Below are 57,671 nucleotides of genomic sequence, written 5' to 3' on the forward strand. Positions count from 1 at the left end.
GCCAACTTTTTACCGATTTCTTGATCTTCAAATTTAGGCCATAAGATTCCTGGAGTATCAAGTAATTCTAAATCCGTTCCAGATCGAAGCCATTGCTGTCCTTTTGTCACTCCGGGTTTGTTGCCAGTTTGGGCAATTTTTTTACCAACTAAACGATTCATCAATGTGGACTTTCCTACATTAGGAATTCCAATGCACATTGCACGGATTGCACGCGGCTTCAAGCCTTTTGAACGTTCTCGATCGAGTTTTTCTTTTAGGGCTTTTTTCGCTTCGGGTATGATTTTATTGACACCTTTATTTTGTTGAGCGTTGATTACTAAAGTATGGTAGCCTTTTTCTTGAAAATAGTGCTGCCACTTCTGATTTTGTTCTTTGTCAGCTAAATCACCTTTGTTTAACAAGATCAAACGTGGTTTTTGCTGTACGATTTGATCCATCATTGGATTTCTAGAAGAAAGAGGTAATCTAGCATCAATCAACTCAAAAACGATATCAACGTATTTTATTTTTTCAGATACTTCTCTTCGGGCTTTCGCCATGTGCCCTGGAAACCATTGTATTGTCATTCTATCACCTATCTTGGTATAAATTTCATATGTGGTATTGGATAGTAAACGAATTGTGCCTTGCCTAAGATATACTTACTTTCAACAGCGCCAAAAGAGCGGCTGTCTTTTGACATTCGTCGATTGTCGCCCAATACAAAATAACTATCTTGTGGTAAAACATCTTCTGTAATAAGGTTGCTTAAATCAAAATTCGTTGTATAAGGAGCCAGCTCGTGGTCCTTTTTTATATTTTTTTCTAAAAAAGCTTCTTCGATTGGCTTTTCATTTATATAGAGCTGATCATCTTCGTAGCGCACAGCCTCTCCAGGCATTCCAATGACTCGTTTGATATAAATAGCTCCTGTTGGCAACTTAAATACCACGACATCAAAACGCTTGATTGCTGAGAACTTTTCCATCACGATCATGTCACCTTGACTAAGCGTTTTTTCCATTGAATTACCATCAACTTGAACAGGAATCAAAATAAAACCTCTTAATATAAATAAAAAGACTAAGGAAGGAACGAGTAATTTCATGAAAGAAATAAAGCAACCTATATAAAAATTTCGTTTTTCCACTCTTTTTCTCTCCCTTTCTTTCACTGATTCTATTATAAAGGAAACACGATAGAAAAAGCGACTAATTTAAAGGAAAAATTGAATCTGTCTGTGAAAAATTTAAAATTGTCATACACGTGTAACTTTTGCTATATCAATTTTACGAATCTATTTGTTTTCTTTTTTTAGTTCTTTTATACCAGCTTCATAAAAAGCATCGTTATCTTTGATTTTCTGGCCAATTGCTATTTCGATTAGAGTTGCTGTTTCATTGTCTATCTCACCTGTAATTGGCAGTTCACTATTTTTTTGGACGGACTCGACTGCTAATTTCGTTTGTTCAGAAAATTCACTGCTTTGACCATCGACCTCATAATCGAGTGCCTTTAATAAGGCATTGACATTTTTGACAACAGGAGAAGAATCTCCTTGTTTTAAAGTCTTATCTCTAGAAATTGGAGACAGGTATGCATAGTCAGGATAGTCGACTTTAATCGTTGGTTCTAAGCCTTTTTCATGGATCCATTCACCGTTTGGAGTTAGCCATTTTAAAACAGTTAATTTGATTTCACTTTTACCATTAAGATTTTTAACGGTTTGAACCGTTCCTTTACCAAATGTTTTCGTACCAATAATTGTTTTGTCTCCAGATTCCTTTAATGCTGCTGCGAAAATTTCCGAAGCACTGGCACTTCCTTCATCAACTAAGACGACCGTTGGTTCCGTGACTTTGAAGCCATTATCTAATTGAGTAGAGGCAACTTCTTCACTGGTATTGCCATTTTTATCTTCAAATTGGATGATTGGTTTGCCATCTTTAAGGAACATACTAGCCATTTGCTCAACTTGATCTAGTAGTCCGCCGGGATTTTGGCGTAAATCGATTACAAATGAAGTTGCCCCATCTTTTCTTAATGTTTTGATCGTTTTTTGAAGTTCTTTAAACGTATTTTCACCAAAAGAGGTAATTTTGATTGATCCAACTGAGGGATCTGTTTTGTCTAGCTCTCCTTTGACCGTTTCGATCGGAATTGTGTCACGAATTAGTTTTAATTCAAATGTTTCTTCCCCGCGGGCAATTGTCAAGCGGACCTCAGTTCCTTTTTTCCCTCGAATTTTACTGACGACTTGAGTAAGGGTTTTTCCTTGCGTTTCTTCATCATCGACTTTCAAAATTGTATCGTTGGTTTTCATACCTGCCTTAGCTGCTGGTGAACCTTCAATCGGTGCTTGTGCTACGGTGGGAAGATCATCTGTCATCGTCATGGTAGCTCCGATTCCTTCGAAACTGCCAGCAAGACTTTGATCTAATTCGTCCGCTTCTGGTTCGTTTAAATAACTAGAATAAGGATCATCCAGCGCTTCGGTCATGCCTTTTAACGCTCCATCGACCAATTTTTTTTCATCGACTTTTCCTACATAATTATTGATGATTTCATTATATAGAGCATCGATCTTTTTTAAGTCCTCATTTTGAGTAGGACTATCCGCAAGCTGTTTTTTATATTGGTAGTCAAAATAAATGTAGCAGCTGCCGCCAGCTAAAAAGGCGACACAAATGATCGAAATAAGGTATTGGCGAAAAGGGACTTGTTGTTTATTTTTCATAAGGTCATCTCTTTCTATAAAATTATCATTGCGTATTTTCCAGTTTACCACGAAAAAAAAAGAAGGAAAAGCTTTCTTCTCCTTTCCTTCTTTTTATTTATTGTTTTCTAGATATTTTTCCCAAATTTCGTCAAAAATATGCATGTTTGTCAAATAATCTGCATTCATTTCTAAATAGCTCGATAATTCATGATAATCCTCAGATTGCTTAGGAAATTGAATATCTTTTGCTGCATCATTTGCGAATTGACTCTCTTCGGTTTTTCTAGGGGCTCTTAACGTCATTAAATAATGATAAAAGCTTCTTCTCATAGTTTCACCAATTCTCTTTTATAAAATTTGCTCGGTTTGCATGTGCGTCTTCATAACGTTCAGGATCTTTTTGATAAAAAGCTTGGTGATACTCTTCTGCTGGATAAAAAACAGTTGCAGGTTCAATGGTTGTGACAATAGGTTCACTGAATCGGCCGCTTTCTTGTAATTTTTGGCGACTCTTTTCAGCAATTTTTTTCTGCTGATCGTTCGAGTAAAAAATAACAGGACGATAGTTATCACCGCGATCCTCAAACTGACCTAATGCATCCGTTGGATCAGTCTGCTGCCAATAAATCTCGACTAATTTTTCATAGGGCATTACTGTTGGGTCGAACTCGATTTCAACCGCTTCTGTATGGCCTGTAGTGTGACTTAAGACTTGTTCATACGTAGGAGCGACAACATGGCCACCTGTGTAACCAGAAGTTATTGCGTGAATGCCAGGTTGTGTATCAAAGGGCTGGATCATACACCAAAAACAACCACCTGCAAATATTGCTTTTTCGCTCAATTTGATTCCTCCTCAGTGTCACTCTTGTTCGTTGCAGCATTGCTATCTTTTGGTAAATAAATGTTCATACGAATATCATCGTCTACTAGGTTGATTTTTTCTGCTCTTATGAATAGACCATTTTGCATTCTGAATTGATCCAAACGCAATAAAATAGTACTATCATCCGGATTTACTTCAACCCAACTAGGTAGCTTATAATCTCTTTGAACGAATTTTAGAATCTCTTTCATGGGCAGCCCTAAAGTTCCAATCGATAGGCTTTTCGCTTTTAGCTGCACATTGCCGTTATCCATGACGTAAGGATCAAAGTAAAGATAAAATTGAATGGGATGGCCTAAAACTTCAAATGTACCATTCAGCATCGCTTCATTTTCCAAATAGAATTTATAAGTGATATCTGATCCTTTTTGAAAATCAGCAAGATAAAAATCAATCAATGCATTGATCTGTTTTTTCTTTGATTGAATCGCGACAACAGGTGTTCCGTCTTTTTCTACTAGTTCCGGAACTGGTTTATAATTTGGCTCACGAACTTGCGTAATCCTTACAAAAACAAATGTAATACTTCCAATAATAAAACCGACTAAAACGATGAAAGCTACTTTCCAACGGTTGACCTTATTTTTCACTTCAGGTGTTTTTTTTCTGCGTTTGTTTATTTTTTGACCTTCTTTTTTTTCTTCTGGTTCAGTTGTCATTGACGTCACTCACTTCCTTTTTCGAGCCATTTATCTTGTGTTTTTACTATCTCTTCACGAACAGTACTAGCCATGATTTGGTAGCCTAAGTTATTAGGGTGGAAATGGTCTTCTTCATATAAAGCATTATTTTTGATATCATGTTCGCCACTTGATGTAGTAGCTGCAGCGGTATCTTCGCTACTAACGATCCCCACTTCATCACCAGCACCTTTATAAAGCAAATCATTGATTGGAATAAAATAGGCATTCGAATCTGCATTAACTATTTCCTCTGTTCCCTCATTCCAATTGTCCACTATCTCCTGCATTTCAGTAATATCAGGAAAATAAAGATAAAAAGGATTGTAGATACCTAGAACATAGATCGGTGCATCCGCATTATATTTACGAATTTCTGTAAGTAACTTTTCTACTTCTTTTTGATAGTTTTTCAAAGGTTTTTTAAACGAATCCTTTGTCAGGCGGAAAACATCGCCCTTGATTACCTTCATTAAATCATTTCCGCCTACAGTCAATGTTATAATATCGGCTGAGGCTAAACCTTCTTGAATTTCAGAGTTTTTTTTGATTCTTTTAAGAATTTGATCGCTGCGATCGCCGTTTTTACCGAAATTATCCGTTTGTACCCCATTCAAATGATACTTTTCTTGTAAGTCTTTGGCAACTAATGGAACAAATCCTCCAGAATTTGTTAAATCACCGATGCCTTCAGTCAACGAATCACCAATAGCTGCATAATGAATTACTTCTTTTTTGTCATTTTTTACGGTCTGCGCAGTTCCTGTACCTAAGATTGGCTTAGCTTTAGGAACTGCCACTAACAATAGCAAGAATACACCAATGATTGTGATAAAAAAAAGTGCATAACCTGACCAATTTTTTTGTAAAAATAGTTTCATTGTATCCCTTCCTCTGTTGTAAATCACGAAGCGTTTGATCCCTCAGAGAAAAAACAGGCCTTGGATTTTTTTATTCTAATTAAATTATCTCTATTTTGAGTCTATTTGTACAGTAAAATCTTATTAAAAAAAGCAGATCAGTTTGATCTGCTCAAAACTCAGTCTGTGTAGTACATGATAGCAAAAGCACTTTTGCCTGTATGAGTGGCAATTACTGGATTCGTGTGTAATACCGGGATATCCATCTCTGGAAATAAAGCTTGTAGACCTTCCTTAAATCCGTTGGCTAACTCTAAACCATCTGCATGAGAAATCCCGATTTGTCGTACATTAGGCAAATTGCTCAATTCGTTTTTCAACTCCTCAAACCATTTGTTGAATGTTTTCAAGCCACGGCCTTTAGCAACGGGTATCAATTCTGTATGATCAAAATCCATGACTACTTTCATATTGAAAATGCTAGATAAAAGCCCCGTTGTTCGGCTGATTCTGCCACCTTTAACTAGATTATCTAATGTGGAGATCCCAATGAATAGTTTTGTATTTTCTTTGACATGATTGATCTCAGCTAAAATTTCTGGAACACTTGCACCATTTTTCGCTAATTTAGCTGCTTGGATAACTTGAAAGGATAATCCTTGGTCCGTAAAATCACTGTCAATTACAGTAACATTAGCTGAACTAAGGTTTCCTGCTTGTCTTGCGGCTTCTACTGTACCACTTAAACCTTTAGTCATGTGGATTGAAACGACTTCACTACCGTCAGCTCCCAAACGATCATAGAGCTCTACAAATTCACCGATTGGGGGTTGACTGGTTTTAGGTAAAGCTTTGGCTGTGCTCATCAGTTCCATAAAATGTTCGCCTTCTAAATGATCATCGTCAGCATATACTACACCATCGATCATCACAGATAAAGGCATCATTTGAATATCTAAATCATCGCGTACACTTTTCAGCATTGTGCAAGAAGAATCCGTCACAATTTTAACATTTGTCATAATTTTATCACTCTTTCTTTAAAAACAACCTCAATTCGTGGTAAAATACTTTTGAGGCTTAAATGTCTATTTTTATTATAACAGACAAAGAATTATTTTTCACCAAATTAAAATGAAGGAAGTTGATTTCTTGGAAAAAGCAAAATTCTCGAGAAAATATATGATTGTAAATGAGGTGCTCAATGCAGTGACACATGGGATCGGTGCTGGCTTAAGTATTGCAGGATTAGTAATCTTGCTTGTCAAAGGTGCCCGCCTTGGTTCTGCTGTTCATGTCGTTTCTTATGCGATTTATGGATCAACTTTGATTCTCTTGTTTTTGTCTTCTACCTTATTTCATAGTTTGATTTTTACTAAGGCTAAGAAGGTTTTTCAAGTTTTTGATCATAGTTCGATTTTCTTATTGATTGCTGGAAGTTACACTCCATTTTGCTTATTAAGCATCAAAGGTTGGCTTGGCTGGTTACTGTTTGTTCTTATTTGGGTCATGGCAATTAGTGGTGTGGTGTATAAATCATTAACACTACATAAGCAAGAAACAGTAAAAAATGTTTCAACGGTTATTTATATTATCATGGGTTGGCTTTGTGTGATTGCTGCGAAACCTTTATATGATTCTTTGGGGCCTATCGGTATTGCCTTACTAGTTGCAGGTGGGGTCTCCTATACGTTAGGGGCTGCATTTTATAGTTTAAAAAGTGTTCGCTTTATGCACGTAGTTTGGCATTTGTTCGTTATGCTGGGTGCGGGGTTCATGTTCTTTTCAATTTTATTTTATACTTAGCTCGATGAGTAATTCTTTATTCTAAAGGGTTTTTAGTCCTTCTTTTTGATTCATCAAAAAAGAAGGACTTTTTTTGTATTTATCTCTTTACAAACCGAACAAACATTCGTATAATAACTATACAAACGTTTGTTCGATAAAAATTATGAGGTGATCAAGAATGAAAGCAGTTCGTCGTGGTGGGTTATTATTTGTTGTATTGATTATTGGTATTTTCTTAGGAACATTAGGATTACGATCCGCTTTACTTATTGTCAGCCCTCTGTTTATTATATGGTTTATGTTGTGGGATGAAAAAAGATACTCTCATACACGAAAAAAAAATGAACATCAACATTATGTATATCGTAAGTACCCTTAGATTGAATCTTATATATTTTCCTTAACTAACTAAAAATGATCTTTACTTTAGATGACTCTAAAGTAAAGATCATTTTTTAATATTCCATCAAAGTCACGATTTCATAATCAGTAATTTTATCCCGACCATGTAAATCCATCAATTCAATCAAGAAAGCACATCCTACGACAATCCCGCCCAATGACTCAATCAGTTCGATAGTCGCTTTAATCGTACCACCTGTTGCTAATAAATCATCACAAATCAAGACACGTTGACCTGGTTGAATTGCATCTTTGTGCAACGTTAATGTATCTGTTCCGTATTCTAAGTCATATGTTACTTCAATCGTTTCACGAGGGAGCTTTCCCTTTTTGCGGACTGGCGCAAAACCAACACCTAATTCATATGCAACTGGACATCCAACAATAAATCCGCGTGCTTCTGGTCCTACAACCATATCGATTCTTTTTTCTTTTGCGTAATCTACAATTTGTTTTGTTGCTTCACGATAGGCTTCACCATTGGCCATCAACGGCGATATATCTCTGAAAATAACGCCTTTTTCTGGATAATCTGGAATACTAGCAATATAATTTTTTAAATCCATCTTTTATACTTCCTCCTCTTGCCACAGCCATTGTTGTAATGTCTCACGATCGCTGTATAACAAAAACTCTTCTGTTTTGATTCTTTTTAAGCGAGTTTGATAGACCTTGCTTTCCGTCAAAGGATGATTTTCAGGACTCTCAACTTTTCTTAAAACACCGTTTTCTATTGTAACAAATCCTAGATCAAAAAACACCTGAATCATAAATATTAATAATTTTTCTTGTATCTTGAGATGCTGTGCCACCACATTCAGCTTATAACGAACATCAACTTGCTCTTGTTGTCTGACGAATTTGTATAATTGTGCATATTGTTCTCTTGTTCCTGTTCCATTCAAATAAGCTTCTTCTTGGGAAATTGCCATCAGATAAACACGCTCTATTTTACCACCTTGCGTAATTTGTTTTAATACATTAAGATCATCAGGACAATCCACAAAGACAAGTTGCTGAGGATTAGTACTCTTGATCATTGCTATAGCCTCATCAGCTTGGCTGACAAGCAATTGCTGACTAGCCGGATCATCGATCAATTTTTTGCTCTCAGAATTGAAGTAAACATATAATGTATTTGAAACAGGTATTTCTTTTTGGCGGCCATTTTTCCCTCTAAGGTCAAACAGCTGAACCCCATCAACTGAAAAATCAGTGACCATTAGCTGTGGCTTCTTGTTTCCATTCCATTCGTTGATCGACAACTGACCAACAAGATTCGTCGTCCCTTGACCAAACTCGTCTACTTGATTGCCCATTTGAAAAGCAATAGCATCTAATCTAGTACTGCCTTGACTTAATTGAAATTTAAGATGACTTTTATCTGCGCCAATTTGCCGACTCTGTTCGATAGACACATTTTCAAATAGAAAATTGGGTACTGGATTATCTGTTCCAAAGGGAGCAAGAATTTTTAGTTGTTGAATAAACGTTAGTGTTGCTTCATCGACGTTCAGTGACTCATCAACGAGTAATTCTTGTCCTTGGGATAAGTCGATTTGGTTTATTTCTAGATAATTTGCTAGATGTTTCTTCACTGTATCAAGATTTGCTACAGGGAGTGTCATCCCTGCCGCCATATGATGACCGCCAAAATGAATAAATTCTTCACGAATTTCACTTAACGCATTGAATAAATTCAAAGCTGAAACACTGCGTCCAGACCCTTTAGCTGATTCATTTTTTTCATCAATCGTCAATACGATCGTTGGTTTTCCAGTATCTTGCATGATTCTTCCAGCTACGATTCCAAGAACCCCTTCAGGCCATCCTTGTTTTGCGACAATGTGGATTTGATCAATCGGATCAATCAATTCGAACGCTTCTTTAGTAATTGTTGCAACAATCTCTTTCCGCTCATCATTTTGACTATTGATGAATGTTGCGATTCGTTCCGCTTCTTCTTCATCAAATGTTGTCATTAATTCAACACCTGGAGCGGCATCGCCTAATCTACCTAAAGCATTTAAGCGTGGTGCAATCGTAAAACCAATATTCTCTTCACTAATCGCTTCTTTTTTCAACTCAGATAAATGAATCAAAATATCCAATCCGATTCTTTCACCAGTTCGAATCATCTCCAATCCCATTTTTACAAGGACTCGATTTTCATCTGTCAATGAAACTAGATCCGCAATGGTTCCAATCGCAACTAAATCAAGAAATTCAGCAGGTAGTTCTCCCAATAAAGCAGTTGCGACTTTAAAGGCTACGCCAACGCCTGCCAATTCCCCAAAAGGATAGTGTCCTTTGGGATGTTTTGGATGAATGATCGAAAACGCGTTTGGTAGTTCTGGCGGTAATTCATGATGATCTGTAACTATGACATCAATGCCTTGTTCCATCGCATAATTAATAGCTTCATGACCTGCTACACCATTATCTACTGTGACAATCAATTGAACCCCTTTTTCGATCTGCTCTTTAAACACCGCTAAATTTGGACCATAACCATGAATAAAGCGGTTAGGTAAAAAGTAGTCTACTTCTCCACCAATCAACTCGATTGCTTCTTTCATCACAGTTGTACTCGTAATGCCATCAGCATCATAGTCACCGTAAATCAAGATTTTTTCGCCTTGCGCTACGGCATCTTGAATTCTTGTTATGGTCTTTTCCATATCATACAGTAAAAAAGGGTCATAAAGATTTTCTACGGTTGGACGTAAAAATGTTTCTAAGGCCTCTGTTGATTGGATATTGCGATGCCATAATAGTTGGCCTAGCAATGGATTTATTTGTTCTTGCGTTAGTATAGTTGAAAATTCTTCAGGCAACTCTGTTTTTTCACGCAATTGCCATGTATATTTTGCTTTTTTCACGACGTCACTCCTAACCAAGTAATTATAGCAAATAGAATGAGAAAACTAAAGAAAGTATCTTAAAAGAGTTGTAAATGAAAAGTCTTTGTTTGGATTTGAACAATCGGATCAAAATCCGAGGCTGAGACATAACTCTATGAGTTACATCTCAGCCTCAAGGAATCCGAATAAACGGTGTGAGCAGAAGCAGATCATTTGGAAACAAACTGAAATTCACAAAAATTTGAAAAATAATTTTCGTGAATTCCAGCTTATTTTCCGGGGTTAAACACTTCTGTCCCAACCTTGGGTTCGAAGAGCCTGGCTATTTCCACTTTTTAGTTATACTTCTTCATTATTTCTTGGTTTAGTAAAATGATCGATACGACTCCCGACAGGTTCAGTTTCTACAACAGGTTCAATAGGTATTTGAGCCGCTACTTCATCATATTTAGCCTGCAGTTCAGCTAATTGATTTTCATATGCACGTTTAACTTTTTCCACTTCTTCTTTTGCTAAGGTATCGGCATCGTTTTTATAAACTTCGAGTTCTTTGTTTAATTCTTTCACTTGTTTTTTTTGTTTCCACATAGTTGTTGTTGAGGTCAGTAAGCCAATCAAAGCCCCAACAATTGCAGAGCCCAGAATAATCAGAATCAATGGACCTGAAATTTTTGTAAAACCAAAACTGACTGGAACTGTCTGGTTATTCAACACTGCGAAAATGACCACAATCAGGACCAACAAAAGCCCTATAAACACACGCCACTGATTTTTCATGTTTTTTCCTCCAAAGTTAAATTATTTTTTATTCAAAATACCACCAGCTAAAAGATCTCCTATATGTGGAAACAGCGTGTATAAACGAGAAGCACCTTCCATGATTCGTGGACGATTGATCTCACGTTTATGAGTACCCATCACATATACGATTTCTTTGGCAAGTTTATTAGGTTCTAACACAAATACATCTACAGATGCTAAATAATCCCCTGATGGATCAGCTTTGTCAAAGAATTCCGTTTGAATCGGTCCAGGATTAACAGTTGTAACAGAAATTCCTAAAGGTTTTAATTCTAAACGTAAGGCATTTGAGAAACCTAAAACAGCAAATTTGGTTGCGGAATAAACAGTTGATTTTGCTGTAGCCATTTTTCCTGCCATCGAAGCTACATTGATGATGTGCCCTATTCCACGTTCCGCCATTTGTATTGCGACTTTTTGTGTAAAGACCATCATACCTAAAACGTTCACTTCAAACATATTTCTAGCAATAGCTAAATCAATATCCATAAAATTCTCAAAAATACCAAACCCAGCATTGTTAACTAATACATCAATTGGCCCAACTTCTGCCTTGATCTTTTCGAAAACAGTTTCCACATTTTCAGGATCTGCAATATCTAATTGAAAAGAAAATGCATCTTTTCCACTTAAAGCTTCACACGCTTCTTTCACCTTTCCGATCAAATTGATTCGTCTAGCACAAACGACAACGATTGCGCCTTTTTTAGCGGCCTCATAACAAATTTGTTCACCTAAGCCAGCAGAACCGCCTGTTACAACCACTACTTTATCCGTTAAATCTTGTCCAGTATACATTTTGTTGCCCCCTTACTCAGCTCTAAATGGTATTTCGACAATTTCCATGTCTTTCACAATTTTTGTGTTTGGGAAAATTTCTTTCGCTTCATTTTCCAATTGAATAATATCCCCAGTTAAATAACGAGCGCTGATATGAGTTAGTATAAGCTTTTTGGCATTTGCATTTAATGCAACTTGCGCTGCTTGGTGACTAGTGGAATGATAATATGCTTTTGCCATTTTTGCTTCGTCTTTGTTGAATGTACTTTCATGAACCAAAATATCGGCATCTTCCGCAAGTGAGACGCTGTTATTGGATTTTCTCGTATCGCCTAAAATCGTCACAATCCGTCCAAGTTTTTTTTCACCGACAAAATCTTGACCATTGATTATCCGTCCATCTGGTAACTCCACAGATTCACCACGTTTGATTTTTCCGTAAATTGGACCTGAAGGAATATTTAAGGCAGTCAGTTTTTCTACTTGCAACTCGCCTTCATGATCCGCTTCAATGATCCGATAACCAAAGCTCTCAATGCCGTGATCTAAGCGAGAGCAAGTAACTGTAAATTGTTTATCAGAAAATATCGTTCCTTCTTTTGTGATTTCAATAAACTTCAGCTCATATGAAAGTCGTGTTTGCGAAACTTTCAACGCCGTTCGAACATATTCTGCAATGCCGACTGGTCCATAAATTTCTAGTTTTTCATTTCCGCCTTGAAAAGAACGACTGCTCAATAAACCTGGAAGTCCAAAAATGTGATCTCCGTGCAAATGGGTAATGAATATTTTTTCGATTTTTCTTGGGCGAATCGTACTTTTTAGAATTTGTAATTGTGTGCCTTCGCCACAATCAAACAACCAAACGGCATTTCTTTCATCTAATAATTTTAGTGCGATACTACTTACGTTACGATGTTTTGCTGGAACGCCAGCTCCTGTACCTAAAAATTGTAATTCCATGGGCTACCTAACTTTCTTTAAACTTCTTCTATATTTTAGAAGAAAGTTCCCACTTTAGCAAATAATATTTATTTTACAGGAAAATGCAAAATAACGGTCGTTCCTTTAGGTGTGGTATCCGTTAATTCAATTTTCCCCTGATGTTCCTCAACAATCCATTTAGCAATTGCCAACCCAATGCCATACCCGCCTGTTTTACGGTTTCTAGAACTTTCGCCACGATAAAAACGTTCAAACACTGCTGTCTTTTTTTCATCGAGAATGCCAATACCCGTATCGCTGATTTTGATCAACCATTCATTATTTTTAACGCTGGAAAAAACAACAATTTTTTCTCCAGACTTAGTATATTTTAATGCATTATCTAACAAAATGATCAGTAATTGATGAATTCTTTTTTTATCGAAAACAACTTGTTGGTCCTCACCTAGATCGATCATAAACGCTTTATCTTCTGCTAGCGCTAGTTCTTGATATGGCAATAGTACATTATTTAAAAAGCAATTGATCTTTACTGGTGTTTTTTCTAGGGTCAAGGCATTCGAATCTGAGCGTGCTAATAATAACAAATCGCTCGTTAATTGGCTTAGACGTTGAACTTCATCTAACGATAAAGCAATCGTCTCTGATTCTTCTAAAATGGTATGATTGGGGTTTGTAAACAACTTTTCTAATTTAGCTTGGATAATCGTCAATGGTGTTCTTAATTCGTGAGAAGCATTTTCTACGAATTCTTGTTGTTTCTTCCAAGAGATCAAAATGGGTTTCATAAACCATTTAGAAAGAAAATAACTTAATCCGATGGATAACAGCCCAAAAACAACCATACAAATAATTAGGATTTGCTTAAAACGTTCAACCGTCCCTTTGATGGGATCCGTGTTTACCAGTAATTGGATATAAGCTATTTGGTCCTGATTTTCTATCGGTATTGTAATCGAATGAAATTGCAGTGAACGATCATTACTATCTTTCGTTTGAACGCTGGTAACTTTATGTAACTGATCCGTCGATAATTTTAAATTCTGAAAATCATAAAAACGAGAACCTAATTCAGATTCATTAACGATTTCACCATCTTTAGACCAAAGAATTACTTGTTGCTGGAAGTTATTGGGCGGTGGTGTGTCAAATTTACTGAGCTGGGGGGATTTCCCTTGCAGTCTTTCCGTTTGCAAAAGCTGATGTTGTAAAAATTTTTGATCATTAGCTAAACGTTGCAGATCGTTATCGACCGATTGATAAATCGACGTTTGGACTAATTGAAACACAATTAGCCCTAAGACTAGGAAAATACTTGCGAATGAAATCAGGTTGATCATGAAGTAATGGACTCTTTGTTTTTTACTTAGTTGCTTATTCATGAATCACTCTCCTTCTGATGCTTCAAAAAGATACCCTACATTACGTAAAGTTCTAATCCAGCGATCAAGACCAAATGGTTTTAAATTCTTTCGCAAGTTGCTCATATAAACTTCCACAACGGTTAACGTTGTATCTGATTGAAATCCCCAAATGCGGTCAAATAATTGATCTTTTGTGATGATCCGTCCTTGATTTTGCATGAGGTAATGTAGTAGATCAAATTCTTTTCCTTGCAGAGTTAACTCATTTCCTTTGTAGCTTGCGTGACGATTATCAAGGTCCAAACGGAGCTCATTGACGACTAATTCATTGTTTCCATTCATACCAAGTGCTCGTCGCGCTAGCGCCTGAACACGTAGTAATAATTCTTCTCTATGAAACGGCTTCGTCAAATAGTCATCTCCACCATTTTTAAACCCGTTAACTTTATCCTCTAGCCCATCTTTAGCAGTCAAAATTAAAACAGGCGTGTAGATATTCTTTTGTCTCAATGCACTTAAAACTTGTTCACCTGTCATTAATGGCAACATTAAGTCTAGCACTACTAGATCATAAATTCCTCGTTCTGCTTCGTATAGCGCTTCTTCTCCATCATAAACTTGAACGATTTCCCCTACTTCTGACAAAATTTCTAAAATACTGTCTGATAAAATTTCATCGTCTTCAACAAGTAGTATTTTCAACATTTATTTCACATCCTTATAATCAAAAAAGAAGACGACGAGAAAGAATCTCTTGTTCACGTCTTCTAGTTTAGCCCTTAGTCTTATGATTCGGTCAAGGTAAAGACAATTTCAGTCTTCACCTTGATCTGCTCACTTTACTAATAAATAGCAATTAATTCTCGTTTGCGTTTTGTTTTTTATCTTGCCATGATTTTTCAGCAGAATCTTTTGTTTCTTTTTCTACAGCTTTGGCATCTGTGATTTCTTTTTCCACATCTTCAAAATCTAGACGAGTAATTTCTCCACCTAGTTCATTCATGATCAACTGATTTAACGGACGATTGTCATCTTCGTCTGCGATTAAGATCAAGCCAGTCTCCCCTTCACCGATTTGTTTCGTCACATGTTCGAAGACTGTTTGAGCACCTTGAATTTCTTTAGCATCTTGAGAAGCACCGAATAAGCTTCCTGCAAACCAACCAAGTAAAATTCCTAAAGGACCTCCTAAAATACCAATCAACATTCCGATCATACTATTTTTGGATGTGTGATCATTACCTGTGAAATCTAGGAAATCGTCAATTTTGAATTGATGAACGCCATCATTAATATGGGTCACAACAGCCATTTGTTCCCCTTTGATTTTTTTCTCTACGTACAATTTCTTTATTTCTGAAAATGCTTGGTAAGCTTGACTTTCTACTTCAAAGTGCATAATAATAACTCGTTTAGACATATAACCACCTCGTTCTATTTGATACTCTTATTCTATCAATAAACCAGCTGTTAAAGCAATAAAAATCAATTACCTCGGTGGTTGTCCCCCCCCCATTTGTCCGCCACTGACTTTTGCGCCTGATTGATCAACTGAAGTCATTACATTTTCCAGTGTAATTTTTGCCAATTCAGTTCCACTAGAGTAGTTGCTATTGTTGTATAAACCGTTTTTAACAGTGCCTGAATCTTTGCCATTGATTGATAAGGTAATTGTCTCCCCTACTTTTAAGTCAGGTGAGCTAATGGCAATATGAGAAAACGCCTTTTCAGGTGCAACTGAAGCAATTGTTTTGCCCGATTCATTTTTTAAATTGATCAATGTCCCTGCTGCTTTCGTATCATCAAAGTAAAGACTTAATGTAGCTTGTGCAGAAGAGTCACTACTAGCCATCGCCATCCCCGAACTGCCACTAGAGACTAACATACCACCATCCATAGTAAAGGTTCCATCATAATCTAGGGCCGCATTTCCATTATCGGTCGGTCCATTGACTATTAGTGTACCTGACGTCATCCGGACATCCCCATTGCTGTCAATGCCATCGCCATCTGCATTGACAAAGATATTTCCACCATTGATTTCGATGAAATTGGTGCTATCTCCATCACCGCCAGGTTCACCAAATGCATCTGTACCAAATTGTCCTGCTTGTTCTGACTCACCAGAACTACCCCCAGCAGCGTTGATTCCATCATCCGAAGCCAAAAGAGAGATCGTACCATTGTTAATGGTAACCGAAGCCCCTTCCAATCCTTCATACGAGTTGCTGATTGCTATCGTACCATTATTAATTACTAAATCAGTATCAGCATGTATGCCATCATCCCCACTTGCTAAAGAGAAACGACCATTATTGATGGTTACTGTAGCATTCGAATGAATAGTATCATCAGCGGCATTAAAATCAAAGTTTCCATCATCAATAATGATGTTTCCAGAAGCCTTGAGCCCTTTATAGCTAGCTGTGGTATCAATTGTGTGGTCGTCATAACCATTAGCTGTCTGAACGGTAATATTAGCAGTCGAAATGGATAGGTTCGTTTCAGCTTGAATACCATCATTTCCTGATTGAATGTTAAATTTTCCACCATCGATTGCAATCCAACCTTTATCTGCATCAGTGCTGTTATTCGCTTGGATTGCGTCACCTTCTGTTGTTTTTAAGGAAAAAGTACCACCTGCAATAGAAATCGAATCCTTACCTTTGATCGCGTTATTCTTAGCCGTAACGTTAATGGTGCCATTCGTAATAACTAAGTCGTCTTTACTACGAATACCATTATCATAAGAGCCCGTCACGTCTAGCGTACCTTTCCCATTGATGACTAGGTCATCTTTACTGAAAAAAATTGCATCGGGTTCCGTTTCATCAGCAGAAGCAAAGGTGTAATTGCTACTATCAATAAGCGTATTTTTAGAGCCATCTGCTAAAGTTGTAATTACTTTTTTTGCTTGTTCTACATAAATTGCAGAGGATGAGGCATTTGTTAGTGACACTTCATTTAAAACTAGATGAACCTGTTCATTATTGGCACTGATTTTTATTTGCCCATCATACGTTCCAGAAATAATATAGGTACCACCTGCGGTAATGGAGATGATGTTATCTTTTTCTGAAGCGCCAGAACCATCAATTTCTGCACTCGTCTTTTTTAACTCAATTTTTGTTGCGGAGCTTTCATCATAACTTTCATCAAAGTCTTCCTCATCATAAGTACCATACTTATTTTCAGTAGATTTTTTTGCATCTTCGACAGTAATAACGTCTTCTGAATTTTTTGAAGATAACGTGTTTGTATTTGGATCTTCTTTCGTGCAGCCCGATAATAAAAAGACGAGCATTGTTAAGACTGTTAAACCTAATTTCGCTTTTTTCATGTTATTCACCTACAATTCTTCTCTATTTGTGGCTACCTTACCTGAAATAATTGTTAAATTTCCATTCCTTATGCGCATGGCATCCATCAACTCTTTTTCTGTTTGACTATCTTTTAATGTAATACGATAACGCAATTCATAAAGACTGCCCATATTCGTTGTTTTGACTGAGTCTAGAGTTGCAGAATAGGTATACTCTTGAAATAGGTCATCAAATAATCCTGGATAATCTAAATCTTCTGGGATCGTGATTTTTATTTCCCGTTCTGTCACCTTTTGCTTTTCACCAAAATGAACTGTGTTTAAAATCAATAAAAATAAAGCAATGATTAAAGAAAATAGTGTGACATAGCCAACATAGCCCATACCTGTGGCCAACCCAATTCCCATCGACCAAAAGATACTAGTGATTTCTCTAGCTCCTCCGGCTACTGAACGAAATCTGATTAAACTAAAGGCACCTAAAACGGCAACACCCGTACCTAAATTCCCATTAACTAACATGATGACTAATTGAACCAAGACAGGTAAGACAGCTAATGTGATCACAAAATTTTTACTATAAACATTTCGATACATATGAACACAAGCAACTAAAAGACCTAATAAAACCGAAGTCATAATACAAATCAAAAGTTCCTTGAACGATACTTCAACTGAACTTTCTACTAAAAGACTAGACAACATATTGAAAATCCTCCTTAATATAAAAAAACATTAAATAGTTCAATTTCTTCTCTTTACCCAAAATTCTTCCAATTAGAATGGGGCTCAAATAAGTAACGTTGATAAGTTTGCGCATATTTTGAAAAAGAGACCGGATAAATTTCTAGTGCTGCTAACATTTCTGAAAACCATAATGGATAAGCGCCCATTGCTTTGACTTCCATTAAAATATCGATTTCTGGTGCTACTCGTTCTCCTTGATCATCTATTGTACAAGTCAATCTATCTTGTCGATAACGGATATTAAAATCAAACGTGATTCGAAAATCTTCATTCTCTAAATCAAATAAGGCCCGCCTATCATACGCAATCATTACTTTTGGTTTTAATCTTTTTCGTGCAAACAACCAATCGATTTCCTGCTTGATTTGTTGTTCTTTAGCTGTTTGCAATTTAAATGAATATGGTTTTTGAACGTAATTTTGAGCCGCTTCATATGTTAGTGCTACTCTTCTTTTATAAACAACACCACTGATTTTCTTTTTTATTTCAAGAAAAACAGTGGATTCTTCTTTTGGAATCCCGTAACTTCTAATTCTAAACTTTTCTTTGTAAACTGGTTTTGTTATAGAGTTACGAATCATTTGATAGTCTTCCGTGTCGAAATAAATTGAAATTATCGTATGTAGCCCGTGCTCATCTTCTTGCAGATAAGGATCTATTTTTTCTCTTAATTGCTGATATATTCTATTCGTCAATATATATTTTTTTTCTTTTCTGTGAAAACTATTTTTTAGTTTAACCATTGTAATTCCTCCTTTAACTAAATTCATTGTATAAGAACAAACATAAATGAAGCTTAAAGTAAAAAAAATCATTTTATTGCATTTACAGCAATAAAATGATTTAATCGTCTATTTCTTAATTAAATGATTTGGAAACAGGTGTATATAGTTTGTTTTGATCTTTTGTGACTGCCTTCATCCTTATGTGCTTTTTATATGTGTTGATTCCAATAGCGATCGTAATAGTGTAGGAAATTGTCCTATTTGTAAAGGTGACAATTGAAGTTCTTTAAGTAGCTTAAACGACTAGTGTCCGCTCATTACTGAAATTTTCATATTTTTTATTTAAAGCAATATCTTCTAATGTTTCTACTAATGTGTACACTTCTTGATAAGTGTTATATAAAGCAATTGGAGCTAAGCGAATCACATTCGGTTCTCGAAAATCTGGGATGATATTTGCTTGTTTTAGTGCTTTACAAATTCTATATGCTTCTTCGTGTTCCAAACAAACATGACCACCACGTCTATTATCTTCTCGTGGGTTTCCTACTGCGTAGCCATATTTGGCAAGTTTTTCATCAATCAAATACATGAGGTACGCTGTAATAGATAACGATTTATTACGAATTTTATCCATCCCAACTTCATTAAAGATTGTTAAAGTTCCTTCCAGTGGAGCCATTGCCAAGAAACTTGGGGAGCCAATTTGCCAGCCGCTTGCATCTCTTTGATGGTCAAATTGATGGTTCAACTCAAATTGAGTATCATCCTTGTTCCCCCACCAACCTGCTAATCCTGGTATTTCTTTGAAATGTTTCTGATTCATGTAAAGACCAGCTATTGAGCCTGGTCCTGCTGATAAATATTTGTACGTACACCAGACAGCAAAATCAGGATCAATCTCTTTAAAATCCATCGGTATTGCGCCTATAGCATGGCATAAGTCCCAACCAATTAGAATTCCTCTTTGATGAGCAGCATCCGTCACTCGTTTCATATCCAATAGTTGAGAACTACGATATAAGACCGTTGGCAAAAGAATGATCGCTACATCATCAGTCATCGCTTCAATCACTGCGGATTCATCAATCAAGCGTCCATCCGCACTTTCCACCACTTTTACAGCGTCTTTGGGATCAAATCCTCGCAATTTTACTTGGCTATCGATAGCATAACGATCTGTAGGGAAATTTAAATCATCAACTAAAATTTTGTACCGCTCTTTTGTAGGTTTGTATAATGTACTGATACATTGATGAATATTGATCGTTGTGCTACCTGTGATCACTACTTCTTCGGGATACGCATTGATCAACGGTGCTGACATTTCACCTAATTTACCAGCATAATGGAACAATCCATCCCATAATTTAATGCCTTCTTTTTTCCAAATGTTCATCATGTTAAGTAAGGCTTCTTCAGCGTCTTTAGAAGCCAAGCCTAGTGAATTACCGTCCATATAGATTTCACCTGGCTGAACATAAAAACGATCTCTGATGCTTCTAAGCGGATCTTTCTTATCCATTTCCGTTGCAAACGCATGATCTGTCTGAAATACTCTTTCCATTATTTGTCACCTTCCAAGTTTTTATTTAAAAGAAGCATATCTAAAAACATGCTACTCTTTCGTGAATAATTTAATTACGATAAAACATTTTCATTATTCAATTTAACAAATCCAACTACTGCTAATAATGCAATGACACCAATACCACTAAGTAAATAGGTACTATTTTGCCATGATTGATCTCCTTCACTTAGTTTTGTAACAATCGGTGTTCCGACAAAAATGCCAACATAATAAAACAAGTTGATAAAAGAAACGCTTGCTCCAATCAAGCGGTCTTGTTTTACCACTTTTGGGGCCAAAATCATCACACAGGAAGAAGACAAACTAGCTCCCGCCGAAAGTGCAAAGAGTTGCATAATAAATGTCACGTTACTTGACAAGTACCCCATCCAAAAGGTTGCGGCTAACATTAACAGAAAAGAACAAAAGATCATTACCTGCCCTTTTTTGGTTCTATCAATCAAATAGCCTGCTAAAGCACCAAAAGGAATGCCAAATAGACCAAAATAGCCAGTGTAGCTATTTGCTAACGATTCTGATAAACCATATTGTTGCCTATATATCTGCGGATAAAGATTGATAAAAGCAAATAGTATAAAAGCCATACAACCTTGAGCAAGAGCTAACAACCAAATCGATTTATTCTCTATCGCCTTTTTAAATGAGCCTGACATTCTTTTTTGCTCAACAATAGATTGATTCTTTGGTTCATCTAATAGAAAGAAAAACAAACACAACAAAAGAACTGACAAACCTGCAATAAGAAACCAAAGTGAACGTAACCCATAGGCTTGTACGAGAGGTTTAAACAAGTTCATCGCTAGCATTGAGCCTAAAGCAGAAAATGTCCCCCAAAGTCCTGTGGGAATACCGCTATTACTTTCTTGAAACCAAAAATGAATGAAGACGATACCCACCATGATAATCATTGAAAAGGAAATCTCTTCGAGCGCTCTTGAAAGCAACAATGAGCAAAACCTAGTTGAAATTGCCCCCCAGATATTCCCAATTGCTAAACAGCCCATCAATCCGATTAGTAATTTTTTGGGACCAAAACGTGTGACTAAAGCGCCACCTGGAACAGCTAGAAAAATCCCGGAAACTGTAAAAATCGACATTAACAACGAAACTGTCGATAGACTTACACCTAATTCTGATCCCAATTCATTTTGGATCGGCACTAATTTCAATTGACTTAAAGAAACAAGCACACCACCTGCATACAGCAATAAAAACTTTAACCACCTGTTTCTCACCATAAAAAATGCTCCTTTGGTAGTCTTTTTAGATAAAAAAACATCTATTCACTAATAAATAACTAAATCCTCTTGAGATAAATTAATGATAACGAATTTTTTTGTTACTTGTATATAAAATTATGAATCAAATGGAAGCATTCGCTTTAAGATTCAGAAAAAGTATGTCATTTTTTTTAACAATATGAAACGCCATTCTCTAAATTAGCCATTTTGACTTTGTAATGATAAAACGGTCAATACCTCTATTTTTTTATGGAAAGCCATCCATTTATCCTCTATAATAAACATATCAAATGGTTTCAAGTGGAAAATAAAGGAGGTAGACTATTGGACAAAACTGACCGTAAACTTTTAGAAATCTTACATGAAAATTCACGAATTTCAATTGTTGAATTGTCTCAAAAAGTCAATTTGAGTCGCCCAAGTGTAAAGGAACGAATCAACAAATTAATTGAAAAAGGCATCATTACAAATTTTACGATTCAAATATCCAGCGAACAGTTCAAAGAGAATATTACTTTTTTCACTGAATTGAGCCAGGTTAGACTTCCCGTCGAAAAAACGTTAAATTTATTGAGAAGTAGTCCTTACGTTAATGAAGTATATATCGTCAGTGGTGAGGTTAATTATTTAGTGAAAGCAACAGTGAGTAATACTACTGAGATGAAAGATGTACTTGCAAAATGGATGCAATTTTCAAACATTAAAAGTTCAATTGTTTTAGAAACTGCGATAGATAACCAACTGAATCTTGATCTAATTGGCTTTTGAGAAATAACAGTTTCTTTCTTTAATTAAATAGCACATTAATTTGTGAAAATAATCACTTTAAAGCTGAAAAAAAGAGCCGATATAACATCAGCTCTTTTCTTATGATTCTTCATCTAATCAACAAATTCAAATTCATACTCACCAATTCGAACAATATCGCCATCTTTCGCTCCACGAGCTCGTAAAGCTTCATCGATACCCATACCGCGTAATTGACGAGCAAAACGCATAACACTTTCATCGTGTTCAAAATTCGTCATTTGGAACAGTTTTTCTAATGATTCTCCAGATAATATCCAAGTTGCATCAGAATCTCGATCAATCGTAAATTCTGGTCCTTCTGGTTGGAATCCATAATGAACTGTATCTTCTATTATTTCTTCCTCATATAATGGAAATTCTGGTGTTACATCAATTAAATCGGCAGTTGCATTAAGTAATGGTTCAATCCCTTTACGCGACACACCAGAAATTGGAAAAATCGGCAAATGATCTGCGTACTCATCAGTCCGTTCTTTTTCAATTTGCGCTTTAAATTTCTTTAAATTCTCTTCCGCTTCTGGCATGTCCATTTTATTTGCTACAATGATTTGGGGACGTTCCATTAAACGCATGTTATGAGATGCTAGTTCCTTATTGATAGCAAGATAATCTTCATAAGGATCGCGGCCTTCCATCCCACTCATATCAATCACATGTAAAATAACTCTGGTACGCTCAATATGACGTAAAAACTGTGTTCCAAGTCCAACACCTTGAGATGCGCCTTCAATCAATCCAGGTAAATCAGCTGCTGCAAAACTTCGTCCGTCACTAGTTGATACCATGCCAAGGTTAGGAACTAATGTCGTAAAATGATAGGCACCAATTTTAGGTCTAGCAGAAGAGATAACAGATAGTAAAGTCGATTTTCCAACAGAAGGGAAACCAACTAAACCAACATCAGCTAGCACTTTTAATTCTAATTCAATTTTTCTTTCTTGACCGGGTTCGCCATTTTCTGCGATTTCAGGAGCTGGATTTTTAGCAGAAGCAAAACGAATATTCCCGCGTCCACCGCGTCCACCTTTGGCTACAGTCAATGTTTGACCATTTTCAATCAAATCTCCGATCAGCGTCCCTGTTTCAGCATCCCGAACGGTTGTACCTGGTGGAACTTTTACAAAGGTATTTTCTGAGCCGCGGCCGTGCATGCCTTTACTCATCCCATTTTCACCAGGTTGTGCTTTAAAATGACGATTAAAACGAAAATCCATCAATGTACGTAATCCTTCTTCTACAACAAGAATCACGTCTCCTCCTTGACCACCATCTCCTCCGGCCGGTCCGCCGTCGGGTACATATTTTTCTCTACGAAAGGCAACCATTCCATCTCCGCCTTTACCAGCTTTGACATCGATTGTTACCTGATCTAAAAACATGGACATCTTTTGTCCTCCTATCTTAAAGACAATGACTAACGTGTTTCGTTTCCAAACATAAAAAGAAGCGATTCGATCTCATCATTGCTTTTGTTTACATTATTTACTGCTCTTTCACTTTTTAATACTGCGATTTCATTGAAAGCCTTTCTTATTGTAAAGGTTAAAGCTGAATTTGTCTAGCCAAACTCGTTTTTATGAACGAGAATCGATAGTCGTTAGAGCTATGACAACAGCACTACTACTTAGCTATCTCGAGCAATCATCCATGTCATCATGAAAAACAGAAATCACTACATTAAATGATTCATATCGTGTAACTGACTCGCTGATAAAACGATTCTCCTTCTGCAATAACTTGTTAATTGGTCTGAAGTACCTCTACAATTTGAACTCTATTCATAGCCCCGACTCCATTACTTATAAGAAGACAAGATTTTTGACAAAAGTTTGAAAAGCGTTCATGCTATAAGTATAGCGTATTTCATCGTTTTTTTAAACAAACGATTCGATGATGCTGCTCATTTTTTATTACCCAACAATAAGCTTGATTAAGCTTATTATGTATCTAATTTAAGGAGGAAATTTAGTATGACAGTAAAAGTAGGAATCAATGGATTTGGCCGGATTGGTCGTTTAGCTTTTCGTCGCATCAAAGAAGTCTCTGATGATATTGAAGTTGTCGCAATCAATGATTTGACTAGCCCGACCATGTTGGCACAATTATTACAGTTTGACTCGACACATGGTACGTATCCTGGAAAAGTTACCGCGACAGATCATTCAATCGTCGTTGATGGTCAAGAAACTAAAGTGTATGCCGAAGCTGATGCAAGTAAGTTGAAATGGGTCGAAGAAAATGGCGTCGATATTGTTTTAGAGTGTACTGGTTTTTACACGTCAGAAGCTAAAGCTCAAGCGCATATCGATGCTGGAGCAAAGCGAGTTGTAATTTCAGCTCCAGCTGGTGATATGAAAACCATTGTCTATAATGTCAACGATGACACGTTAACATCAGAAGATAAGATCATCTCTGCAGGCTCATGTACAACAAACTGTTTAGCTCCTATGGCTTATTTCTTAAATAATGAATTCGGTATCGAGGTTGGTACCATGACAACCGTTCATGCCTACACCTCTACTCAAATGTTATTAGATGGACCAGTTAAAGGCGGCAATTTACGAGCTGCTCGTTCAGCCGCAGACAATACGATTCCACATTCAACAGGTGCTGCCAAGGCAATTGGCTTAGTTATTCCTGAATTGAATGGAAAATTGCAAGGACATGCGCAACGAGTGCCAGTCGTTGATGGCTCTTTAACAGAATTGGTATCGATTTTAAAAACAAAGGTTACTGCAGATCAAGTAAATGAAGCAATCAAAAAGCATACCATTGATAATCCTTCATTCGGCTATGACGATCGTGAAATCGTCTCTGGCGATGTAATCGGCACAACAGAAGGCTCAATTTTTGACCCAACTCAAACTGAAGTTACGACTTCTGGGGATTATCAATTGGTTAAAACTGTTGCATGGTATGACAATGAGTATGGTTTCACCTGCCAAATGATTCGTTTACTGGAAAAATTTGCTAATTTGTAATATCTGGCATTTTTACATTTAAAGAACAACACAACAAGCTTTTCACGAATGTACAGGTCTTCGTGAAAAGCTTGTTTTATATTGAATCTTCATTTAAAGTCATTAAGCATGTTCCGCAATATATTTCACTAATTCCTCTGTCTCCTCCCAACCTAAACATGGATCGGTAATCGACTTGCCGAATATTTTCCCATCCGCTTCTTGACGACCGCTTTCAAGGAAACTTTCGATCATAAATCCTCGCACCCAATTTTTCATATCAGTATTCCAAGTCCGATTGATTAAGGTTTCTTGGACGATCCTGATTTGTTCGGTATGCTTTTTACCAGAATTGTCATGATTTGTGTCGACGACAATAAAAGGATTTTGATACTTACCCGCTTTATAAAGATCAACTACTTTTACTAAATCTTCATAATGATAATTTGGAATATTCTCACCATATTCATTTAAGCCACCTCTTAATACAACGTGTGCTAAAGGATTTGAACTTGATTCGACTTCAAGACCATTAAAAATAAATTCTTGTTTCTGTTGTGCAGCATACAAAGAATTAAATAAGACCTTCAAATTCCCACTGGTCGGATTTTTCAACCCTGTTGGTTGGTCAATCCCGCTTGCGACAAAACGATGCTGTTGATCCTCAACAGAGCGTGCACCAACAGCGATATAACTCACTAAATCTTGTACAAATTCTAAATTTTCAGGATAAAGCATTTCATCAGCAGTTGTTAAACCAGTTTCACTAATAACACGGTTATGCAAACTACGAACTGCTGCGATTCCTTTGATCAGATTACTTTTTCCTTCGGGATTTTGTTGGTGTAATAAACCTTTGTAGCCGTCGCCATTTGTTCTTGGTTTATTGGTATAGATTCGTGGTACCATAAAGATTTTATCTTGGACTTTTTCTTGTAATTTAGCGAGTCGAGTGACATACTCCATTACAGCTTCTTCGTTGTGAGCAGAACAAGGCCCAATTATTAGCAAGATTTTTTTACTTTTTCCTTCAATGATTTCTTTTAATTCTTGATCTCTAATTGCTTTTAATTGTTCTTGTTCAGGTGTTAATTTAGATAGTGCTTTTACTTGTTCAAAATTGATTGGTTCACTCAATGCTTTAAAACTCATACGATAACTTCCCTTCATTTTATCTGACACTCAAACAATAAAAGACTGATCTAGTAAATAAAAAAGGCCTCGTCTTTTCCATTTCTGAAAAAGGACGAGACCGATCGATCCGTGTTACCACCTTTGTTTACAATTCGTTTGCACTCATTGACTTATCAGGTACAAAATTATACCCTGGCACAATAACGGGTGCACTTAGCCGTCACAGCCTACTTGATTCGGTGTGAAGTTCAAAGAGGAATTCGGATAGCTTAGGATCATGCGCCTCTCAACAACCGGCTACTTTCTGTTCACCTGTACTATCTTACTAGTTCTTATCAAAACTTTTATTGTTTATTGAAGTCATTGTAAGAGATTCTTTCATAATTGTCAATCTTTTTCAGAAAGAAAGTCACTGAGAAAAAGTTTAACGATTTTTATCTAAGTGACACTTCAATTGGATCAGCATCATGTCATAGGTAATTTTATTATAGAACTATCCAGGATTTAAAGCGCTGATGCCACCTCGTCAGTTGATTGATTCTTTTTCTTTTGTTGGCACTCTTGGCAAATACCATGAAAAGTGAGACGGTGATCCTTTACTAAAAAATGATAGCGTTGCTCCACCACTTCTTCCACTTCTCCTAGCAAATCTTCTTCCACCTCTTCGATGTTCCCACATTCTAAACATAACAGATGGTGATGGAAGTGTTTTGCTCCTTCTTTGCGCAAGTCATAACGAGCTAATCCATCATTAAAACTTACTTTGTCAACGACTTTTAAGTCAGTTAAAATTTCAAGTGTACGATAAACAGTTGCTAAACCAATCTCTGGACTTTTTTGTTTTACTAAAAAGTAAATTTCTTCGGCTGATAAATGATCTTTCTCATTTTCAAGCAATACCAAAACAGTTGCTTCTCGTTGAGGCGTTAGTTTGAAACCAGATTCATGCAATTGTTGTTTTGTTTTTTTTAAAGCAGCAGTAGAATCCATAAATGCAGCCCCTTATTTATAATTATTTTAATCTAGATTTGAATTTCTATAGCACTAAATTATAATAAGTATAAAATAACTCGAATATTTTTGCAAGTGATTCTCAATTAGAATGAAAGATCTATTCTTTTTCTTGTTGTTCTTCTTTTAAAATTGTAAATCCTGCTTCTTGAATAATTTTTCCTTGTTTCAATAAATTACCGATTGCACGTTTGAATTGAGCTTTGCTGATCCCAAAAGTTTGTTTGATCTCTTCTGGATTTGATTTATCTGTAAATGGAATCTTATGCTCAGCAGAGCGTTCTAAGAATGTCAAAATCATTGCAGCATCATCACTAATTGCTTCGTAGCCACGAGGTTTTAAAGAGATATTCACAATACCATCAGGACGTACACCAATCACTCGACCATTGACGCGTTCACCTAATCGAGGTTCTTGATAACGTTCTGAAGGGTGAATAAATGCAATATAAAAGTCATCGGTCAAAACAAATGAACCGATCATCTTTAAGCGATACACGATACCACTGATATTTTCATTTTTCAGCTCTTCTGTTCCTGGTTTTGCCATCGCCTTAAAAATCTTCTCATCGGCTAGTTCTCCCCAAATTCGTTCCTTATTATCAACTTTTAAGGAAACCATCAGCTGGTCGCCTTTTTTAGGCCATAATTCACGCATTACAGGCAGTTCATCTAAAGAGACAACAACATCCTTATCTTTTAATCCAATGTCCACAAAGGCACCTAAATCGCGCCTAGTGCCTGTGACTGTTCCAAACGCATATTGCCCGACTCGAGCAGTTGGAATATTTGTTGTCATTTCAGGTTCTTGTTTTTGGTTCATATAACCAAAGCCTTCTACAGCTTCCCCAATTTCATGCGTTCCTTCTTCCTTAGATAAACGCAAAGTAATCCCATTTTTTTGTAAAAAGTAATGGGTCTCATTTTCATCGATCACTAATGCTGTAAAAATATTCGCTAATAGTTCGTTCATACTATTCTCCTTCTGGCACTTAGCCTAAAAAAATCCGTAATACGGCAATTGTAATGATTCCTACTACAACTGTTTTCATTAAATCTTTTGTACGAATAGCAACAAGTAAAGTAGGAATACAACTTAACGCTTCTAACGTTTTCACTTTAGGAAAGCCTGTCGCCTGAACTTCTAAAATACTCTGAAATAAGAGTGCCGTCAAGATACAAATTGGAATATAAGATAAAAATCGAAGAAACCAATCTGGGAAATCCACACGTTTTGAAATTAGAAAAGGAAGTATCCTCGGTATCCAAGTGACGATCGAACAACCTAAAATTGTTAATAATACATAATTGCTACTCATGATGATTCACCATCCCAACTGTACAACCTAAAAGAGTTGCAAATAAAACGGATAGTTCTGGCGAAAGAAAACCCATTAATAAATAAAGTGATACGCAAACTGTGCCTAAAACGATCAACGTTTCTTTCGTATATTTCTTTATTGGTCCATCTACTTGCAAAACAAATAGTCCAGCAAACATTGCCACCAAAGCAAAATCTAATCCCAATAAATAAGGGTCAGGAATCCATGTACCTAAAACTCCACCAACGATTGTTGAAATAATCCAAGCTAAATAAGCCGTTATATTCAATCCATGCGTCCAAGCTGAACTGACTCGATGTTCGTTACTCAAAGCCCCCATCAGAACACCATATGATTCATCTGTCAATAGTGTACCAATACCAATGCTAGTAATCAGCGGCTCTTTTTTAAAATAGGACGCAACAGACATACTCATTAAGAAATGCCGTAAATTGACTAAAAATGTTGTAAAGATAATAGCTGAAATCGGTGAATGAATCACAAGCATACCACAGATTATAAATTGTGCTCCGCCAGCATAAACCAAAATCGACATTAACGCTATTTCTAAAACCGATAATCCGACGTTTTTACCAACTACACCTGCTGCAATCCCGATGCCCAAATAACCTAAAATGGTTGGTATACAAGCATAGACACCTTCCTTAAACGTTAGATATTCTTTTTTTTCCATACTGTTCTCCTTGCTTCTAAAATCAATCGTCATCGATTTTTCCTTTTATATGCAGTGGAAGAAAAACGAGGGTGAAACAAAAGGAAAAAACACTTTTGTCCCAACCTCACTTTTATTTTCACAAAAATTAAATACTATCTTCCAGCATTTCTTGAAGCATTACCTTTAAACCAACCCGTTTTGGCATTGATCGTCACAAGATATTGATTATCAGCTCCATAGAGATTGTAATAACCTTCACCATTGATGATTCTTGCTGGTTGTAACGAGTAGGCTCCGGCTGTTATATAGCCTCGTTCGATACACGTAGCAATTACTTTCTCCTGAACACCAGGTGCCCAACTCCAAGCAGGATTGCTCAGATCACTGACATCGTTGGCATCCACCGAATAAACTGGAGCCGTATAAACTCCTTGTGCATTAGGAGCAGAAAAAGTATCTGAATCTGGTTGAACACCTGCTGTTGTTTGTGTATTATTTTCTAGATTATCAGAAACTGCTGGTGTTTGCTCTGGCACAACTTGTTGCGTTGGAATAGATGCAGCCTCTGCATCGGCCAATAATTTATCTGCCTTAACTAAAACATCATTCAAGGGCTTCCGTAATTCTACGTTTTTAACTTGATCTACTTCATTTTTTGCCGTTGTATAATTTTCTCTTGTCAAAGCTTCTGTCAATCCATTATCCTTATAAAAAACATCGACCGCTGCTTTCGCTTTTTGTAATTGATCATACTGGCTCACAGCTTGATCAGTCGCTTGATTTAATAATGTATCAAACGCATCTTGCTCTTCACGCTTGGCAAGATCAATTTTTTTGTCTGCTTTGATTGTTGCATCTTTTAGCTTGCTACCATCAATGATTGGCTGAGTAAATAGTTCATTTACTTTTGTGATCGCTGCTTGTTTATCAATGACTTTATTATATGTTTCCTCTAATGCCTTATAATTAGACGTTTCTTTTAATGTATCTAAATTTTCTTTGATCGTTTTTGTGCTAACACTTACCATTTCGGGTTTTAAAAACAATTGTTTATCATCGGTAAAATAGCTATTTAACTCTTTTTCGGTTTGTATTACTAATTTGTCTTTGTTTTGTGTTACCTGCCCTTGGTCAGCAGATTTGTTCTGCATTTGATTATACGCAAACCATGAACCTCCGGCTAAGACAACAGCTGCCGCTAAAACAATAGAAAGTTTCTTATAATTGTTCGTTACGGCTGTAGTAACAGCCTTATTTTTGCTTTCTTCTTGTGTTTTATTTGTCTCGGTTTGCTTTTCAAATTGATCTTTTATGGTATTAGACACTTCAGGTTCTTTAAAGAAAATAGGTGCCGCATCCATCTCGATTTCCTCGGGCTTTTTACTTTTTGATGGAATCTCCGCTTGTTTATTCGGTAATGCTTTCGGACCAATCGGTGTTGTTACACCAGTTTCTGCAGGCTTAGTGAATTTTGTGATTTCATCTTTTGGTCTATCTTTTCTTATTTGTTCTGACTTTTCATTCGTTGAGCCATTCGTCTCATTTTCTAGTTCATTTGATTTCACTTCATCTTGTCCTGTATGATTTGATTCTGACGGCTCATCGATTTTAACCAATTGATCACTTGCTAATTCGTTATTAGATTCTTTATTTGTTCGCACTGGGCTGTCTGATTGCTCGTTTTTATGTTCATTGATATATTGATTCAGTGCTGCAGTATTTTCCAGTTCTTCTTTTTTTGAGATCACTGGGCTTGTTTCTTCTTTTGTAGAGGATGACTCCTTTGTGTTTTGTCTAGTATTTTCCTCTGGCGTTTCTGTTTTAGTTTCTGCTATTCCTTCTGTTGCTTTTTCTTCTGTTTTCTCTTCATTGAACATCGTCATTACATGACCGATGCTCATATCTTTCAATTCAGACCATTCGATATTTTCATTTTGTTCTTTATTTAGAAAACTAGAAGTCTCTGCTTTTTTGTCTTGTTTCTGTTGTGTCTGCTCTTCATTAAATGAGTAACCACATTCAGAGCAAGTTTCTGCTTGATTATCTATTTCGGTGCCGCAATTCGGACATTGTTTCGTCATTCATTCCGCCTCACATTCTACTGATTCCTAAATCTAATCTACCATAAAATCTTGTTTCTTCCAATATGTACTTTCTAACTTTTTTGTTACGATTGTTAAAAACAGCCCTTTCCGAAAGAAATCGAAAAGAGCTGTTCAAATTTTAAGAAAAACTTCTTATTCTAGAAAATCTTTTAATTGTTTAGAACGAGAAGGATGACGTAGTTTACGTAGTGCTTTGGCTTCGATTTGACGAATTCGTTCACGAGTTACACCAAAAACTTTCCCCACTTCTTCTAGAGTACGGGTACGTCCATCATCTAAACCAAAACGTAAACGTAAAACATTTTCTTCACGATCAGTCAGTGTATCTAAAACATCTTCTAATTGTTCCTTCAACAATTCATAAGCAGCATGTTCAGCTGGACTAGTTGCATCTTGGTCTTCAATGAAGTCTCCAAGATGAGAGTCATCTTCTTCACCAATTGGCGTTTCTAAAGAAACAGGCTCTTGTGCTATTTTCAAAATTTCGCGAACTTTTTCAGTTGGTAAGTCCATTTCTGCACCGATTTCTTCAGGCGTTGGTTCCCGACCTAAATCTTGTAACAATTGGCGTTGGATACGAATCAATTTATTGATCGTTTCCACCATATGCACAGGAATCCGAATCGTTCTTGCTTGGTCAGCGATAGCACGAGTGATTGCTTGACGAATCCACCAAGTAGCATACGTTGAGAATTTAAACCCTTTACGATAGTCAAATTTCTCAACAGCTTTCATTAGTCCCATATTTCCTTCTTGGATCAAATCCAGGAATTGCATCCCACGACCTACATAACGTTTGGCAATTGAAACAACTAAACGTAAGTTTGCTTCTGCTAAACGTTGTTTTGCTTCTTGGTCGCCTTCTTCGATTTTTAGTGCTAATTCGACTTCTTCCGCTGCAGTTAATAATTGTACACGCCCGATTTCTTTCAGGTACATACGAACAGGGTCATTGATTTTAACACCAGTAGGGGCAGATAAATCTTCCATTTGGGCTTTTTCAGCAACTTTTGCATCTTTTTTTAGACTATGTTCACTTGGATCACCATTCTCATCTACGACACTGATACCAGCATCTTCAACTTTTTGGATCAATTTTTCCATTTCGTCTGCATTCAATGTAAACGGCGTTGCTAATTTGTTTGTTAAATCATCATAAAGAACATTGCCTTTCGGTTTGCTCTCTTTGATAAAGGCCGCCAATGCAGCTGTATATTTTTTTTCTGTTTCTTTTTCCATGAAAGAAGGCCCCCTTCATTTTTCCATTCGATTAAATATATAAATAATAGTCAAATACATTATCTGGACATATTCATTATGACAATGTACGACTTTTTTGCAATTGTCTTACTAAGTTAATCACTTCGATCGCTAGTTCGTCTACCAATTGTTTATTCCCAAGACGTTCAGCTTCTTTTTTTTGCAATTGTTTTTGCTGAATCAAATCGTCTAAACTAGAATTTGCAATCACCCTTATCACATCCGCAATCTCTCTTTCAGAACTTTCTTCTGAAATCGTCTGTAACGAAATATCGATTGCCAATTTTTTTATCGTTTCTTCTTTTAAATAATCGATAAAATCTGCAAGTAAAAAGTCCGAGTGAACACTCATGTAGCTATCTAATAATAGGTAAAGCTCTTGATATTGATCATGTGCGAAATTAAACTCAGGTAATTGAATCAATTGATTTCGAACACTTTGTTCATTCATCAAACGATACAATAATGCACGTTCTGCTTTTTCTACTTGTGTTAACGGTAATTTATTTTGTGTAGAAGGAACAACGACTTCTTCAAACATTTCTGGCGGTTCCATTAGACCCGTCATTTCATCAAACGCTTGAGGCGGCGGTGCGACTTGTTGCTGTCTTTCCCTTCTCTTCGTAGAGCGTTGTTGTGTTTCCAGTTGTTTTAACTGTTCTTCTAAAGAGTGGAAGGACAACTGAAATTCTTGCGCCAACTGATTTAGATAACGATCACGCTCTAGAGGCGATTGAACTAGTAACAATTCCTGTAATAATTCATTGACATAATCGAGCTGCTCTTTTTCATTATTCATGTTTCTAGTCAAACGGTGATACTGCATTTTAAAGCTAAACACCGTTTCTCGACCATGGAGTGCTAACTCCCGAAAAGAGTCGTTGCCGTATTTTCTTAAATAATCATCTGGATCCAATTTTTCAGGAATACTTACGATACTTAATTGAAACCTGCTATGTTCACTTAATAATGAAATTGCTCGATTTGTTGCTTCTACTCCAGCAGTATCTCCATCATAGCAAACAACAAGTTCTTTTGCTACACGTTCAAGTTTACGAATCTGCTCATTAGTCAAACTAGTTCCCATAGAAGCAACGCCACTAGTGATACCAGCCTGCCATGCCGCGATCACATCCATAAAACCTTCAAATAAAAACACGGTATTTTCCTTACGGATTTCTTTGCGCGCTTTATCAAAGTTAAATAATGTCTCTCTTTTATTAAACAAGACGGTTTCCGGACTGTTTAAATATTTAGGCATATCGTCACCTAGAAAATCTTCTGTTTTAAGAAGTCTCCCAGAAAAGGCAATCACGTTTCCGCGATCATCGCTGATTGGAAACATCACTCGTTGATAAAAGCGATCTAAAAATTCACCATTATCTCTTTGGATAAACAATCCAGATTCTTTAGATAAATCTTCAGCGACTTCTTCATTTTGGAATACTTGACTTAAAAAGTCGCGTTTTTGAGGAGCAAAACCGATTTTAAACGTTTCAATGAGTTCTTTTGTTAACCCACGTTCCAATAAATAATTTAACGCCGGTTCACCTATCTGAGTATTCATCAAAACATGATGATATAAATCTGCTGCCTTTTTATGAAGTTCGATCAATTTGCGATTTTGTACGTTTTCCGTTGGGTTAGAATCCATCGTATTAGTCCAATCGATATTCACTGGGATCTGCTCTAACTCAGCAACTCTGCGGACAGATTCGGGGAAATTGATTCCTTCTATTTCCTGCAGAAAATTAAAAACAGTTCCACCTTTTCCGCAGCCAAAACAATGAAAAATTTGCTTGTCTTCTGCTACTGAAAATGAAGGGGAACGTTCTTCATGAAACGGACATAGACCCATATAATTCTTGCCGGATTTTTTCAATTGAACATATTGTCCAACTACATCAACAATATTCGTACGTTGTCTTACTTCCTCAATCACTTCTTGAGGGATTCTTTGTGCCACTGTTCTCACCTCCAAAATAGCGAAAAGCTAATTTATGCGATAGTCAGTAAAAAAGCACTGAAATCTTCAGCGCGACTTTTATAAAGACACAATTACACATATTTCATTGTATCATACTAAACATAATTTTCAAGTAAATTGCATCTTTATTTTCAAAACATTTGATTTCATCTGATTAGCTTTACATAATAATAATATAGTAACCTTCGTATAATGAAAAAGAAAAAACAGATATACGTTCATCTGTCTTTTCTCTTTAACTTTTTCAACGTCTATCTCAAAATCACACTTTGGTTTGCGTATCTTGTGCAGTCCATAATTCTTTAACAACAGGAATATTTCCTAATTCTGTCATATTACTTGGTAAAATCACTGTGTTTGCATCACTGCTAACAACTTGTTTAAAGGCTTCTATTCCTAGGTAAGCCAACGCTTGTTCATTCAAATCACTATCTTTGATGGCTTGATTCAAAGCCAAAATACGTTGTCTTTCTGCTTCTGTTGTAATACGGATTCGTTCGGCTTCTGCATCAGCATCAATTTTCGTACGTTGCGCACGAGCTTCGGCATCGATTTTTGTTTGTTTTGCACGAGCTTCGGCGTCAATCTGCATCTGCGAAGCATTCGCTTCTGAATCCAAAATAATCGATTGCTTTCTACCTTCTGAAATCGTGATCGTCGATTCTTTATCTCGACTAGCTGTGATTAGTTTATTCATCGAATTGACAATTTCATCCGAAACAGAAATTTCACCAATATTGATTCGGTCGATCGACAAACCATAACCTGCCGTAATATCCTTTACACTTTCAAATAAACTAACATTGATTTCTTCTGTTCCATTCAGCACTTCATTTAAATCCATTTTACCGATGATTCCACGTAAGTTTGACTGACAATCTTGAATCATTGAGGTAACAGAATCTTCGTTATCATAGACAAACGCACGAACATCCGTCACGTGATATTTGATTGCTTCATCAACTTCAACAATTACATTGTCACGGGTGATTACACTTTGAGATTCAATTTCTAAAGGTGTTTGTTTTAAAGAAACACGACCACGTACCTTATACAAAACAGGAATTAGGAAATGAAGACCTGGATCGATCGTTTTAACATATTTCCCAAAACTTTCAACGATTTTCACTTCACCCTGTTGAACGATAATCACCATTTTTGAAATAAGGACCAAAATCAAAACAAGAACGAGGATAAAAATTAGAATATTAAGGATTATCAATATAATTCACATCACTTTCGAATAAATAATTGTTCACCGTTACAAATAATTCAGTACTGGAAAAATCTACTACTTCCAGCATCGCCCCCTTTTCAGGGATACCATTAATTACACGATACATATAAGGACTACCATATATTCGAATTACGCCATTAAAATTATCTGTAGCAGCTCGAAAACATTTTCCGATAGTTTTGCGCATTTGATACTCTCCACTCATAGATACCCCTCCCTATTTCCATACCTTTTATGCCATTTTAAAGATCCTTGATGGTTTTACCAGCTCGTTTCATTTGGAAAAGACCAATCATGATCCGAACCACGATATTAATAAGCATCATTACCGCAAATATCGGTAAGGTTTGCTGAGTTAAAAAACCTACTTCTAAAATACTGTGGAACAGCATTGCCGCCACATAAATTCCGCCTACGGTTGTAACTGCTAAGAAAATACGTAATGGATTGAACGGTAAACATGCCCGAACAACTGCCATACAACTAATTCCAATCAACAAGTAATACATTAGTGTTGTGGTATCCATTTGGCTAAAGCCTTGATTTTGTCCCATCAAATAAACTGTCACAATGTTTAATACGACTAAGACTGCATTAACGGATGCATTTCTTAGTGCAGTCGGTAAAAATTTCCCTTTAACTTTACGTTTGTCGCCTTCAAATGATAAGAAGAAGGCTGGATATCCTTCAATTGCCAAATCAATCAAGGTAATTTGGATTGGTATAAAAGGAAATGCGATTGTTGTAAAGACACAAATCATGGATAAAATAAATGAATAAATCGTTTTGATAAAGAAGACACTAGCAACTTTTGTCACATTGTTGACCACGCGTCGACCTTCAAACAAGACATCTGGCAGTGTTGTAAAATCAGAGTCTAATAATACTAAGTTTGAAATTTGTCTAGTAGCCCCATCACCTTCAGCCATAGCAATACTACAATCTGCTTCTCTCAATGCTAGGACATCATTAACTCCATCACCTGTCATTGCAACCACATGATCGTTATCCTTTAATTCTCTAACAATCGTTCTCTTTTGTTGCGGCGTTACTCGACCAAACACCGTATAGTCATGGACTGCTTGACGCACTTGCGCTTCTGTCTCCATCGTTGACATATCAACATATGATTCATAGCCAAATAATCCAGCACGGCGAGCGATATTAGAAACTGTCACAGGATTGTCACCAGAAATCACTTTCAAGTCAATCCCTTCTTCACGTAAATAGGCTAATGTTTCACTAGCATTTTGACGAATCGGATCATCAATTTCTAAAACTGCTAATGGTTCTAAAAAAGGTATCTTTTCTTCATCTAATGATGTATTTTCTGCAATTCCTAACATTAGCACTCGATATCCCTCTTCTTGCGCTTCAATCACTTCTTTTGGTAAGCGATCGGCAGCAACCAGTTTTTCGGGCGCTCCAAGATAGACTGTTCCTAATTCGTTAAATTCAATTGCCCCCCATTTTCTTTCAGAAGAAAATGGCAGACTCTTTACTGCTCCATAACGATTGGAAAGATCGAAGTGATTCCGAATAGCTTGCATCGTGATATTATTATCTGTACTTTCCGCTAAATAACTACCGATGATTTGCGGAAAGTTTTCATGATAACTTGCATGTAAGACTGCTACTTTTTGAACTTTCATTTTTCCTTCAGTGATTGTTCCTGTCTTATCCAAACACAGTGTATCAACATGAGCTAATGTTTCGATTGAGTACATATCTTGAACTAAAATCCGTTTTTTCGCTAGTTTTACAACACCTGTTGTAAGGGTGATACTGATCAACAAGACCAATCCTTTTGGCAACATGCCCAATAAAGCAGCAGCGGATGCCACTACAGATGCTTCAATTCCAGAGTTACGAATCATGAAACCTTCCACAAATAAAATGATCCCTAAAGGAATAATCACTAAACTTGTGAATTTAGATACTTTGCGAATTGAATTTACTAATTCAGATTGAATTGGTTTATGCACTTTTGCTTCTGCTGTGATTTTAACCGCATAATTATCTGCTCCAACATGAACAACTTTTGCATAAACTTGCCCGCTTGCTAGAAAACTGCCTGATAGTAACACATCGCCAGCTATTTTTTCGATTAAATCAGACTCACCGGTCAATAAGGCTTCATTCGCTTCTGCTTTTCCTTCTATAACTTCCATATCTGAAGGAACTTGCTCACCAGCAGAAATCACAACAATATCATCCAGCACTAATTCTGTTGTATCGATCTCTACTTCTTTTCCTTCACGAATCACATGAACGCTTTCTTTAGAAACAATTGATAACTTCTGAACTAAATTTCTAGCATGAATTTCTTGATAGATCCCCATCCCCATATTGACTAGAATAATAGCTAAAAAAGCTAAGTTAGAATACGCACCCACAAAAAGTAGGCAGAGTGCAATTCCAAAATTTAAAAAGTTGAACAATGTCATGAGGTTATCATAAATAATATCTTTTGTTGATTTAGCCACATTTTCTTCATAATCATTCTGTAAACCTTGTTTTTTTCGTTCTTCTACCTCTATTTGAGTCAATCCTTGTTTCAGGTCAAACTTATTTCTCATGTATTTAATTCCCTACTTTCTCCTTGTTGAAACTATATCTTCTTTAGTTTACTTGTAAATAGAAAGAAGTTCAAGAAAATCCTTAAGAATTCGTACCATTCAATAGACGACATTCTTAAGGATCACTAATTTAGCCTTTAAATTATTTTAACCATTTAATAAATTGCTGGTTCATCTTGACCAGATCAGCATAAAACATGTTCCCGCCATTACTATATAAGAATCCTCCATTATAAATTAGCGCTTGCGGACGATAATATCGATAGGTTTGTTGATTCGTATTTCCAAGTAATGGTGATAACACTTCTTTTGAATATTCTTCTGCCAAGCGAACTGAATTTTTACCTCCCTGCTCTTTAACAAAGGCAATATAATCTAATCCAAAATTATACGCTTGAACAGCTGTCCATATATCACAGCCCGCTTCATTTGATTTTTCGATTGCTTGGGCTAAAAATGCGACCCCCGCATCAAGACTTTCTTCCGTGCTACCGATCATTTGTCTTTTACCGTAAGCACTCTCGCTACTTTGCATCAAATCTTCTGAAAGTCCTTTTGATTCAGTATAAATAATTGCTAACACCAAATTTTTGTATTCAGGAATATTATTTTTCTTTACTACTCGTTCTACTTCTGTTTCATAAGTCATAACCTGTTGAACATTTTGGCGAATTTTAAAACCAAAGTAGCCCAAACCGATGATCAATAACAGAAGAAATAACCAAAGTATTCTTTTTACGATTTTCATCAATTTACTCATCTTATCATCCAAACTTTTTTTGTGTAGTTTTCATAATACGTTATTATTCAAAAAAAATCTAAAAAAAGGTTGATTCTTTATCATTCTTTAATAAAAATTTGCTACTATTCTTCTATCCATTTTAGTTTTAAATATTTTGAAAAACCGCTATACTAAACGAGATGGGTGGTAAGGATATGAAAAAAGAAAAGAAAGTTCTACTAACAACGGATAAAAGCCTCATTTATTATGAAGTTTCAGGTCACGGCACCCCTTTATTCTTACTTCATGGAAATGGAGGAAGTGGGCGCTATTTTGAAAAACAAGTACCTGTATTTAGCCGCTATTTCACAGTCTATACGGTTGACAGTCGTGCCCATGGCCGTTCAACAAACACCAGCATTGATTTAACCTTTGAGCAAATGGCTGACGACCTTTATAATATCATGGTTCAAGAACAACTCCCTCAAGCAGATATTGTCGGTTTTAGCGATGGAGCAAATCTTGCCATGGTTTTTACAAAGAAATATCCTGAATCTGTTCATCGTTTAGTACTGAATGCGGGAAATACAATTGTTCAAGGGGTTCATTTTCCTGTAAGAATTCTGACGGCAATTGAATATATTTATCTTCGATTATTGGCTTTATTCAGTCAAAAAGCGAAACAGCGACTGGCGATTGTTCGATTGATGGTACAGGATATCACCATTACTGCTTTAGATTTAAAGCAGATTTCCCAAAAGACTTTAGTACTCGTCGGCAAACATGATATTATCAAGCGTAGCCATTCAATGTATTTAGCCAAAGAAATTCCACATGCTACTTTTGTGCTAATTCCAAGACAAGGACATTCTTTTGCTCGAAAGGACCCCAAAACATTTAACCAAGAAATTCTATCATTTTTAAAAGAAAAGTAGGTGCAATTAAATGAAGAAAATGCTCCAATGGATCAAAGATCATTTTAGCTATTTTAAAACAATTTTTATTTTTTCAGTCATAATCATCGTTTTTCGTGAATTATTATCAATCAGTAAAACAATTTCATTCCAGCAACTTTCGGATATTTTTCAAGATCTTGCGCTCTGGAAAATCGGCTTAATGTTTTTGATTGGGCTAATTGCTGTTGTTCCAATGATTGGTTACGATGTGATTCTTAATAAGATCTTAAAACAACAACTAGATAAGACTTTTCTTATTGAAAGTAGTTGGGTAATCAATACGATTAACAATGTTGCCGGATTTGGTGGTTTAGTCAGTATCGGATTGCGCTCTGAGTTTTATGGAAAAGAGAAAGATGGCAAAGCCGTCGTTCGTGCATTGTCTAAAATTTTGATTTTTTTGATGTCCGGACTTTCTATTTATAGCCTTATGGCCTTCTTTCTTGTCATGTTTGTTCACACAAATCAATATTTACAGCAATATTGGATTTGGCTGATTGGCGGCGGTTTGTATTTCCCTGTTGTTTTGATTGTAAGTTTATTTAGAAAAGACGAATATATTGGGGATATTGATCGCCAAACACGCTTTGGGCTTATTCTAACTTCATTTTTAGAGTGGACAGGCGTTATAGGAAGTTTTTTACTGATTGGAATGTTGATGGGCGTTACAATGCATCCATTGCAAGTTGTGCCTCTTTTTATTGCAGCTTCCGTCATTGGAATCGTCTCGATGATTCCAGGTGAGCTGGGTAGTTTTGATATTATGATGATCATTGGTCTCTCAGCTTTAGGGATCAATCGAGAAGTCGTTGTTGCTTGGATATTACTCTATCGTCTTTTTTATTACATTGTTCCTTTTATTATCGGCGTTATATTTTTTATAAAGAATCTAAGTTATCGTCTAAATACACGTTATTCAGGAATCCCACGAGAACTGTCTACAGAAATAGCGCATAAGTTTGTTGTTTTCTTAATGTATTTTTCTGGAATCATGATCGTATTATCTGCTACTATTCCAGAAGCTTTTAGTCAGTTCAACTGGTTAAAGCAGCTAAATCCGCTTTCCTTTCATATTATTACGCAATTTCCGGCTATTTTATTAGGGTTTCTCTTACTCATTACAGGTCGAGGTATTGCCGCAAGGGTCAAGCGTGCTTACTTGCCCACAATTGGGTTGATTCTGGTAACTTTCCTTTATACATTTTTGAAAGATTTCAGCTGGGGTGTCCTTATTTTTCTTAGTTTATTACTTATTATTATTATTTTCTCCAAAAGAGAATTATTTAGAGAACAGTTAGTTTATTCTTGGGAAATGATCACAATTGATGGCATTATTTTCCTGACATTGACCATTTTATATCTTGTGATCGGCGTGTATAATTTACCTACCTTCCCTCATCATAATCGTCATTTTATTTCATTCTTTTTCTTTCCATCAGAAAAAATTTGGTTTTCCGGTTTTATCGGTATTTTATTAGTAACGTTGTTTAGTTATCTGTTTATCCGTTATCTTGAAGGGAAACGATACCAATTGGGCACTCCACTAGATGAAAAACGAGCCTTTACCCTTTTAACAACGTATGGTGGAAATACAGATAGTCAACTTATTTTTCTAAAAGATAAAGAGATGTATATCTATACCAATTCGGAAAACCAAGAGACTGTTTTGTTACAATTTAAGACATTCAATAATAAGTGTATTGTCATGGGTGATCCTTCTGGAAAGAAAGAAGATTTCCCAGAAGCAATTGAACAGTTTATTACCGAAGCAGATCGTTGGGGCTATCTTCCTGTTTTTTACGAGTCATCCGAAGAAGTTGTGATGTATTTACACGAATTTGGCTACGACTTTATCAAAATGGGGGAAGAAGCACATGTTGATTTAGCTAACTTCACTCTCTCTGGAAAGAAAATGAAAAGTGAACGGGCAGTCATGAACCGCTTTAAAAAAGAAAATTATCAATTTGGAGTCCTACAACCTCCATTTTCGAATGAATTAATGTCTGAGCTAAAACAAGTTTCTGATGAATGGCTAGGAAGTCGCAAGGAAAAAGGGTTCTCATTAGGCTTCTTTTCTGAAACTTATCTACAGCGTGGACAAATAGCTGTCGCTAAAAATCAAGAGGGGCGAATCGTTGCCTTTGCAAACATTATACCAACTTATACTACAGAAGAAGGAACGATCGACTTGATGCGTTACAGTAAAGAAGCACCTTCTGGCGTGATGGATTATCTATTCATTTCTTTATTCAACTATATGAACGAGGAAGGTTTTACGTATTTCAATTTAGGAATGGCTCCTTTATCTAATGTTGGTACTTCAAAAAAAAGCTTTATTCAAGAACGAATTGCTTATTTAGTATATGAATTCGGTTCACGTTTTTATTCGTTTCGAGGGTTACGTGATTATAAAGAAAAATATGCGGCGGAGTGGGTTTCACGATATACGTTATACTCTCGGGATAGTTTTATCGCCTACGTTATGATCGCCTTATTGATCATTGACAATGCACCGATTGAAAAACAGAAAAAGATACACGGTGTTCGTCGTATTCTTAGAAACAGATATCAACGTTAAACAAAAAAAGAGCTGAAGTCATTCAGTTCTTTTTTGTTTTATCATCACTTCAAATGAGTGATTCAGACAAGCCGTACCAGAGATACTGATTTCGTGGTCACCATTATCAGCCTTTACAATATGAACCAAAACTTTTCCTTCTCTTTGTACATGTTGTCCTTGGTTAACCTGGATCATTTTGCTATGATCATTTTCATAAACGTGGTTCAGCAAATAAGCTCCCATGACACCTGAAGCTGTTCCTGTCACTGAGTCTTCCGTTGTCCCAGAAAAGGGCGAAGAAAAGTGTCTAGCCGTATAAACCGCTTCACCTTTTGAAACAACAGCAAAAGGATGGATTGAAGATTTAGGGATTTCCTTTAAAATATCTGGAAATGCTGTAGGGTTAGGAATCATTTTATCTAAAACTTCTGGCGCAATAACAGGTACTAGTAAAGTCCATGATCCAGTATTGCCATACTGAATCGGCCAATCAGCATGAAGATCTTCTAAGTTAATACCAAGAATTTGGCATAAGGCGGAGCGATCCCCTTTAAAATCGATAAATTTCGGTTGCGCTTGTTTCATTGTGATTCTCTGCGTTTCTTCCTCATAGATGATCGGCAAAATACCTGCACCGGTTTCGATTTCTAATTGACAGCTGCCTTTTTTGTTAAATAAAGCAAAGATGGCCCCGATTGTCGCATGTCCGCAAAGTGGCGTCTCATGACCAGGAGTAAAATACCTTAATTTGATGGCTGCACGATCACTTGAGCATACAAAAACAGTTTCATTAAAACCAACTTCTCTTGCAATTTCCTGCATTTGCTCTACACTATATGAATCACCGTTTAGTACCACACCTGCTGGATTGCCTTTTCCTTGAATATTTGTAAACGCATCTACTCTTAAAACCGTACTTTTCATTCTCCTTAACTCCCTTTTCTTTTTAACAGATAGTATATCACAAATACTAAAAGTGTACTTTCCGTTGTCAACAAAAAAAGAATCTCTGATATGTTTATCAAAGATTCTCTTTTTGCTATTTTTCAATTTCAGTTACAATACCAGACCCAACAGTACGACCACCTTCACGAATGGAGAATGTTGTTCCTTGTTCTACCGCTATCGGATGTATTAATTCAACATCGATCGTAACGTTATCTCCAGGCATGACCATTTCAACACCATCTGGCAATTCTACTACACCAGTAACATCTGTTGTACGGAAATAGAATTGCGGACGGTAATTTGTAAAGAATGGTGTATGGCGTCCCCCTTCTTCTTTCGTCAAAACATATACTTCTGCAATAAATTTTGTGTGCGGTGTAATAGACCCTGGTTTTGCGATCACTTGGCCACGTTCGATTTCATCCCGAGTGATTCCTCTTAAAAGAACGCCGACGTTGTCACCTGCTTCACCATAATCTAAGGTTTTACGGAACATTTCAATTCCTGTCACTACAGCTTTTTGCGTATCAGGTTTGATTCCGACAATTTCGATTTCATCTCCAACACTTACTTTCCCACGATCAATACGTCCAGAAGCAACAGTTCCGCGACCTGTAATAGAAAAGACATCTTCCACAGGTAATAATAGTGGTTTGTCCGTATCTCTTTCTGGTGTTGGAATATACTCGTCCACAGTATCCATTAATTGCATAATTGCATCTTCAGCCGTAGGATCTCCTTGTAAAGCTTTCAAAGCAGAGCCTTTGATGATTGGTGTATCGTCTCCAGGAAAATTATATTCATTCAGTAACTCACGCACTTCCATTTCAACTAAATCGATCAGTTCTTCATCATCAACTAAATCGATTTTGTTAAGGAAAACGATTAAATATTTTACACCTACTTGACGAGATAACAAAATATGCTCACGTGTTTGTGGCATCGGTCCATCTGTTGCTGATACGACTAAAATCGCACCATCCATTTGTGCTGCCCCTGTAATCATGTTTTTAACGTAATCCGCGTGTCCGGGTGCATCAATATGAGCATAGTGACGAGCTTGAGTTTCATATTCCACATGTGAGGTGTTGATTGTAATACCTCGCTCACGTTCTTCTGGTGCTGCATCAATACTAGCATAGTCTTGAGGGTTTGCTAGGCCTTTTTTTCCTAATACTGTGGTGATTGCAGCGGTCAATGTTGTTTTACCGTGATCGACATGACCAATCGTGCCGATATTTACATGTGGTTTACTTCTGTCATAATGTTGTTTTGCCATAATTTACAAACCTCCTATTTTCTTCTAAAGGTTTTTGAAGAATCAACATGAATTGACCTTCTCTGACCTTTATAGTGTTATTATATTCCTTTTTTTAAAATACACAACTTATTTGCTTACTAATTATAAGTAAATGAAAAAGAGCAGAATTTACTCTACTCTTTTTGATAAGACATTCAACCTGTTACTCTTTTTTTGTAAAACTGATCCATTTTTTCCTCAACTGCCTCACCGCAAAGATTGGCAAATTCGGCGGATAATCGTCTAAGCTTAATTGCATCGTCTAAAGATAAGTCTTCCGTTTGAAATTTTTGGATCAAGCCTAATAATTGTTCAGTCTTCTCCTTCATACCACTACCACCTTTATTCTCCATCAACCACTTGTTCATATACCTTTTTGTCATAAACAGTTAAAATAAACTGTTCTTTGTAAGTCTCTGTTATGGCTTTTATTGATTCTATCAAGTGAGACTCACAATCAATGTAAAGAATAATCTCTTCAAAACGATCTTTCATCTCACTTAAAAAATGGGTTAAATCGTCAAGTGTATTGTGTTTTGTCATTGTTTCATAAGCAGGCATTTGCTTTGCACGAATAAAATTATGCGGAATTTCTCCAGGATACCCAACGATCGCAATTTTATTTCCTGTATGTTTCTTTTTTACTAAATCCCAAATCTTATCAATTTTTCTCGGATTGTTCCCTCTAATAATAATCATGTAATTTTGCTCCTTCATCTTTATCATATTTATTCAATATGACACAAAGAAACCGTATGATCATCAACTGGCACTTCTTTGTGTCCAGCCTTATTCATGCAAGATAATCTCCTCCTAAATTATAAAGTGATAAGAACTTATTCTATATTGTCAAAAAAACAGGAAAAAATGAAGGCGACGTTTGTTGTCACAATCATTTTTTATTTTTTCAAAAGGAAGTCCTTGAAACTTTAAAACATAAAACAAGTACACATTAACCATATCATAGAAAAAAAATAAAGCAATAGTACAAAAAAACTATCTGAGAATAATCTCAGATAGCCATTAATGATTATTTTACTGTTACTTTTCCAATCAAATTATTAGCAGAAACTGTTTGATTTGTTTTTGTTAAATCGTAGTTTTCTACAACATCTTGATTAGTGAAAACAACAATCAAGTCAGTTTTTTTACCAGCATTTGCTAGTGCTGCTAAATCGATTGTCGCTATTTTATCCCCTTGTCTCAGTACTTGACCTTCCTCAACGTGTAAAGTAAATGGTGACCCTTTTAGCTCGACGGTATCTAAGCCCATGTGTAACAAAACTTCAATGCCAGAATCTGTTTGAATTCCTAAAGCATGTTTTGTTGGGAAAATACTGGTGATCTTACCTGCAACAGGTGTTGATACTTCTCCATCAGTCGGAATAACCGCAAAGCCATCACCCATCATTTTTGCTGAAAAAACATCATCTTGAACTTCTGAAATTGGAATAAGCCTTCCGTTTGCAACAGCATATAATTCCGTTTCTTTTGCAGTTACTTTTGGCGCTTCTGTTTTCACTTCAGGCTTGCTTACAGGTTCACCTGTGACCAAAGCTGCACCATTGTGTATTTTGTTCATTTCATCTGCTACGAATTGAACTTCTGTACCAACGATTACTTGAATATTTGTGCCATCAATTACTTTCACACCTGGAACGCCAGTTGCTTTGATTTTTGCTTGATCAACTTTGCTTGTGTCATTTACAGTTAAACGTAAGCGAGTTGTACAATTATCAATGGAAGTAACATTTGCATCGGCACCTAAACCTTGATAGATTTTATTTGCTAAGACTGCAAATTTGTTATCACCAGTAGTATCTAAATCAGGTGTTTCTTCGCCTTCACCTTCTTCACGTCCTGGAGTCATTAAATTGAATTTAGTGATGGCAAAACGGAACGCAAAGTAATAAATTGCCGCTACGACAACACCTTGAACAACTAACATCAATGGATGATTGGCTACTGGATTTTTTAGACTTAAGAAGAAGTCAACAAACCCTGCACTAAATGCGAACCCTGCTGTCCAATGCATAAAAGCAGAGAATGCTAAAGATAAACCAGTAAGCACAGCATGTACCACATATAACGGCCATGCAACAAACATAAATGAAAATTCTAATGGTTCAGTTACACCTGTAAAGAATGAAGCAAAACCGGCTGCTAACATTAAAGAAGCCGTTACTTTTTTCTTTTCAGGACGAGCACATTGGTAAATTGCGAATGCCCCTGCAGGTAATCCAAACATCATTACTGGGAAAAATCCAGCTTGATACATACCTGTTTGACCAATAATCGCTTTGCCTGAATCTAACGCTTGTTGTCCTGCTAAGAAATTCCCAATGTCATTGATATTGGCAACATCAAACCAAAATACTGAGTTCAAAGCATGGTGCAAGCCTGTTGGAATCAACAAACGGTTGAAGAATCCGTATAAACCAGCTCCAACAAAACCTAAACTAGAAATAGCTTCACCAAAAGCGACTAAGCCATTATAGACAACAGGCCAGATAAACAACAATACAAATGAAATTGCCAACATTGCAATAGCTGACATAATTGGAACTAAACGTTTACCACTGAAGAACGAAAGTGCCATCGGTAATTTCACATTCGAAAAGCGATTGTACATTGCCGCAGCTGTTAAACCAGCAATGATTCCAACAAATACGTTATTGCCCATACTGTTAAATGCTGGATTTACATCCGCAATGTCACTTAATCCCATAATTGCTTGCACAGAAGCTGTTCCTAACACTGTCTTCGGAACTAAATAAGCGACTAAACCAGCAAGAGCTGCTGCTCCATCTTTATCTTTTGACATCCCCAATGCTAAACCAACAGCGAATAATAATGCCAAGTTATCAAGAATAGCTAATCCACCATTCATTAAAAATGTTGTAGCCGCACTAGGACCCACTGTCCCCACGATCCAGTTTGCGATTCCTACCAATAGAGAAGCAGCTGGTAATACTGCTACAGGAAGCATTAACGAGCGTCCCATTCTTTGCATATATGCTTTCATTTTTGTCTCTCCCCTTGACTTTTATTTGATCATCTTCAACCGTTCGATATGAATGGCAAGATAACCTAATTCTTCATTTGGTACTTGATAGTGAAAATTTCTCATTAATAAAACTTGGACTTTTTTTGATACCTCATAACTTTCTGCGTATTTCTTACGCACGACATCCAAAATTTCATCATCCAATACAGCGTACTGGCTTTGCTGAAAGCGGTGAATAAACAAACGTAAATGATTAACCAGCCGCGAATAGCTCAAACTCATCTTTTCATCATGAATATTGATTCCTAATTCTTGCTCGATTAAATGAATAATTTCAGAAACAATTGTGACTTCACGAATACTTTTACTATTATCCGTGCGCCCACTACGAGCACTGTGAATATGGATTGCAATATAACCGGCTTCGTCATAGCTAAATGGAATTCCTAATGTTTGAGTCAAGTAGTCGACTGCCCATTGGGCAATCGAAAATTCTTCACTGTAAAGAATTTCAATTTCATTCAAAAGCTTATTTCTCACAATGATCTTATTTTGAATGTTCTCTGCTGCAAATGCAATATGGTCACTTAAACCAATATTGATATGTTCATTCAGCTTTTCACCAAGAATCGTTTCAGCATGTGCTATGATTTCTTCTGTGACAAAAAAATACTTTTCATCGATTTGCGATAATAAAACTTGAAGTTTTTTTAAGCCCTCTGGTTCCATTACAAACATTCGTTCCACTTGTTGCGGGAATAACAAATCATTTTTCTTCTTGTTAAAACCCACGCCTTTTCCAACTGCCACTTTTTCCTGCCCAGCGTCTATGACGAGTACAGCGTTTTGATTAAGCACCTTTTTGATTTTCATAAACATTCCTCTTCTGCAGAAGTAGATTGTCCGTTTTCTTGCTAAAGGACAACAAAAAAGCATAGAACAATCCCGCCAAAATATGAGTATATCATATTTTAAAGAAATTCTTCCATGCCTAGTATTATCTAGTCACATGAAAACGCTATTTACTTTGTTAACAATCATAGTTTACAAAGATATAGACCATTTGTCAATGATTTTATTTTATAAAAGTTGATTGTCTAAGGCAAAAATCAGAAAATAAAAGAAAATGCTCTCAAATCGAGAACATTCCTTCTATTCAATTACTCTTCTTCAGAATATTCATCTTCATCTTCATCATCAAAGTCATCATCGACATCGTCTTCATCAATGATTGTCAAATCTTCTTCAATTCCAGGTAATTCTTCCTCTTCATCGTCTGAATCTGCTCCGATTTCTTGAAGATCAGAGTTATATGCTTTGATCTCTACATCTTCTTCATCGTCATCATCATCATAAAGAATATCGTCGTCATCGTCCGTTAATTCAGCATCTTCCGGATCATCATCATTATAGTCGATCACGTCTTCGTCATTTGCATCAATAATGAACGCATTGACTTTCTTACGCTTTCTACGACGTGGCTTATCTTCTTCATCTTCCTCTAAGCCGTGCGTTACTTCTTCATTGATAGAATCAAATGGATACCATGAGCGCAAGCCCCAACGGTTATCTCCTAGTGAGATAAAACTGCCATCAATATTTAAGTCAGTATAAAATTGTGCTAAAGAGTCACGAATTTCGCTGTCAGATTTTCCAAGATAATTTTGGATTTGGTTTACTAAATCAGAGAAGTCCATCACATCTTCACGTTGTTCTAAAATTGCGTGCGCAACTTCGATCATGGATAATTCTTCTTTGTTCAACCCGTCAAATACATTAATTTCCAAACGGTACACGTCCTTTCACAGTCTACTCCTTATCATACAAAAACATCAAGAAAAAATCAATTGATTCTTGCATAATTAGGCAGTAAATTCTAGTTCTAAATGATATTCCCCTATTTTTTCGGCTTGAGAATACAAATCATAATCGATCAAAATACTACCTGCAACTGGCTGGTCCTTTAAACTAAAACGCAGATTACGCGTAAAAGTCGTGATTTGAAACAATCCATAAGGCGTTTTATAACTTGTATCCAACCTCTCTTGGTAGGCAAATTTCAAACGCATCCTCATACCACCTGAACGAATCAACTGGATTTTACCATCAGGCTCAACCTTGATCGTAACAGGGACAGGATCTCCTTCTTCTTGTTCTTCTTTATAACGAATGTATAATGTATCACCTATTTTTACGATTTGACCTTCTAGATCAAAATAAAAATTTTTCTTCTCACCTGCTTGATCGACAACAGTTTTTAATTGAATCGATACAGGTGTTCCTTGTGACAAATCCATTTGAAGCACTCTCCTTATTTTAAAAGTGTAACGGGCTTTTTCAGCTCTGTCAGAAAAAAAGGGAAATAACAGAGCGGCACTTTTTGCCACAATCATATTTCTTTATTTTTCTGAGGAACTAGCTTGCAATGCTAGATATGATTAAACACAGAACAAACTCATTTGTATTTTAACTTCATACTAATGCATCAGTCAAGGTTAAACCAAGGCTTCGGCAATTGTCTGATCAATAACTAAAATAGTCAAGCAGTTCCCCAGCAATAACGGCTTGATACTTTCAGCTTTTTCTACCCCACAACCAATGACCATCACATCAGGTATTTCCATTAAATCTTCCACTTTGACACCCAACATTCGTTTGCTTATTTCATTGTTTACTGTTTTGCCATTTTTGTCAAATAAGGAGGCTACTGCATCACCTTTTACCCCAGTTTCTTTTATCACTTGTAGTTCTTCTGTCTCGATATAACCAAGACGCATCCACGTAGAGCTTTCAATAGGATTCCCTACGCCAATGATTGCAAAGTCAACATTCTTTGCTTGTGCCATCGCACGACCAACTAGTTGTGACTTGTTTAGAACATTTGCTAATTCAATACTTTCTGCTAGGGCCGGTGCATAAAAATACTGACAACGGCTATAGATTTTTTCAGCTAATCGGAAGACTAAATGATTGGTGTCAAAATACAGATGCTCACTTGAAATACCTCCTACAAGCGGACAAACATTCATCGTTGGAAATGAGCAATAGGGCATTTCATCGATCATATCTGCTAAGGTCGTTCCCCAAGACAAGCCTACACTCATATCAGCTGTCAAACGGTCTTTAAAATAATATGCAGCTGCCCGACTTACTTCCTTTTGAATGGTTTCAGATTTTTTTTGCTCATTAGTTGGTATCACAATAACGTCACTAAGTTGATATTTTCGCTCTAAGCGTAAAGCCAAAGCAACTGCATAAGCAGATTCATCTTTGATTGAAACTGAAACGATTCCAGATTCCCTTGCCTGGTGTAAAATTTTTGAAACAACAGGTCGAGAAATGCGCATTTCTTTTGCGATCATTGCTTGAGTCAAACCTTGTTCATAGTACATTGTAACGATTTTTAAGATTTTTCTGCGATCTTCACTGATTTTCATCGTTGAAGCCCCGCTTTACTCATACATTGATTTATTGCAGCAACTAATGTATCGACTTGGGGCGTTGCACGCATCTCTAATAATTTTTGAGCAGGCATAGGAACAAACTCACCACCTAAGCGAATAATTGGGCTTTTCAACTTCATAGCAATTTTTGATTCAGCAATTATTGCTGTGATTTCTGCACCAAAGCCACTATTTTTAACCGCTTCAGTTGCAACGATCACTCGTTTTGTTTTTTTAACAGAAGCTAAAATCGCTTCTTTATCAAGTGGAACTAAGGTTCTTGGATCGATAACTTCGATTGAGACTCCTTTTTCTTTTACAATCTCAGCAGCTTGTAACGCTTTATTGACCATTATTCCTGTAGCAACGATCGTCACATCATCCCCAAGGCATTTAACATCTGCTACACCAATCGGAATAGTATAAGGAGTCGCTGGAACACTTCCTACAGTTTGGTATAATAATTTGTGTTCATAAAACATCACAGGGTTATTATCTTTTATGGCGGCATGCAGCAATCCTTTTGCATCGTACGCATTACTTGGCTGAATTACTTTTAGCCCAGGTATATGAGCCATCCAATTTTCTAAACTCTGTGAGTGCTGAGCGGCTGCTCCTGTTCCTGAACCAGCTGCAGTTCGCATCACTAACGGAACTTTGGCTTTTCCGCCATACATATAATGGATTTTAGCCGCTTGATTAACCAGTTGATCCATCGCAATAGTAATAAAATCTGAGAATTGTAATTCTATTACAGGGCGCATTCCTGTCATCGCAGCTCCCACTGCAGCTCCCGCCAGTGCGCTTTCAGAAATTGGCGTATCGCGAACTCGCTGTTTTCCAAATTTTTTCTGAAGGCCTTTGGTAGCACCAAAGCCACCACCATAAATACCGATATCTTCTCCCAAAAGAAAAATATGTTCATCTTGGCTCAATGCTTCATCTAACGCTTCATTGATTGCTTGTAAATAAGAGATTATTCTCATAAGGTATCCTCCGCGTAGACATGCGTCCACAAGTCTTCAACTGTCGGTTCACTATCATGTTTCACAGAAGCAAGTAGGTCTGCAAATTCTTTTCGAATCACCTCTTCCATTTGCCGAATCTCGTTCGCTTCAATTTCTCCATTTTGAATCAGTTTTTTTTCTAATCGTACAATCGGATCATTGTTTTCTTGCCAGTCTCGGCATTCAGCTTCGGATCGGTAAAGTAATTTATCTGATTTAGAATGCCCTTTATGACGATACGTCAGTGCTTCAATCAAGGTTGGTCCACTACCGTTTCGCGCCTTTTCTACGGCTTGCGCAACAGTTCTGGAAACCTCGGTCAGATCATTACCATCGATCGTTATCCCTTCAATACCATAACTTTTACCACGTTGCGAAAGATGGTCAATATTGACCATTTGCTCAATTGAGCTGCTCATTCCATATTGGTTATTTTCAATGAGATAAATCACAGGCAACTTCCAAATAGAAGCTAAATTCAATGCTTCATGAAAACTGCCTTCATTCACAGCGCCATCGCCAGCGTAACAAAGGACTACTTGATCTGTATTTTGCATTTGGGCACTCAGCGCAGCACCGGCGGCAATTGGAAAACCAGCTCCGACAATCCCATTTGAACCAAGATTTCCTATATTCAAATCAGCGATGTGCATACTACCACCCTTGCCTTCATTCGTTCCAGTTTTTTTCCCTAACATCTCAGCAAACATACTTCGTATATCAGTTCCTTTTGCAATACAATGGCCATGATTTCGATGGGTGGAAACAATCCAATCAGTCTGTTTTAAGCTACTTGCTCCGCCAACTGCCGTAGCCTCTTGTCCGATACACAGATGCATCGTGCCATATAATTCACCTGCATCAAAAAGTTCTTGGATCATTTCTTCAAAAATTCGAATTTCCCACATTCTCTTCAAAGCTTCTGTAGCAACAATCGGTCTAGTCACTGGAATCTTGTCCACTTTTCGCTTCAACTCCTCACTCCTTTTACATTCGTTCTCTCCTGAATCATATGTAAATATTCTATAGTTTTCTTAGCTGGATAGCAAGATTTTCTCTTCAATTTTTTGATTTCCTTAAAAATTGCCTATTTCCTTGTTATTTCTATTCAGATAAGCATGATTTTTCTCATAAATCGTATATAATAGAAAATGGAGGTGGAACAAATGTTATTTCACGATGAAGAAGCGATGTTATTTTGTATGCATTGCCAAAAAGAAACACTCCATGATATTCAATACATGAATGAAATCATTTCTAGCATTGAATGTATCGAGTGCCATAATCAAATGAGCATCGATATTGATGCAATGAATCAATTTTATCATTACCTCTATGAACGCTTAGTCTCAAAACCTGGTCGCCTGACAGAAGAAGCACGGGAAGATTTCAGTAAATTTTTAGCCACCATGCCAATGAGAATTATTAGTAAGCCAATGCGTTTTACAAATGAATATAATCAAATGAATAAAGAAGTGAAGGATTACGTTTCTCGCGTAAAACAGGATGAAGAATACGATGACTAATTTAACGCAATTATTTACAACCAATACAGTCTTTTTATATGATCAGAATTGCTTAACAGCAAAAGACTACTTTTTGCCTTTTGCCTTAACAGATACCTTTACCACATTTTCTGGAATCAATCAGCAACCGTTGATCCATTTTTGGCAACTTGACCAAGCAATGATCTTGGGAATGAAAGATACACGTGTGACTGATCTGAAAAAAGGACTTATTTCTTTAAAGGAAAATGGCTATAAAACTGTGATACGTAATGCAGGTGGATTAGGCGTGATTGCTGATTCTGGTATTTTAAATGTTTCACTGATTCTGCCAAATGCTGGAAGTAAAAAAATCAGCATCGATGAAGCGTATCATTATATGTGGCATTGGATCAAACGAGCATTCGGTGACATAACCCACGATATTGAAGCCTTCGAAATAACTGATTCTTATTGTCCCGGGACGTTTGATTTGAGTATTAACGGTAAAAAATTTGCTGGTATCGCGCAACGCCGTGTAAAAGACGGTATTGCAATCATGATTTATTTGAGTATCAATGGTAACCAACAAAAACGCGGTGAAATCGTTCGAGATTTCTATAGAATTAGCTTACAAGATGACTTCGGGAAAAATGGGTATCCTCCTGTTGATCCAACAGTTATGGCGAATTTAGAAGAGTTGCTTAACGAAAAATTAACAATCGAAGTGGTGAAAAAGCGATTGATCAACGTATTAATAGATGACACATCGGTTGTCATAGACAGTCAAGCATTACCAAAATTGCTTAAATCTGATTGCTTTACTGCCGAAATCGACAAACAATTAGAGAAAATGAAGCAGCGAAATCAATTATTAGATGAAACGATTACTAAAAAGGAGTGAAAAAATGCCAACCCTGTATAAACATCAAATTTTACCGATTGAAAAGGTTTTTAGAGATCCAGTTCACAATTATATCCACGTTCAGCATCAGGTTATTTTGGATTTAATTAATTCTGCAGAAGTACAAAGACTACGTCGGATCAAGCAATTAGGTACCTCTTCTTTTACCTTTCACGGAGCAGAACATAGCCGTTTTGCCCATTCCCTTGGCGTTTATGAAATAACGCGTCGTATTTGTGATATCTTTCAGCGGAATTATTCAGCCGAACGTTTAGGCGAAGAAGGATGGGATGATAATGAACGTCTCGTTGCTTTGTGCGCTGCCTTACTTCATGATGTTGGTCACGGGCCCTATTCGCACACATTTGAGCACATTTTCCAGACGGATCATGAAGCAATCACAGTAGAAATTATTACATCTCCTGAGACAGAAGTTTTCCAAATATTAAATCGAGTTGCAGCTGATTTTCCAGACAAAGTTGCAAGTGTTATCACAAAAAAGTATCCTAATCCGCAAGTGGTTCAAATGATTTCCAGTCAAATTGACGCCGATCGGATGGATTATTTATTACGAGATGCCTATTTTACAGGGACAGAATATGGAACGTTTGATCTAACTAGGATTTTACGCGTAATCCGACCTTATAAAGACGGATTAGCCTTTGCGATGAACGGCATGCATGCGGTAGAAGATTATATTGTCAGCCGCTACCAAATGTATGTACAGGTGTATTTCCATCCTGTTTCTCGTGGTATGGAAGTTATTTTAGATCACTTACTTCATCGAGCAAAAGAATTATATGAACAGCAGCCTGAGGATTATCAACTGCATTCTCAACTTTTAGTCCCTTTTTTTAAAGGAAACTTCTCATTACAAGAATATTTAAAGCTAGATGACGGTGTCTTGAATACTTATTTTACGCAATGGACTTCCTTGCCAGATCCAATCTTAAACGATTTGGCAAACCGATTTTTAATACGTAAACCATTAAAATCTGCGACATTTTCTGGAAATCGTGATTCCGTGACGATCCGACATTTACAAGCATTAATCGAGAAAGTCGGTTATAATCCTAAATATTATACAGCGATCAATTCAAGTTATGATTTACCATATGATTTTTACCGTCCAGAAAAAAATAGTCATCGTACCCAGATTGAAATTATGCAAAAAGATGGCACATTGATTGAATTATCAAAAGTCAGCCACTTAGTTGCAGCTCTTGCCGGTCAAACGCAAATCGACGAACGCTTTTATTTCCCAAAAGAAATGGTCGATCCTAAAAGGCAGAATCATTATGATTTGTTTGATGATACCTACCGTGAGTTTGCGTCCTACATTCATAATGGCGCATTGGTTGAAGTTGAAGGAAAAAATAAAGAATAGGTTTACAGGAGGAAATTATGACAGTTAAATTAGTGGCAATCGATATCGATGGAACATTACTTGATTCAAACAGAAAGATCACACCGAAAGTTAAAGAAACACTGCAAAAAGCAAATGCAAATGGTATGTATATCGTGTTATGTACAGGCCGTCCTTTGCCAGGCGTGACAGAACAATTAGTAGAATTAGACTTATACGGAGACAACGATTATGTGATCACTTATAATGGTTCTTTAGTTCAAGCGACAAAGTCAAACGAAATCATCTCTCAATATACCTTAAGCTATGATGACTTTTTAGAAATTGAATTGACCGCTCGAAAAGCTGGTGTGCATTTGCATACAATTGACGATAAAGCAATTTATACGGCAAATCGAGATATTGGTAAATACACAGTGCATGAAGCTTACCTTGTTGACATGCCTTTAAAATACCGTACGGTAGAAGAAATGACACCTGAATTATCAATTATTAAAATGATGATGATTGATGAGCCTGAAGTTTTAGATAAAGCAATCAGCCAACTTTCAGCTGATTTTCTTAATAAATATACAACTGTAAAAAGTACTGATTTTTATTATGAAATTTTAAATAAAAAAGCAAGTAAAGGGAATGCTTTAGCCAAATTAGCGGAACATTTAGGTATCTCCCAAGCAGAAACAATGGCTATCGGAGACAATGAAAATGATCTGTCCATGATCGAATATGCAGGAATTGGTGTTGCTATGGGCAATGCCACAGACAGTGTAAAACGTGCAGCTGATGTTCAGACTACGAGCAATGACGAAGATGGTGTTGCAGAAATTTTATTGAAATATATATAAATCTAAGAATCGCTCATTCACAATAAGAAAATAAGCAGAGATAAAACTCAGATTGGTTTATTCTTTGCTTATTTTTTTGTCTGCCATTTTTTCACTGCCCACTTGTGGCTACCTCTTTTTAGCAAATCAATTCCTGTATCTACTTGGACCCAACTAATCATATTTGTTTTTTCTAACGGAGCACATATTTGCCGCCAACTATCTGCAACAAAGAAATATCCTGGATTATAATAATCTGTATTTCGATGTCTGGAGTGGAAATATTCGTCGGCCTGCCCTAGGTAATGTCCAATGACTACTTCAAAGCCCAGCTCTTCGATCATTTCTCGATGAATCGCCAGTTCTTTCGTCT

At 36.6% G+C, this 57,671-nt stretch carries 56 protein-coding genes and 1 other annotated feature (2 of these 57 only partly in view); of the genes, 10 read left to right on the forward strand and 46 right to left on the reverse strand.

The genetic code is table 11. The annotated features are described in order from the left end of the window. From ylqF to IGJ55_RS08410, 8 genes are all read right to left on the reverse strand, one after another. Positions 1 to 569: the 5' portion of a ribosome biogenesis GTPase YlqF gene (gene ylqF / locus IGJ55_RS08375; RefSeq protein WP_069641403.1), read on the reverse strand. It extends 295 nt beyond the left edge of the window; only the first 569 of its 864 coding nucleotides appear in the window; its start codon is at positions 567 to 569; its stop codon lies beyond the left edge, outside the window. 8 nt (positions 570 to 577) lie between these two features. Continuing rightward, the gene (gene lepB / locus IGJ55_RS08380; RefSeq protein ID WP_239574139.1) at positions 578 to 1,090 is read right to left on the reverse strand and encodes a signal peptidase I; all 513 of its coding nucleotides are present in this window, start codon (positions 1,088 to 1,090) and stop codon (positions 578 to 580) included. A gap of 189 nt (positions 1,091 to 1,279) precedes the next feature. After that, complete coding sequence (locus IGJ55_RS08385; protein WP_430608089.1) at positions 1,280 to 2,719, reverse strand: S41 family peptidase; 1,440 nt, start codon at positions 2,717 to 2,719, stop codon at positions 1,280 to 1,282. A gap of 93 nt (positions 2,720 to 2,812) precedes the next feature. Then, positions 2,813 to 3,031, reverse strand: coding sequence for a YozE family protein (locus IGJ55_RS08390; protein ID WP_069641406.1), 219 nt, complete (start codon positions 3,029 to 3,031; stop codon positions 2,813 to 2,815). A 4-nt stretch (positions 3,032 to 3,035) separates the two neighbouring features. Then, positions 3,036 to 3,545: a peptide-methionine (S)-S-oxide reductase MsrA gene (gene msrA / locus IGJ55_RS08395; protein ID WP_083244427.1), complete on the reverse strand. Its 510-nt coding sequence runs from the start codon at positions 3,543 to 3,545 to the stop codon at positions 3,036 to 3,038. Then, complete coding sequence (locus tag IGJ55_RS08400) at positions 3,542 to 4,246, reverse strand: YpmS family protein (protein ID WP_207120332.1); 705 nt, start codon at positions 4,244 to 4,246, stop codon at positions 3,542 to 3,544. The genes msrA and IGJ55_RS08400 overlap by 4 nt, the downstream gene beginning before the upstream one ends. Positions 4,247 to 4,251: 5 nt before the next feature. After that, a complete protein-coding gene (locus IGJ55_RS08405; RefSeq protein ID WP_069641408.1) occupies positions 4,252 to 5,148 on the reverse strand; it encodes an SGNH/GDSL hydrolase family protein in 897 nt (298 codons plus the stop codon). A gap of 158 nt (positions 5,149 to 5,306) precedes the next feature. After that, entirely contained in the window at positions 5,307 to 6,149 is an 843-nt protein-coding gene (locus tag IGJ55_RS08410) for a DegV family protein (protein WP_069641409.1), read from the reverse strand. 130 nt (positions 6,150 to 6,279) lie between these two features. On the opposite strand from IGJ55_RS08410, the gene trhA reads away from it, so the two are divergent. Together trhA and IGJ55_RS08420 are read left to right on the forward strand one after the other, a co-directional pair. Continuing rightward, positions 6,280 to 6,933, forward strand: coding sequence for a PAQR family membrane homeostasis protein TrhA (trhA, locus tag IGJ55_RS08415; protein ID WP_069641410.1), 654 nt, complete (start codon positions 6,280 to 6,282; stop codon positions 6,931 to 6,933). 160 nt (positions 6,934 to 7,093) lie between these two features. Further along, positions 7,094 to 7,294: a hypothetical protein gene (locus tag IGJ55_RS08420; RefSeq protein WP_069641411.1), complete on the forward strand. Its 201-nt coding sequence runs from the start codon at positions 7,094 to 7,096 to the stop codon at positions 7,292 to 7,294. A 76-nt stretch (positions 7,295 to 7,370) separates the two neighbouring features. On the opposite strand, the gene IGJ55_RS08425 is transcribed toward IGJ55_RS08420, so the two are convergent. From IGJ55_RS08425 to IGJ55_RS08485, 13 genes are all read right to left on the reverse strand, one after another. Beyond that, a complete protein-coding gene (locus tag IGJ55_RS08425) occupies positions 7,371 to 7,883 on the reverse strand; it encodes an adenine phosphoribosyltransferase (protein ID WP_069641412.1) in 513 nt (170 codons plus the stop codon). 3 nt (positions 7,884 to 7,886) lie between these two features. Beyond that, entirely contained in the window at positions 7,887 to 10,199 is a 2,313-nt protein-coding gene (gene recJ, locus IGJ55_RS08430) for a single-stranded-DNA-specific exonuclease RecJ (protein ID WP_430608091.1), read from the reverse strand. A 321-nt stretch (positions 10,200 to 10,520) separates the two neighbouring features. Next, positions 10,521 to 10,958: a LapA family protein gene (locus tag IGJ55_RS08435; RefSeq protein ID WP_069641414.1), complete on the reverse strand. Its 438-nt coding sequence runs from the start codon at positions 10,956 to 10,958 to the stop codon at positions 10,521 to 10,523. A 21-nt stretch (positions 10,959 to 10,979) separates the two neighbouring features. Next, positions 10,980 to 11,780: an SDR family NAD(P)-dependent oxidoreductase gene (locus IGJ55_RS08440; protein WP_069641415.1), complete on the reverse strand. Its 801-nt coding sequence runs from the start codon at positions 11,778 to 11,780 to the stop codon at positions 10,980 to 10,982. Positions 11,781 to 11,792: 12 nt separating this feature from the next. Further along, positions 11,793 to 12,725: a ribonuclease Z gene (gene rnz / locus IGJ55_RS08445; RefSeq protein WP_069641416.1), complete on the reverse strand. Its 933-nt coding sequence runs from the start codon at positions 12,723 to 12,725 to the stop codon at positions 11,793 to 11,795. Positions 12,726 to 12,793: 68 nt separating this feature from the next. Beyond that, entirely contained in the window at positions 12,794 to 14,089 is a 1,296-nt protein-coding gene (locus tag IGJ55_RS08450; RefSeq protein ID WP_069641417.1) for a sensor histidine kinase, read from the reverse strand. Between the two features lie 3 nt (positions 14,090 to 14,092). Then, positions 14,093 to 14,776, reverse strand: coding sequence for a response regulator transcription factor (locus IGJ55_RS08455; protein WP_069641418.1), 684 nt, complete (start codon positions 14,774 to 14,776; stop codon positions 14,093 to 14,095). Between the two features lie 151 nt (positions 14,777 to 14,927). Beyond that, a complete protein-coding gene (locus tag IGJ55_RS08460; protein WP_069641419.1) occupies positions 14,928 to 15,491 on the reverse strand; it encodes a DUF1269 domain-containing protein in 564 nt (187 codons plus the stop codon). Between the two features lie 69 nt (positions 15,492 to 15,560). Beyond that, positions 15,561 to 17,411, reverse strand: a complete 1,851-nt coding sequence (locus tag IGJ55_RS08465; RefSeq protein ID WP_430608093.1) for a carbohydrate-binding domain-containing protein — start codon at positions 17,409 to 17,411, stop codon at positions 15,561 to 15,563. A 9-nt stretch (positions 17,412 to 17,420) separates the two neighbouring features. Continuing rightward, positions 17,421 to 18,098 carry a DUF4956 domain-containing protein gene (locus IGJ55_RS08470; RefSeq protein WP_069641420.1) on the reverse strand — a complete coding sequence of 226 codons (678 nt, stop codon included), beginning with the start codon at positions 18,096 to 18,098 and terminating at the stop codon, positions 17,421 to 17,423. A 53-nt stretch (positions 18,099 to 18,151) separates the two neighbouring features. Beyond that, entirely contained in the window at positions 18,152 to 18,883 is a 732-nt protein-coding gene (locus tag IGJ55_RS08475) for a polyphosphate polymerase domain-containing protein (protein ID WP_429949782.1), read from the reverse strand. 277 nt (positions 18,884 to 19,160) lie between these two features. Further along, a complete protein-coding gene (gene kynU / locus IGJ55_RS08480) occupies positions 19,161 to 20,432 on the reverse strand; it encodes a kynureninase (RefSeq protein ID WP_429949780.1) in 1,272 nt (423 codons plus the stop codon). 74 nt (positions 20,433 to 20,506) lie between these two features. After that, positions 20,507 to 21,694: an MFS transporter gene (locus IGJ55_RS08485; RefSeq protein WP_430608097.1), complete on the reverse strand. Its 1,188-nt coding sequence runs from the start codon at positions 21,692 to 21,694 to the stop codon at positions 20,507 to 20,509. A gap of 327 nt (positions 21,695 to 22,021) precedes the next feature. On the opposite strand from IGJ55_RS08485, the gene IGJ55_RS08490 reads away from it, so the two are divergent. Further along, positions 22,022 to 22,465: an Lrp/AsnC family transcriptional regulator gene (locus IGJ55_RS08490; RefSeq protein ID WP_069641424.1), complete on the forward strand. Its 444-nt coding sequence runs from the start codon at positions 22,022 to 22,024 to the stop codon at positions 22,463 to 22,465. A gap of 113 nt (positions 22,466 to 22,578) precedes the next feature. Here the strand turns inward: IGJ55_RS08490 and obgE are convergent, their stop codons facing one another. Further along, on the reverse strand, positions 22,579 to 23,892 hold the full coding sequence (gene obgE / locus IGJ55_RS08495) for a GTPase ObgE (RefSeq protein WP_069640678.1): 1,314 nt from the start codon (positions 23,890 to 23,892) through the stop codon (positions 22,579 to 22,581). Positions 23,893 to 24,477: 585 nt separating this feature from the next. Here obgE and gap point away from each other — a divergent pair. After that, complete coding sequence (gene gap, locus IGJ55_RS08500; protein ID WP_069640679.1) at positions 24,478 to 25,488, forward strand: type I glyceraldehyde-3-phosphate dehydrogenase; 1,011 nt, start codon at positions 24,478 to 24,480, stop codon at positions 25,486 to 25,488. A gap of 102 nt (positions 25,489 to 25,590) precedes the next feature. Here gap and IGJ55_RS08505 read toward each other — a convergent pair whose 3' ends face one another. The 12 genes from IGJ55_RS08505 to IGJ55_RS08560 form a co-directional block, all read right to left on the reverse strand. Further along, positions 25,591 to 26,619, reverse strand: a complete 1,029-nt coding sequence (locus IGJ55_RS08505) for a 3-deoxy-7-phosphoheptulonate synthase (protein ID WP_069640680.1) — start codon at positions 26,617 to 26,619, stop codon at positions 25,591 to 25,593. A gap of 87 nt (positions 26,620 to 26,706) precedes the next feature. After that, positions 26,707 to 26,949, reverse strand: a binding site (T-box leader). 156 nt (positions 26,950 to 27,105) lie between these two features. Next, on the reverse strand, positions 27,106 to 27,591 hold the full coding sequence (locus IGJ55_RS08510) for a Fur family transcriptional regulator (protein WP_069640681.1): 486 nt from the start codon (positions 27,589 to 27,591) through the stop codon (positions 27,106 to 27,108). Positions 27,592 to 27,712: 121 nt separating this feature from the next. Then, entirely contained in the window at positions 27,713 to 28,585 is an 873-nt protein-coding gene (locus tag IGJ55_RS08515; protein ID WP_429949774.1) for a CvfB family protein, read from the reverse strand. 19 nt (positions 28,586 to 28,604) lie between these two features. Continuing rightward, complete coding sequence (locus IGJ55_RS08520; RefSeq protein WP_069640683.1) at positions 28,605 to 28,931, reverse strand: AzlD domain-containing protein; 327 nt, start codon at positions 28,929 to 28,931, stop codon at positions 28,605 to 28,607. Next, complete coding sequence (locus tag IGJ55_RS08525; protein WP_069640684.1) at positions 28,924 to 29,628, reverse strand: AzlC family ABC transporter permease; 705 nt, start codon at positions 29,626 to 29,628, stop codon at positions 28,924 to 28,926. The genes IGJ55_RS08520 and IGJ55_RS08525 overlap by 8 nt, the downstream gene beginning before the upstream one ends. Positions 29,629 to 29,762: 134 nt before the next feature. Continuing rightward, positions 29,763 to 31,691: a cell division site-positioning protein MapZ family protein gene (locus tag IGJ55_RS08530; RefSeq protein WP_430606149.1), complete on the reverse strand. Its 1,929-nt coding sequence runs from the start codon at positions 31,689 to 31,691 to the stop codon at positions 29,763 to 29,765. 156 nt (positions 31,692 to 31,847) lie between these two features. Continuing rightward, positions 31,848 to 32,954, reverse strand: coding sequence for an RNA polymerase sigma factor RpoD (rpoD, locus tag IGJ55_RS08535; RefSeq protein ID WP_430606151.1), 1,107 nt, complete (start codon positions 32,952 to 32,954; stop codon positions 31,848 to 31,850). A 76-nt stretch (positions 32,955 to 33,030) separates the two neighbouring features. Next, positions 33,031 to 34,941: a DNA primase gene (dnaG, locus tag IGJ55_RS08540; RefSeq protein ID WP_430606152.1), complete on the reverse strand. Its 1,911-nt coding sequence runs from the start codon at positions 34,939 to 34,941 to the stop codon at positions 33,031 to 33,033. Positions 34,942 to 35,224: 283 nt separating this feature from the next. Further along, positions 35,225 to 36,118, reverse strand: coding sequence for an SPFH domain-containing protein (locus IGJ55_RS08545; RefSeq protein WP_379896854.1), 894 nt, complete (start codon positions 36,116 to 36,118; stop codon positions 35,225 to 35,227). 52 nt (positions 36,119 to 36,170) lie between these two features. Beyond that, positions 36,171 to 36,404 carry a hypothetical protein gene (locus tag IGJ55_RS08550; protein WP_430606153.1) on the reverse strand — a complete coding sequence of 78 codons (234 nt, stop codon included), beginning with the start codon at positions 36,402 to 36,404 and terminating at the stop codon, positions 36,171 to 36,173. A 37-nt stretch (positions 36,405 to 36,441) separates the two neighbouring features. Continuing rightward, the gene (locus IGJ55_RS08555; protein WP_430606154.1) at positions 36,442 to 38,778 is read right to left on the reverse strand and encodes a cation-translocating P-type ATPase; all 2,337 of its coding nucleotides are present in this window, start codon (positions 38,776 to 38,778) and stop codon (positions 36,442 to 36,444) included. Positions 38,779 to 38,920: 142 nt separating this feature from the next. Next, entirely contained in the window at positions 38,921 to 39,538 is a 618-nt protein-coding gene (locus IGJ55_RS08560; protein ID WP_207120318.1) for a lysozyme family protein, read from the reverse strand. Positions 39,539 to 39,714: 176 nt separating this feature from the next. Here IGJ55_RS08560 and IGJ55_RS08565 point away from each other — a divergent pair, with 176 nt between their 5' ends. Together IGJ55_RS08565 and mprF are read left to right on the forward strand one after the other, a co-directional pair. Then, positions 39,715 to 40,434 carry an alpha/beta fold hydrolase gene (locus IGJ55_RS08565; protein WP_207120317.1) on the forward strand — a complete coding sequence of 240 codons (720 nt, stop codon included), beginning with the start codon at positions 39,715 to 39,717 and terminating at the stop codon, positions 40,432 to 40,434. A 10-nt stretch (positions 40,435 to 40,444) separates the two neighbouring features. Then, entirely contained in the window at positions 40,445 to 43,033 is a 2,589-nt protein-coding gene (mprF, locus tag IGJ55_RS08570) for a bifunctional lysylphosphatidylglycerol flippase/synthetase MprF (RefSeq protein ID WP_430606156.1), read from the forward strand. Between the two features lie 18 nt (positions 43,034 to 43,051). Here mprF and IGJ55_RS08575 read toward each other — a convergent pair whose 3' ends face one another. The 11 genes from IGJ55_RS08575 to IGJ55_RS08625 all read right to left on the reverse strand — a co-directional run bounded on the left by IGJ55_RS08575 (position 43,052) and on the right by IGJ55_RS08625 (position 53,694). Continuing rightward, a complete protein-coding gene (locus IGJ55_RS08575) occupies positions 43,052 to 43,939 on the reverse strand; it encodes a PhzF family phenazine biosynthesis isomerase (protein ID WP_430606157.1) in 888 nt (295 codons plus the stop codon). A gap of 115 nt (positions 43,940 to 44,054) precedes the next feature. After that, positions 44,055 to 45,242, reverse strand: a complete 1,188-nt coding sequence (gene tuf / locus IGJ55_RS08580) for an elongation factor Tu (protein ID WP_430606159.1) — start codon at positions 45,240 to 45,242, stop codon at positions 44,055 to 44,057. Between the two features lie 176 nt (positions 45,243 to 45,418). Beyond that, positions 45,419 to 45,592, reverse strand: a complete 174-nt coding sequence (locus IGJ55_RS08585) for a hypothetical protein (protein ID WP_430606160.1) — start codon at positions 45,590 to 45,592, stop codon at positions 45,419 to 45,421. Positions 45,593 to 45,605: 13 nt separating this feature from the next. Beyond that, positions 45,606 to 45,962: a hypothetical protein gene (locus IGJ55_RS08590; protein WP_430606161.1), complete on the reverse strand. Its 357-nt coding sequence runs from the start codon at positions 45,960 to 45,962 to the stop codon at positions 45,606 to 45,608. Between the two features lie 331 nt (positions 45,963 to 46,293). Continuing rightward, positions 46,294 to 48,288 (reverse strand): N-acetylglucosamine-specific PTS transporter subunit IIBC, encoded by a 1,995-nt coding sequence (gene nagE / locus IGJ55_RS08595; protein WP_430606162.1) that lies wholly within the window; start codon positions 48,286 to 48,288, stop codon positions 46,294 to 46,296. A gap of 21 nt (positions 48,289 to 48,309) precedes the next feature. Next, positions 48,310 to 49,143 carry a PRD domain-containing protein gene (locus tag IGJ55_RS08600; RefSeq protein ID WP_069640696.1) on the reverse strand — a complete coding sequence of 278 codons (834 nt, stop codon included), beginning with the start codon at positions 49,141 to 49,143 and terminating at the stop codon, positions 48,310 to 48,312. Between the two features lie 287 nt (positions 49,144 to 49,430). Further along, positions 49,431 to 50,057 (reverse strand): DNA-directed RNA polymerase subunit delta, encoded by a 627-nt coding sequence (rpoE, locus tag IGJ55_RS08605; RefSeq protein ID WP_429949762.1) that lies wholly within the window; start codon positions 50,055 to 50,057, stop codon positions 49,431 to 49,433. Positions 50,058 to 50,132: 75 nt separating this feature from the next. After that, positions 50,133 to 50,567 carry a DUF1934 domain-containing protein gene (locus tag IGJ55_RS08610; RefSeq protein ID WP_429949761.1) on the reverse strand — a complete coding sequence of 145 codons (435 nt, stop codon included), beginning with the start codon at positions 50,565 to 50,567 and terminating at the stop codon, positions 50,133 to 50,135. Positions 50,568 to 50,765: 198 nt separating this feature from the next. Further along, positions 50,766 to 51,707 carry a sugar-binding transcriptional regulator gene (locus IGJ55_RS08615; RefSeq protein WP_069640699.1) on the reverse strand — a complete coding sequence of 314 codons (942 nt, stop codon included), beginning with the start codon at positions 51,705 to 51,707 and terminating at the stop codon, positions 50,766 to 50,768. Next, a complete protein-coding gene (locus IGJ55_RS08620) occupies positions 51,704 to 52,699 on the reverse strand; it encodes an alpha-ketoacid dehydrogenase subunit beta (RefSeq protein WP_430606165.1) in 996 nt (331 codons plus the stop codon). Before IGJ55_RS08620 ends, IGJ55_RS08615 begins: the two co-directional genes overlap by 4 nt. Further along, on the reverse strand, positions 52,696 to 53,694 hold the full coding sequence (locus tag IGJ55_RS08625; protein WP_430606166.1) for a thiamine pyrophosphate-dependent dehydrogenase E1 component subunit alpha: 999 nt from the start codon (positions 53,692 to 53,694) through the stop codon (positions 52,696 to 52,698). Before IGJ55_RS08625 ends, IGJ55_RS08620 begins: the two co-directional genes overlap by 4 nt. A gap of 192 nt (positions 53,695 to 53,886) precedes the next feature. Between IGJ55_RS08625 and IGJ55_RS08630 the strand changes: the two genes are divergently transcribed. Genes IGJ55_RS08630 through yidA form a run of 4 tightly spaced genes read left to right on the forward strand, consistent with a single transcriptional unit; the run spans position 53,887 to position 57,319 of the window. Continuing rightward, on the forward strand, positions 53,887 to 54,246 hold the full coding sequence (locus IGJ55_RS08630; protein WP_069640702.1) for a hypothetical protein: 360 nt from the start codon (positions 53,887 to 53,889) through the stop codon (positions 54,244 to 54,246). Next, positions 54,239 to 55,108 (forward strand): lipoate--protein ligase family protein, encoded by an 870-nt coding sequence (locus IGJ55_RS08635; protein WP_069640703.1) that lies wholly within the window; start codon positions 54,239 to 54,241, stop codon positions 55,106 to 55,108. Before IGJ55_RS08630 ends, IGJ55_RS08635 begins: the two co-directional genes overlap by 8 nt. 4 nt (positions 55,109 to 55,112) lie before the next feature. Then, positions 55,113 to 56,495, forward strand: coding sequence for an HD domain-containing protein (locus IGJ55_RS08640; protein ID WP_069640704.1), 1,383 nt, complete (start codon positions 55,113 to 55,115; stop codon positions 56,493 to 56,495). Between the two features lie 17 nt (positions 56,496 to 56,512). Then, positions 56,513 to 57,319 carry a sugar-phosphatase gene (gene yidA, locus IGJ55_RS08645; protein ID WP_069640705.1) on the forward strand — a complete coding sequence of 269 codons (807 nt, stop codon included), beginning with the start codon at positions 56,513 to 56,515 and terminating at the stop codon, positions 57,317 to 57,319. Positions 57,320 to 57,387: 68 nt separating this feature from the next. Here yidA and IGJ55_RS08650 read toward each other — a convergent pair whose 3' ends face one another. Continuing rightward, positions 57,388 to 57,671: the 3' portion of an NUDIX hydrolase gene (locus tag IGJ55_RS08650; protein WP_430606168.1), read on the reverse strand. It continues 160 nt past the right edge of the window; only the last 284 of its 444 coding nucleotides appear in the window; its start codon lies beyond the right edge, outside the window — the gene reads right to left on this strand; the stop codon is at positions 57,388 to 57,390.

Source organism: Enterococcus sp. AZ170 (assembly GCF_050545135.1).
In the GTDB taxonomy this organism is placed as follows: Bacteria; Bacillota; Bacilli; order Lactobacillales; family Enterococcaceae; genus Enterococcus_L; species Enterococcus_L ureilyticus.

Coding starts and splice junctions, on each gene's coding strand:
- IGJ55_RS08470 (WP_069641420.1), bottom strand. CDS start 18,098: ATGTTGTCTAGTCTTTTAGTAGAAAGTTCAGTTGAAGTATCGTTCAAG.
- IGJ55_RS08510 (WP_069640681.1), bottom strand. CDS start 27,591: ATGGATTCTACTGCTGCTTTAAAAAAAACAAAACAACAATTGCATGAA.
- IGJ55_RS08460 (WP_069641419.1), bottom strand. CDS start 15,491: ATGTCTAAACGAGTTATTATTATGCACTTTGAAGTAGAAAGTCAAGCT.
- tuf (WP_430606159.1), bottom strand. CDS start 45,242: ATGGCAAAACAACATTATGACAGAAGTAAACCACATGTAAATATCGGC.
- IGJ55_RS08405 (WP_069641408.1), bottom strand. CDS start 5,148: ATGAAACTATTTTTACAAAAAAATTGGTCAGGTTATGCACTTTTTTTT.
- IGJ55_RS08520 (WP_069640683.1), bottom strand. CDS start 28,931: ATGAGTAGCAATTATGTATTATTAACAATTTTAGGTTGTTCGATCGTC.
- IGJ55_RS08600 (WP_069640696.1), bottom strand. CDS start 49,143: ATGAAAATCAAAAAGGTGCTTAATCAAAACGCTGTACTCGTCATAGAC.
- IGJ55_RS08515 (WP_429949774.1), bottom strand. CDS start 28,585: ATGAACGAACTATTAGCGAATATTTTTACAGCATTAGTGATCGATGAA.
- IGJ55_RS08610 (WP_429949761.1), bottom strand. CDS start 50,567: ATGGATTTGTCACAAGGAACACCTGTATCGATTCAATTAAAAACTGTT.
- IGJ55_RS08545 (WP_379896854.1), bottom strand. CDS start 36,118: ATGGTGATTATCGTTCAACAGGGTGAAGTGAAAATCGTTGAAAGTTTT.
- IGJ55_RS08475 (WP_429949782.1), bottom strand. CDS start 18,883: ATGGTTAAACTAAAAAATAGTTTTCACAGAAAAGAAAAAAAATATATA.
- IGJ55_RS08525 (WP_069640684.1), bottom strand. CDS start 29,628: ATGGAAAAAAAAGAATATCTAACGTTTAAGGAAGGTGTCTATGCTTGT.
- IGJ55_RS08555 (WP_430606154.1), bottom strand. CDS start 38,778: ATGAGAAATAAGTTTGACCTGAAACAAGGATTGACTCAAATAGAGGTA.
- IGJ55_RS08410 (WP_069641409.1), bottom strand. CDS start 6,149: ATGACAAATGTTAAAATTGTGACGGATTCTTCTTGCACAATGCTGAAA.
- IGJ55_RS08465 (WP_430608093.1), bottom strand. CDS start 17,411: ATGAAAAAAGCGAAATTAGGTTTAACAGTCTTAACAATGCTCGTCTTT.
- obgE (WP_069640678.1), bottom strand. CDS start 23,892: ATGTCCATGTTTTTAGATCAGGTAACAATCGATGTCAAAGCTGGTAAA.
- nagE (WP_430606162.1), bottom strand. CDS start 48,288: ATGAAAGCATATATGCAAAGAATGGGACGCTCGTTAATGCTTCCTGTA.
- rpoD (WP_430606151.1), bottom strand. CDS start 32,954: ATGGAAAAAGAAACAGAAAAAAAATATACAGCTGCATTGGCGGCCTTT.
- IGJ55_RS08620 (WP_430606165.1), bottom strand. CDS start 52,699: ATGAGAATAATCTCTTATTTACAAGCAATCAATGAAGCGTTAGATGAA.
- rnz (WP_069641416.1), bottom strand. CDS start 12,725: ATGGAATTACAATTTTTAGGTACAGGAGCTGGCGTTCCAGCAAAACAT.
- IGJ55_RS08640 (WP_069640704.1), top strand. CDS start 55,113: ATGCCAACCCTGTATAAACATCAAATTTTACCGATTGAAAAGGTTTTT.
- IGJ55_RS08435 (WP_069641414.1), bottom strand. CDS start 10,958: ATGAAAAATCAGTGGCGTGTGTTTATAGGGCTTTTGTTGGTCCTGATT.
- IGJ55_RS08630 (WP_069640702.1), top strand. CDS start 53,887: ATGTTATTTCACGATGAAGAAGCGATGTTATTTTGTATGCATTGCCAA.
- IGJ55_RS08420 (WP_069641411.1), top strand. CDS start 7,094: ATGAAAGCAGTTCGTCGTGGTGGGTTATTATTTGTTGTATTGATTATT.
- IGJ55_RS08530 (WP_430606149.1), bottom strand. CDS start 31,691: ATGACGAAACAATGTCCGAATTGCGGCACCGAAATAGATAATCAAGCA.
- IGJ55_RS08425 (WP_069641412.1), bottom strand. CDS start 7,883: ATGGATTTAAAAAATTATATTGCTAGTATTCCAGATTATCCAGAAAAA.
- IGJ55_RS08385 (WP_430608089.1), bottom strand. CDS start 2,719: ATGAAAAATAAACAACAAGTCCCTTTTCGCCAATACCTTATTTCGATC.
- IGJ55_RS08635 (WP_069640703.1), top strand. CDS start 54,239: ATGACTAATTTAACGCAATTATTTACAACCAATACAGTCTTTTTATAT.
- IGJ55_RS08390 (WP_069641406.1), bottom strand. CDS start 3,031: ATGAGAAGAAGCTTTTATCATTATTTAATGACGTTAAGAGCCCCTAGA.
- IGJ55_RS08590 (WP_430606161.1), bottom strand. CDS start 45,962: ATGATTATTATTAGAGGGAACAATCCGAGAAAAATTGATAAGATTTGG.
- yidA (WP_069640705.1), top strand. CDS start 56,513: ATGACAGTTAAATTAGTGGCAATCGATATCGATGGAACATTACTTGAT.
- IGJ55_RS08485 (WP_430608097.1), bottom strand. CDS start 21,694: ATGGTGAGAAACAGGTGGTTAAAGTTTTTATTGCTGTATGCAGGTGGT.
- IGJ55_RS08585 (WP_430606160.1), bottom strand. CDS start 45,592: ATGAAGGAGAAGACTGAACAATTATTAGGCTTGATCCAAAAATTTCAA.
- IGJ55_RS08575 (WP_430606157.1), bottom strand. CDS start 43,939: ATGAAAAGTACGGTTTTAAGAGTAGATGCGTTTACAAATATTCAAGGA.
- IGJ55_RS08615 (WP_069640699.1), bottom strand. CDS start 51,707: ATGAAAATCAGTGAAGATCGCAGAAAAATCTTAAAAATCGTTACAATG.
- IGJ55_RS08560 (WP_207120318.1), bottom strand. CDS start 39,538: ATGAGTAAATTGATGAAAATCGTAAAAAGAATACTTTGGTTATTTCTT.
- kynU (WP_429949780.1), bottom strand. CDS start 20,432: ATGGAAAGAGTATTTCAGACAGATCATGCGTTTGCAACGGAAATGGAT.
- IGJ55_RS08400 (WP_207120332.1), bottom strand. CDS start 4,246: ATGACAACTGAACCAGAAGAAAAAAAAGAAGGTCAAAAAATAAACAAA.
- IGJ55_RS08550 (WP_430606153.1), bottom strand. CDS start 36,404: ATGAGTGGAGAGTATCAAATGCGCAAAACTATCGGAAAATGTTTTCGA.
- IGJ55_RS08440 (WP_069641415.1), bottom strand. CDS start 11,780: ATGTATACTGGACAAGATTTAACGGATAAAGTAGTGGTTGTAACAGGC.
- IGJ55_RS08505 (WP_069640680.1), bottom strand. CDS start 26,619: ATGAGTTTTAAAGCATTGAGTGAACCAATCAATTTTGAACAAGTAAAA.
- IGJ55_RS08565 (WP_207120317.1), top strand. CDS start 39,715: ATGAAAAAAGAAAAGAAAGTTCTACTAACAACGGATAAAAGCCTCATT.
- gap (WP_069640679.1), top strand. CDS start 24,478: ATGACAGTAAAAGTAGGAATCAATGGATTTGGCCGGATTGGTCGTTTA.
- IGJ55_RS08455 (WP_069641418.1), bottom strand. CDS start 14,776: ATGTTGAAAATACTACTTGTTGAAGACGATGAAATTTTATCAGACAGT.
- lepB (WP_239574139.1), bottom strand. CDS start 1,090: ATGAAATTACTCGTTCCTTCCTTAGTCTTTTTATTTATATTAAGAGGT.
- mprF (WP_430606156.1), top strand. CDS start 40,445: ATGAAGAAAATGCTCCAATGGATCAAAGATCATTTTAGCTATTTTAAA.
- IGJ55_RS08450 (WP_069641417.1), bottom strand. CDS start 14,089: ATGAATAAGCAACTAAGTAAAAAACAAAGAGTCCATTACTTCATGATC.